Below are 57671 nucleotides of genomic sequence, written 5' to 3' on the forward strand. Positions count from 1 at the left end.
TGTCAGGCTGAGCTTGTCGAAGCCTTATTAAACAGGAATGGTGATTGCGAAACAGTTCTTAATTGAACAACATTAGATTTCAAATCATAATAAATCATGACAATCATGAAAATCTGCCTGCCCGACTAAAGTCATTCAGGCGGGCGTCCCTTCTCTTATCGTCCCGCAGGAACCGGTACCACAGGCAGCCCTTCATTACCATCTTCGCTTATGGATTGAACGGCAAAGAAATAATTGTCTTTTGAATAAGGCAGATCCACTTTCAAATCAGTTGTAAAAATTTTCTTTTGCCAGAAAGCGCTTGTCGTCTCTCTCATCAAAATATAATAGCCTTTAACTTTTCCTGTCTTTGGAGCCTTCCATGAAAGGTTTGTATAGTTGGTAAGTTTCTTTACTTCTATTTTTACTTCCTGCGGCATAGACGGCGACTTAGCAAGGTTGGCCAGGTTACACAGGTTCATGCAGGTGTTTTTTCTCAGGTATTCAAAATCCATGAATTGCAGAAGATCGCCGTATTGAATACCGTTTTGCACTCTTACGTCCTGGTGTTGATGGTAATAGTTTTCATTCATCTCTGTGATGCGCACTGCGGCATAGCCCTGTAGTACGTAGGGCAAATGATCGCCACCTCTTAAGAAACGATCATTGCGATAGATCATGACCACCTGTAGATTATCAACATAACGTTCGCCCGTTTCCTTTACGTATCTCGCCAGTTGCCTTGCCTTGCCGTCATTTTCCAAACCGAGATTGCGAATGTTTAATGCAGCCTTTCCTGTGTCTGCTACTTCAAATGCCTCACTAAATACACGAACCTTTGTGTTATCGGTAATATTTGTTTCACTGCTGTTGTTGCTGCCCATAATGTCATTATTCAGTACCGCTTCAATGTTCCAGTTTTCCTTTCTCGCCTTTTGCGCCATAAATGTTGATCCCAACAATCCTTGTTCTTCGCCACTTACAGCAACAAAAATTATTGTTGCAGGAAAAGAATGTTTACTCATTACCCTCGCACATTCCATCACCGCAGCGGTGCCACTGCCATCATCATTTGCTCCGGGTGCATCTCCGGTACGATCCATTACATCGGTGCGCATATTGTCCAAATGACCGCTGATGATAAAAATGCGATCGTCATTTGGATCAGTTCCCTTTAGTGTTGCTACAACATTGCCCAATAAAATAGTCGTGTCAACCCTGCGACCATCCTTTTGTAATCTGGTGGTGTCAATGAATGCGCTCATTCTTCCACCTGATTGTTTCGAGAATTCATTGAAGCGACTAAGCACCCATTGCCTTGCAGCGCCGATGCCCCTTTGAGAATTGGTTTGTGTACTGAGCGTGTTTCTCGTTCCAAAATTGACCAGCCTCGAAATATATGATTTCAACGAGTCCGCGGAAACATCTTTTAACATGTTTTCAATCTGCGGATCCTTTTGAATAATGGTTTGTGAGAAAGTATGTGAGGAAATGAAAAGAAGAACCAGGAAAAAGAATAGTTTTCTCATGTTGATTAAGTTAGGTTGGATAAAAATAGAGAACGGAACGCAGATTTTCACGATGATCATGATAATCATGATTTTTTGATTTGAGATCCGATGTTACACGAGAATACTGCCATGAAATTCAAATCTCTAATTTCAAATCATAGTAAATCATGACAATCATGAAAATCTGCGTTCTTTGTCCTACCACCGCACCAGCGCGCTGGCCCACGTAAACCCGCTACCGAAAGCAGCAAGGCACACGAGGTCGCCGTCTTTTACTTTGCCCGCTTCCCATGCCTCGCACAAGGCGATAGGAATTGAGGCCGCGGTAGTGTTGCCATATTTTTGAATGTTGTTGTACACCTTGTCATCGCTCAGTTTCAACGTTTGCTGCACAAACTGTGCGATGCGCAAATTTGCCTGGTGAGGAACCAGCATGTCTATATCAGAAGGTTTCAAGTTATTTGCCGCAAGCGCTTCGCCAATTACTTCAGGAAATTTCACCACTGCCTTTTTGAAAACTGCCGGCCCGTCCATGTAAGCAAAATTCTGACCGTTGTCAATCATTTGATGGCTCATGAATGTTTCTCCGATAGCCGCTTCGTCGTAGTCTGCGAGCTTTTTATCCAGCCAATGATTGGCATGCGTACCCGGATTGAACATTGCCAAAAGTTCTGCGTCTCCGCCATCGCTATGTAAATGCGTGCTCAAAATCCCATGTCCTTCTTTTGACGTAGGTTGCAATACAACAGCTCCCGCGCCATCGCCGAATATTACACTTACATTTCTACCTCTCGTGCTAAAGTCCATTCCAAAAGAATGCTTTTCACTGCCAATAACAAGAATGTTTTTATACATACCTGTTTTAATAAATTGGTCCGCCACACTCAATGCATAAATAAAACCACTGCACTGGTTGCGTACATCGAGCGCACCAATCTCTTTCATTTTCATGGCTCTTTGCACAAGCACACCGCAACCGGGAAAATAGTAGTCCGGACTAAGTGTTGCAAATACAATGAAATCTATATCCTGTGGAGTAATGCCTGCTCTTTCAATGGCGATCTTTGCTGCTTCAACACCCATCGTAGTGGTTGTTTCACCCGTACGATCCGCATAGCGGCGCTCTTTAATGCCCGTGCGTTCCTGTATCCACTCATCACTGGTGTCCATGTAGGTCGTAAGATCTGTATTCGTGTAAACGTTCTTCGGAACATACATTCCTATTCCGGCTATTTTAGAGTGTTGCATTTACAATCGTTTTATTTGAAACCAAAATAACGAAATCTAGTTGAGAGTTGAGAATGGAGAGTTGAGAGTTGTGGCTCTAAAAAACCAAACAGCCTGCAGATATTTTCTACAGGCTGTTTGGAATATTTGAAGAAATAATTCCGTAGTTAACTCTCAACTCTCACTTCTCCATTCTCAACTTATTTAAACATCAAATCCTTCACCTTCTCTTTGTCTTCTTTTTCTTTGTTAAGATCGAACATGGTTCCAAACACGCGGTCCCAAATAGTAGAACTAACTCCGTAGCCCATGTGATCATTTTTGTAATGATGCAGGTGATGGTTTCTCCACAATGGCTTCATCCATTTGAATGGTGGGTTCCACGCGTGAATAGCATAGTGCATAGAGCCATACAAAAGATAGCCCAGCATAAAACCAGGGAAGAACATAAATGTGTAACCGCGCAGAACTAAGTATTGAAGAGAAAAAATAATAGAAGCTAAAATCAAACTTGGAACCGGCGGCATAAACAAACGCTCTTTATCTCTTGGATATTCGTGGTGGTTGCCGTGCATTACATAAACGATGCGTTGTGTTTTTGGATTTTCAGTTACAAAGTGAAATAAAAAACGGTGAGCGAGATATTCAAAAAATGTCCAGAAAAACAAGCCGCCAAAAAATATCAAAAGCACTGTTGTTATATCGAAACCAAGTTTTGTGTGAGCGTGATATAATAAGAAACCGATAATCGGAATGTACATGCCCCAAATCACCAAAGGGTGTGTTTTGGTAAGCATTTCCAGGTATTGACTTTCAAACAACCGTGCCTGTCCTTTATTCTTTATTTTGTCAAACTTCATAGCTAATGATTTTTATTACCTTTCACAAAAATAGTAAATATCAAATAGCCAAAAACCCTACCAATATTAATCGAAGCTGATGTTTATTAAGCCCAGCCTGGCCAAAACCTGCCTGAAATCGGGTAACACGTTCAACGCCAAATGTTTCTCCGGCGAATAGCTTTCAAATAAATGCTGCAATACTTCCGGAATTACATTTGTGTAGCTAACGGGCTCGTAAGTGTAAGATTCAAGCCATTGGTTGACGTGCGCAACGAAGGTTTCGTCTATTGTTTGTAGAACTTTTACACCAAACTCTTCAAGTGCCGCTGCATTACAGTATTGCTCATATTGTCCTTTGATAGGAATTACCATCAATTTCTTTTGCAAATGCATAACCTCGGCAGGAGTCTCGAAACCCGCGCCGGTAATGACTCCCATTGAATGGATCATGCTTTCGTTGAAGGCCGCTTGCTGTACGGGAATAAAAGTGACATTATCCTGAACTATTTTTTGTTTCACTTGTTTCGAAAACACATGGAAATGAACATGAGGAACCTGGCGGAAATATTTTATCAGCACTTCATCATGATAAGCTGATAAGTAAACCGTGATATGCCCATTATTTACAGGACTTGCCTCCAGAATTTCTTTTTTAACAACAGGTTCAAAAATAAAGTCATCATATCTTTTGAAGTGTAAGCCGATGTATTGCGAAGCACGTGCATAATTCTTCAAAACAGTTTCGCCCACAAATTCTTTATTGGCTGGACGCGGAACAAAGGAAGATTGAAAAGAAGCCTGGTGACCAAAATTAACAGAGGCAACTTTTTTAGACGCACACGATAAAGATGTAATGCTTTCAAAGTCGTTGATCACCACATCATACTTTTCAACGGGGAGAGAACGCACTTCTGAAATGATGCGTTTTAAACCGGTTGTAACATGCCCGGCAGTTTTCAAATAATCAAGACCACCATTTTTGTTGTAGAAGAAACTCATTCCCTTGCTACGGTATTTTACCGGAAGATCAGTAGCAAGGTCGCAGTTGCTGCCACTCAGGAACACGTCCACCTCGCCATACTTTTCCATGTAAGGAAGTAATTGTGTGGCTCTGCTGATGTGGCCGTTGCCTGTTGCCTGTACTGCGTATAAAATTTTCATGGAAGGGGTTTTAAATAGCTAATGAGTTTATGTAAAAGTGAATGTCGTCCGTAACCACATTCAAAGTAGGTTCTGCGTGTTCGTGTTTGGTATTTTCAAACTTGGCGTGATCGTATTCGTAGATGTGCCAGTCATTGCCATAATATTCCAGGGAAGTAAGATTTTCTACCCAGTCGCCCGAGTTGAGGTACATCACACTGCCATCCTTGGTTTCAATGATTCTTTTTTGTGGCTGGTGAATATGCCCGCAGATCACATAGTCGTATTTCTTTTCGATGGCGAGTTCCGCTGCCGTTTGCTCAAAATCATTGATCTTGGTAACGGCCTTGTTCACCTCTTCCATTACTTTTTTGGAAAAAGAGACGCGCTCACGGCCCATCAGTTTCAGGCAGCGGTTTACAAACTTGTTCAGCAGAATTAGCAAACCGTAGCCGCTGCTGCCCAATTTTGCCAATATTTTGGCGCTCCCTTTGGTGGTATTGTCAAATACATCCCCGTGGAAGATCCAGGTCATTTTATTGTTGATCTCGATAACTACCTTGTCTGTAAGCTGGAAATTGCCGAGTTGAATGTCGCTGTAGCGGCGGAGCATTTCATCATGGTTGCCGGTAATGTAGATTACCCGTGTGCCTTTGCTTAGCAAACTCATGATTTCTTTGATAACACCCATGTGCGCAGCAGGAAAATATCTTTTGCTGAATTGCCAGCCGTCAATCACGTCGCCGTTTAAGATGAGGATTTGTGGAGAGATGCTTTTGAGGTAATTGAGGATCTCTTTGGCGTGGCAGCCATAAGTACCTAAATGAAGGTCAGACAACACAGCAACATCTACAGAACGCTTTTCCATGACTTTGGGTTTTCCAAAATTCCTTATAACATATTACCCCTATATTATGCAGTGATTAAGAAAAGGTTAAGTAGGGGCGAATCGCATTCGCCCTGTGGCACATGCCGCAACGCCTAATTGAAAATTCCTGCCCGACTAAAGTCATTCAGGCGGGGAAAGTTGAAAATTGAAAATGGAGGTCAGAAGTAAAGCCTGTCCTTATTTTATGAAGAATATTTGGCATTAAACACCGGCATCCGCTTACTGGCCGCTGGCGACCTGATATACCGGCAACTTGCAATCTTATTTGACCTATATTTGTGAAATATGTCCTGGTAAAATACATTATTGATTGATTTGCCGGATTTGAAATAAATTTTTTAATACTCGTAAACCTATATATACATGGGATGTGGTAGTTGCGGTACCGGAAAACCGAACGGTTGCAAAAGCAATGGCGGATGCAGCTCAGGCGGTTGTAACCGGATGAATGTGCACGACTGGCTTGCCAATCTCCCCTTTGCAGATGTTGAAAGCGCTTGCAAAGTGGTCGAGATCAGCTTTAATAATGGAAGCCGGAAAGACTTTTTTAGAAATACAACTTTACAGCACTTTGAAAAAGGTGAAAATGTAACCGTTGAAGGAGTGAGCGGATTTGATGTAGGAGAAATTTCAATGACGGGAGAACTGGTGCGCCTGCAAATGAAAAAAAGAGGCGTGAACGAGTTTGACTCCGATATGAAGAAAATTCTTCGCCGCGCTTCTGACAGGGATATTGAAGTAAGAGACGTAAATAAAGCAAGAGAACCGGAAGCGGTTATTCGTTCAAGAGCCATTGCAAAACAGCTAAAGCTGAACATGAAAATTTCCCAGGTGGAAATGCAGGCCGATGGCAGAAAAGCAACTTTCTTTTACATAGCAGATGATCGCGTTGACTTCCGTGAACTGATCAAAGTATACGCCAGCGAATTCAAAGTAAAGGTGGAAATGCGCCAGATCGGTGCCCGCCAGGAAGCGGCAAAAGTAGGTGGCGTAGGAAGTTGCGGTCGCGAACTTTGCTGTAGCACATGGCTCACAGATTTTAAGAGCGTAAATACTACGGCGGCACGTTACCAGAATCTTTCTATCAACCAGACAAAACTCAGCGGCCAGTGCGGACGCTTGAAATGCTGCTTGAACTACGAACTGGATACATATCTTGATGCATTGCAGCATTTCCCTGAAAATGCAGATACATTACAAGTGGGAAGAGGAAATGCGATCCTGATTAAGAAAGACATTTTCAAAAACCTGATGTGGTATGTATTGCCCGACAGTACAAAGCAATATCCGGTAGCTATTGACAGGGTTAAGAAAATACGATCTCTGAATATGCAGGGCATTGTGCCAGATGAGTTGGAGGTAGTTGAAGTTACCAGCACCAAAGTGAAGGAAGTAGAACCTGAGTTTGTAGATGTAGTTGGTCAGATCAGCTTACAAAGCCTTGATAAAAATGACAGGAAGAAAAAACATTCTTCCCAACACCATAACAAGAGCAGAAACGAGCGCCAGCAGCAGCCGCAAGGTCAGCCAGGAAACAGTCCTCAGCAAAGAAACGTAGGCGCCAAACCTCAGCAGCAACAAGGCAAGCCGCAACAGCCGCAACAACAAAACAGGCCGCCGCAGCAGCCGAGACCTCAGCAACCAGGTCAGGGTCAAAGACCGGCACAACAACAGCAAGGAGGAGGCCCTCAGCAAAGGCCGCCGCAGGGACAGGGACAACAGCCGCAGAAGGAAAACCCGCAGCAAAGACCTCCCCAGCACAACAGGCAGCATCATCAAAAAAGACCAAACCGACCTCCTCAGCAGCCTCCACAAGAAGGCGGAGAGAAGAAGTAAAAAGGCAAAAATAAAAGTCAAAAGGGTTCAAGAAATTGGACCCTTTTGCTTTTTTGCTAGTTTGTTGTTGCCAGAGGCAACAGAATAAAACTGCGAGGCTGGAAGCCTTGCAGAGCGGTCAACAGAATAAAACTGCGAGGCTGCAAGCTTCGCAGAACATCAGCTTGACAAGGAATTGTGCAGTGCTCTTCAAAGCTTCCAGCTTTGAAGTATTATTCTATCGCCTCCGGCGATTAACTATTAAAAAAATAAAAGCAAAAGGTTCCGAACAATCGGAACCTTCTGCTTTTATAATATCGTTCGAAGATTGAAGAAAAAAATCAGTGCAAATCTGCTAAATCAGCGTCATCATTGTGCTCACTACTTCCCGAAGACCTTTTGCAAAATAGCAGAAGCCTGACCCATCGGATCTGTTCTGATGGCAACTTCTTCTTTGGCGATCTGATCAAACAACGCATCCGTTGCTTTTCCTGCCACATAGTTTTGCAAGTCAGGATTTATCTTTTGAACAGTTGTCGGAAGCTTGTTGTAAATATTTACGATGTCTGAATAGTATTTCGTGGCGTTTACTTTATCCAGTGATTGTTTTATGGAAGGAGCAAAAGCCGCAAGTAACTGCGTGTTTGTTTTGTTTTTAAAATAATTGGTCACGGAATTGTTTCCACCTTTCACAATGTTTAATGCATCGATAATGCTCATTTGTTTGATTGCATTAACGAAAATGGGTGTTGCCTGACCTACCGCGTCTTCTGCTGCACGGTTAATTTGAGTAATAGCTTTGTCTACCTGTGCGCCCATACCGAGAGTGCGCAATGTGTTTTCAACTTTAACTGCATCAGGAGGTAGTAGTACTTTGTAAGCCTGGCTACCCAAAAATCCGTTAGTCACGTTGAGGGTTGAAACGGCTTTAGTAATGCCTTGTGTCAAAGCTTCGCGAATACCCTGGGCCGCATCGTTTTCTGTAACTACCCCTGATGACTTTGTAGTTGTTGTACCCGTACCCGTTGAAGTTTGTGGTAATTGCAAAGTTTCGCAAGAACTGAATAGTGCCATTGCGGGAATGGCCAGAGCCCAAATTTTCATAGATATATTTTAGTTTTTATAGAGATACAAGACTGTTAAGTCAAAAGTAGAAAGGAAAAATTCAAAAGCGTCAAATGCCGATTTGCTCGATAAATGCATACAGCGCTGCATTACAACATTTTTACTTTTTACTTTTGATTTTTTATTTCAAACTAATCAATCGGACATTTTTCATGATAGTTGATCAGTTCTATTTCTGTTTTAGGAAATTCGAAACCGGTATAGTAGGAAGTAACTGCATCCAGCACTTCATTAATTTCCGCTTCTGTGGTTAGCGTAACCAATTTTCCTCTGAACTCTTTAATGTTTGGTAAACCTTTCAGGTAGTTCGCGTAATGACGGCGCATTTCGAAAATACCTACAACTGGCCCCTTCCATTCGACAGATTTGTGCAAATGTTTTTTACAAACCGCTACTCTTTCTTCCACAGTTGGCGGAGCCAAATGAGTGCCTGTTTCTGCAAAATGTTTTATTTCATTAAAGATCCATGGATAACCAATTGCCGCACGACCGATCATGATGCCATCAACGCCGTAACGATTTTGGTACTCAACTGCTTTTTCCGGTGAATCAATATCGCCGTTGCCAAAGATGGGAATATTAATGCGAGGGTTGTTTTTCACTTTTCCGATCAGCGTCCAGTCTGCTTCACCCTTGTACATTTGCGTACGCGTTCTTCCGTGTATCGCAAGTGCTTTGATACCAACATCTTGCAGGCGTTCCGCTACTTCCTCAATGTTTCTGGTGTTGTCATCCCAGCCCAGGCGCGTTTTCACCGTAACCGGTAGTTTGGTGCTCTTTACCACAGCATCTGTCAGCCGCACCATGAGGTCGATATCTTTTAAAACACCGGCTCCGGCGCCCTTCATGGCAACCTTTTTCACGGGACATCCAAAGTTTATATCCAGCAAGTCCGGGTTGGTAACGTCCACAATTTTAGCCGCAAGAGAAAGGCTTTCCTCATCTCCGCCAAATATCTGAATGCCCACAGGGCGCTCATAATCAAATATATCCAGCTTACGGCGGCTCTTAATAGCATCACGAATCAATCCCTCACTGCTGATGAATTCGGTATACATAAGATCGGCGCCGTTGTCTTTACACACTGCACGGAAAGGGGGATCGCTTACGTCCTCCATTGGAGCAAGTAGCAAAGGAAAATCAGGAAGTTGTAAGTTGCCGATTGTAACCATAATTTTTGGGCGTTTTCCGGAAAAGCAGGTTAACGAATAATGTTAGTCGCCTCATAACTAATTAATACTTAACAATTAATAATTAATAGGTCAACACTCGTTATGGGATGTAGCCCTGGGATTTTTGAACAAACCCGTAACTTGCTTTTGCTAAGCAGGCCACCGTATTAATTATTCATTATTAATTATTAATTATAAATACGGCTATCTGCCAGCGGAAAACTAATTTTGAGCTGCAAATTTACAAGCATTTTACCGAACCATTTATGAACACTTACTTAAAATACAAGCCCGTTTGGCTTCAGTTTATAGTTTTAGGGGCTCTTTTCTTCCTTACAAGTGGCGTTTTGGGCTCTGCGGCAGGCTATTCTATTGCGGGAGCATACCATGTCTCCGTGAATGAATTGATGAACCCAACCAGTCCTGCTGCCGTGACTGCTTCAAAATTGAACCTGGCGGTCAGTTCGATTTTTGTTTTTGGCATGTCAGGCTTTTTGTTCAGCTACATGTCTGATCATCACCCGTTTAAGTTCCTGGGGTTTAAACAGCCTGCGCCTCAGATATTTTTATCCATCGGTGTAATAATACTGCTCACTTCCCTCCCGGCGCTCAGCTGGTTTGCCATCATTAACAAGCAAGTTCATCTTCCTTCAGGTTTACAGGAAACGTTTAAAAAATTTGATGACCTGAACAAGCAAATGATGACGAAAATGCTGGTTATGCCTTCAGCGAAAGATCTTTTTCTAAACATTATTGTATTTGGAGTGATACCAGCGATAATGGAAGAGATTTTTTTCAGAGGCGCCCTGCAAAGAATTTTCATAAGGCTATTTAAAAGTCCGGTAATTGGTATTCTTGTTACAGCATTTGTTTTTTCTGCTGCCCACATGGAGTTTTCAGGATTCCTGGTTCGACTTGTTTTGGGAGCCTTGTTAGGCGCTTTGTATTGGTACAGCGGCAGTCTTTGGCCGGGAATACTGATGCACTTTTTAAACAATGCCATGCAGATCCTGGTATTGTATTTTTATCCGCAAACAATGGTAGAAGATACTCATTTCAATGTGTGGCTGGTGGCGGTAAGCTGTTTGTCCATAGTTTTAATTCTCATTTGGATGAAACGAATTTCGCATACGCATTATGGTGAGGTGTACGATAATGACGATTTTACAATAGAACCGATTGATAGAAATTAATAATTAATAATTAATAATTAATAATTAAGAATTAAGAATTAATAGGGTCGCCGATATTGCAAAAAGCTGGTTTTCCAGCCGCCCTAAAAGGAGAAATTAAAGTTTTATAGAGACTCCATATTAATTGCTAATTATTAATTATTAATTCGCATAACAGAAACCCAGATTCAATACCCGATTCGCACAAATAACAAACAATGGCATTTAACTGGCAAACCTTTAAAACCCGCACACTTACAGCAGTACTATTTGTAGCCGTAATGCTTACCGGCCTTCTATGGAACTACTGGAGTTTCTTTATATTATTTTCCATTATACATTTTGGCTGCTGGATAGAATATCAAAAGCTTATTGAATTGATCGATGGGGAATACAAAAACATTAATCCTTTCCATAAGTACGCAACTATTATTGCCGGATGGTGCCTTATGTTATTCGCCACCAATGAATATTTTCATATCGGCGGATTCAGTTTACATGCTATTGGCTGGTGGGTTGGTTTGATCGCACTTTTTATTCTGCCCATTTCTGAATTGTTGTTTACAAAGAATATCAACTTAAAAAATATTGGTTATTCATTTCTCGGGTTGCTGTATATATCGTTAAGCCTTGCCGCAATGATAGATATCAGAAATCCCTTGAAATTTGATCTGCAGTGGATCACACCGCTGATCATTATTTGCTCCATCTGGATAAATGATACCATGGCATACATCGTTGGCTCACTGATTGGCAAAACGCCGTTCTCTAAAATTTCTCCTAAGAAAACATGGGAAGGAACGATTGGTGGAATGTTGTTGGCCGTCATAACGGTGACGCTTGTGGGAAGAGCAGTTGGTGCTTCTTCTACAGTACAACTCATCGGCATTTCTTCCATTGCGGCTATTATGGGTACGCTAGGCGATTTGCTGGAAAGCAAACTGAAACGCATGGCCAATGTAAAAGACAGCGGCAGCATTATGCCCGGTCATGGAGGCTTTCTGGATCGCTTCGATTCGCTCCTTGTGGCGACGCCATTTGTGTGGTTGTTTCTGAAGTTGCTTAACGCGTAATGCCCAACGCAAAACGCGTAATGCCGAACGCTTAACGCTGGTTGCTGAATGCTTAAAATTGCACTGAAGGCTGCGTTGAGCGTTCGGCATTAAGCGTTAAGCCTTTGATGTTCAAACGATTCAATCAAGACAACTTCATTTCCATGAAAATATTATGAATGGTAAAAAAAGTTTATGGAAACTTTTGTTACACGAAAAGTTTCCATAGTTTTGCCTTCAGAATTTATTGGAATATGGAAATGAAAGATCGGATTAAGTCAAAAGCCAACGAGCTTTTTAAGCGCTACGGTATCCGCTCCGTGACTATGGATGAGATTGCTACGCAACTCGGTATTTCAAAAAAAACCATCTATCAATCCTTTACCGACAAAGATGATATTGTAAGCGAAGTGGTAAAAGACCATCTCGAATCATCTGAACAGGATTGCCTGTCGTGTAAACTGGATGCTGAGAATGCGGTGCATGAAGTGTTTCTTGCAATGGACCGGGTGATTGCGCATTTACGGGACATGCACCCTGCAATGGTTTTTGATCTGCACAAATTTCACTATGAAGCTTTCAGGAAATTTCAAACGTTCAAAGATGAGTTTTTGTACAAAGGCATTGAGGATAATTTAAACCGTGGCATACAAGAGGGATTGTACAGACCGGAGATCAACATTGAGATTCTTTCGAAGTTCAGAGTAGAGTCGGTTTACTTTTCATTTAACCCCAACACATTTTCGCCAGAAAAGCACTCGCCGGCAGATGTACACATGGAGCTGATGGTGCACTTTTTATTTGGCTTAAGTACTCCAAAAGGATATAAACAGATAGAGAAATATTTAATTGACCGTAAAAAACAACACCATGAGGGAAGTTAGAAAATTCAACCTTATCGCAGCTATGATGTTGATGTTGTGTGTCGGTGCAATGGCCCAGCAGCCGACGCAACCACGGCAGATACACAGCTTTTCCGCGAAGGAAGCGATAGATTATGCCACAAAAAACAACGCGCAGGTAAAGAATGCGTTGCTTGATTACAAGATTCAGGAACAGACGAACAGACAAATTACAGCGGCCGCATATCCGCAATTGAACGGATCATTGGGAACCACTTATTTCCCGAACGTTCCAGTGCAGGTCTTTCCCAATTTTATTGCAATGGGAACCTATGGAGTATTAACATCGGAAGGCGTTAAAAATGGTTCCGGCGACGCAATTGTTGCGCCGGCTGACTATGGATATATTCAGGCTGCGTTTGGTACCAAATGGTCGGCTACTGCAAGTGCCACGCTCAACCAAATTTTATTTGATGGCCAGGTATTTGTTGGATTACAGGCAAGGCAGGCGGCATTGGACTACGAAACAAAATACGCTGAGGTAACAACTGAAAATATTAAAGTCAACATCTACAAAATCTATTATCAGTTAATAGTAAGCAGGACACAAGTTGCGCAAATAGATGCCAACATAGAAAGAACGGCAAAATTCCTAAGTGATTCAAAAGCTATGTATGACAACGGTTTTGTTGAAAGACTGGATGTTGATAAAGCCACAGTTCAACTCGCAAACCTTCAAACGCAAAAATTAAAAGTTGAACGAACAATTGATAACGGCTACACCGGGCTTAAATTTTTGATGGGGATGCCAATCAGAGATAGCATAATTCTTACAGATGATCTTACAGATGAAAAACTGAGAAGCGGCGTTTTGGAAGGAGGTGATTACAAATACGAAGACAGGAAAGAATACCAGGTACTTGAACTGGCAAAGGAATTGAACGAATACAACATTAAAAGATATAAATATTCCTATTTTCCAACAGCCAATTTTTCGAGCACCTTCTCAAAAAACGCTTACAGAGATCAGTTTAATATTTTCAAAAAAGGAGATTGGTACACAGGCTGGAACATAGGATTGAATATATCTGTACCAATATTTGATGGTTTCGCAAAAGCAGCCAACATTCAGAAAGCAAAGTTGCAGCTTGAGCAAACAAACAATCAAATGGACAACCTGAAACTTTCAATTGATAACGATGTTGCCGTGTCGCAGAACAATTTCAAAGCTGCCATCATAACACTGGATTATCAAAAGAAAAACATGGACCTGGCTGAGCAAGTGTACAATCAAACAAAGAAGAAATATGAAATGGGGTTGTCTTCAAATCTTGAAATTACCAATGCACAGGCAGATTTGATTACCGCCCAAAGCAACTACACAAGCAGTTTATACGATGCCGTAATTGCTAAGATCGACTATGTGAAAGCTACAGGCAAACTACCTTAAAAAAATTTTCAACACTGTACAGACAAGGCACAGCCTTGTCTCTGCTAAAAACAACATATTATGCAACGCATTCTCAACATAACACTAATTGCTCTTGGCACTACATTAATGGTTTCGTGCGGAAGCAGCGATACTTCTAAAAAACCTGTAGATATCAAAAAAGAAGAACTGGCAAAACTGAAACAGGACCAGGAGGCATTGAATAAAAAAATAACATCTCTTGAAGCTGACATAGCAAAGCTTGATCCTTCTTCTGTAAAAGCAGAGAAAGCTAAACTGGTAAGCGTTACAGCGCTTGCGCCAGTACCGTTTACGCACTATGTAGACCTGCAGGGTAAAGTTGATGCAGATAATATTTCGTATGTGGCTCCACGTGGCGGTCCGGGCGTTGTAAGAGCGCTGTATGTAAAAAAAGGAGACGCGGTTAAAAAAGGACAATTGCTTTTGAAACTTGATGATGCAGTTGTAAAGCAACAATTAGCAAATGCACAAACGCAATTAACTTTTGCAAAAGATCTCTATCAGCGCCGCAAAAATCTTTGGGATCAAAAAATAGGTGCAGAGGTAGATCTGATCAATGCAAAAAACAATGTTGATCAGGTAGAGAACCAAATTAAACTATTGCAGGAACAACTTGGATTTACCAATGTCTATGCAGACATGAACGGAGTAATGGATGAAGTGAATGTAAGAGTAGGTGAAACCTTTACCGGCATGGCAGGAACTGCGCCCCAGTTGCGTTTGGTAAACACAAGCGCGTTAAAGGCAGTTGTGCAGGTGCCGGAATCTTACCAGGCTAATGTAAAAGTTGGCTCGCCGGTTAGAATAACTTTACCAGAAGTCAATAATAAAGTGATTATGGGCAAGGTCCATGTAGCTGGCCGTTTGATCGATCCGGATACAAGAACGTTCTACATCGAAGTACAATTACCAAACGACAAAGACTTGCGCCCAAACCAAATTGCACTGGCACAAATTCAGGATTACTCAACACCAAGTGTGATCACCATTCCTATCAACACATTGCAGACTGATGATAAAGGCAAATATGTGCTGGTAGCTACGCAAGACAAAGGAAAACTGGTTGCCAAGAAGAGACCTATCTCCATCGGTCAAACTTATGGAGACAAAGTAGAAATAAAAGGCGGTCTGCAGCAAGGCGACCAACTGATCACAGAGGGCTTCCAAAGCTTGTATGACGGACAGTTGATTACTACAAGTTAATAACTGAATAAACTGAATAACTGAATGACTGAATTAAGAAAATCAACTTAGCATTAGAAGTTCAGTTATTCAGTTATTCAATCATTCAGTTATTGTTAAGCAACAGGCACAAATAAAATTGAACACGCACAACTATAAACCATGAGTGCATTAGAAAACTTTTCCGGAAAATTCAAAGACTTCGTCGTTACAACGTGGAGTATTAAAAATAAAACTTCCATATACCTGCTCATGATCTTCCTGAGCGTTATCGGAATTTTTCAGTTCGTAACGTTGCCTAAAGAGCAGTTTCCAGATATCGTGATCCCTACTATTTATGTGCAAACAATTTATGTAGGTAACTCGCCAAAAGATATCGAGAACCTGGTAACAAGGCCAATAGAAAAACAGATCAAAAGCATCACCGGTGCGAAGATCAAAAAATTCACCAGTACATCTGTGCAGGATTATTCTGCCATTGTAGTAGAATTTGAAACAGATGTAAAAGTGGAAGTTGGTTTGCAGAAAGTAAAAGATGCCGTTGACAAGGCCAAACAGGATTTGCCAACAGATCTTACAGAAGAGCCAACTGCACTGGAAGTAAACTTCAGCGACTTCCCTATCATGTACGTAAACATAAGCGGCGACTACAACCAGCAGCGTTTGAAAAAGTACGCAGATGACATGAAGGATAAGCTGGAAGAGCTGTCACAAATTAACCGCGTGGACATTGTGGGTGCACCTGAAAGAGAGTTTCAGATAAATGTGGACAACTATAAAATGCGCAGCGCAGGAATAACCTTCGATGATATTGATGGCGCAGTAGCAAGAGAAAACATGGATATCTCCGGTGGTTTGCTGGATGTGGGAACAATGAAACGCAACCTTCAATTAAAGGGACAGTTCAAAACCGCCGCAGACATTGAAAAGGTTGTTGTAAGAAACCAATCAGGCAAGCCGATCTATCTGAAAGATATCGCAACTATTAAAGACACTATTAAAGAAAGAGAAAGTTATGCGCGGCTTGATGGCAAGAACGTAGTGACGCTGAACATCATTAAACGTTCCGGTGAAAACCTCATTGAAACAAGCGATGATGTAAAGAGAACTGTCGAAGAAATGCGTGGTTCATTTCCGAAAGATTTGAACATCGTTGTAACGGGTGATAGCAGCAAGCCAACAAAAACATCATTCAATGACCTGGTAAACTCAATTGTAATCGGGTTCATACTGGTGTTGGTAATCCTGATGTTCTTCATGGGCGTGGTGAATGCGTTCTTCGTGGCACTGTCCGTTCCGCTTAGTATGTTCCTTGCATTCATGTTCCTGCCCGCGGCAGATTTGATCATCGGAACACACGTAACGTTGAACTTCATGGTGTTGTTTGCGCTGTTGTTTGGTTTGGGTATTATAGTAGATGATGCGATCGTGGTAATTGAAAACACGCACCGCATCTTCATGGAAAATAAAGGAAAGATAAGTACAGAAAAATCTGCGATGGCTGCGGCCGGAGAAGTATTCGTGCCCGTACTGGCAGGTACTTTAACCACACTGGCACCATTCGTTCCATTGATGTTCTGGCCGGGTATCATCGGTAAATTCATGATCTACCTGCCAACGATGTTGATATTTACTTTAACAGCATCGCTGATTGTGGCCTTCATCATGAACCCTGTATTTGCAGTTGACTTCATGAACCATCCGGAAGACGGCACCAAAGAATCAAAATTTGCCATCTTCAAAAAGCCGGGCTTGTGGCTTGCGGTTGGTCTCGGTATCATACTGGATGTTGTAGGCATGTCTGCACCAAGCGCAGCTAAGTCTGCAACTGACGAAGTGGTTATTAATATGTACACTTTCTGGGGCAACCTGCTATTGTTCATTACCATACTCGTTTTGCTGAATAAATTCTTCCTGGATAGCATCATACATTCGTTCCAGAACAAGGCTTTGCCTTGGATAATGAGCCATTATGAAACATTGCTGAGATGGGCCCTGAAAGGTTGGAGACCCGTATGGTTGCTGATTAGCACAGTGTTTTTGCTTATCTTCTCATTTGTATTCTTTGGTAGGAGAAATGTGCCTGTTGTATTCTTCCCGCAAAGTGATCCTAACCAGATATTCGTTTACCTGAAATTGCCCGTGGGAACATCTGTGGATTATACAGACTCCGTTACCCGCACGCTGGAGACAAAAGTTTACAAAGTGTTGGGCATGGAAAATGGAAAAAAGAACTCAATGGTAGAAAGTGTTATTTCCAACGTTGCCGTGGGTGCCAGCGATCCTAACAGTGGAGACAGAAGTACACGAAGCGAATTGGGAAGAATTCAGGTGTCGTTTGTAGAATATGAAAAACGTCATGGCGTTTCCTCAAGACCATATCTTGATAGTATTCGCGGTGCGTTAAAAGGTATTCCGGGTGCGGAAATATCTGTTGATCAGGAACAAGGTGGTCCTCCTACAGACCCTCCCGTAAATATTGAAGTAGCGAGTGAAGATTTTGACAACCTCATTAAAACAGCCGTTGGTTTAAAAAACTATCTTGACTCCATACAGGTGCCGGGTGTAGAAGAGTTGAAAATGGACATCGACCTGACCAATCCTGAAATTTCGCTTACGGTTAACCGCGAAAGAGCGCTGATAGAAGGCGTGTCTTCGGCACAGGTTGGCGGACAATTGAGAACCGCATTGTTTGGTAAAGAAGTGTCAAAAATTAAAGAAGGAAAAGAAGAATATAAGATCCAGCTTAGGAACAATGAGGTGCAAAGAAAGAATCTTGTTGAGTTGCTGAACATGAACGTTGTTTTCCGTGATATGGCAACGGGTCGCGTGAAAAGCGTTCCAATCAGCTCGCTCGTGACAATAGACTATACAAGTACGTTGGGTAGTGTAAAACGTAAGAACCAGAAACGTATGATCGTTCTTCGCTCAAACGTGCTCACGTCGCAAGGTTACACACCAACTGCCGTGAATGCAGATATTACGAAGTACATCGATAAATTTAAAGGCAAAGCAGATGGCGTAACCATTAAACAAACCGGTGAAGGTGAGCAACAGGCGGAAACCGGTGCCTTCCTGATGAAAGCGTTGGTGCTGGCGCTGATGCTGATCCTGATAATCCTGGTATTGCAATTCAACTCCATCAGCAAGCCGGTGATCATCCTTACGGAAATCATATTCAGTGTGATCGGGGTAATGCTTGGATTTGCATTTACCAGAATGCAGGTATCGGTAGTAATGACGGGTATTGGTATAGTGGGTCTGGCAGGTATTGTGGTGAAGAATGGTATCCTGGTGATTGAATTTGCCGACGAATTGAGGTCGCGTGGTATGAAAACAAGAGAGGCCGTTGTACAGGCAGGTAAAACACGTATCATTCCGGTGTTACTTACCGCAATGGCCGCGATCCTAGCGCTGATACCGCTCGCAGTTGGTTTCAACATCAACTTCGTAACGCTGTTCTCAGAGTTGGACCCACGCATTTTCTTTGGTGGCGATAACGCTTCGTTCTGGAAACCATTGTCATGGACCATCATTTTCGGTTTGGCATTTGCGTTCTTTATGACCCTCGTAATGGTACCAAGCATGTACCTGATAGCAGAAAGGCTGAAACGCCCGATGCGGAGATACTTTGGTGGTAAATGGGTTTCTATGATGGGTATTCCTCCACTGACATTCATATTTATTCTAATGATATTTTACGCCATGATCAAACATGCAATAGATGTTGCAAGGCGTACAAGACGTAATGTTCCCGGCTCCGATGTGACCTGGAATAAAAGTTGGTTTTAGTTTTAATATATCATGATCAAGTAGAGACGCCCGAAAGGGCGTCTTTTTTAATTATTGAATGATTGATTTCGTGAATAATTGATTGGTTCAAATGAATATTTCATCACCTTCCACGGCTTGCTAAGAAAACGGCCACCCTCATTTACCACTAAGGCACTAAGCACACTAAGATTCACCAAGGGTACCTCACATAACATCCTCCCCCACTCAGCAATGAAATGATTCAATAATTGCGAATGAACACGCAAAAAAAATTTCTGGTGTCTAAAAACAAAATGGTTTCCCGTAGCTCCAGCATTTTTTTTCGTCCTTCTTTTGCGGCCCCTTAGCTAACGTTATTGTATATGCGCATTTTAAATCAATAAGTAATTTAAACCTACCCTGGTACCTACCCCTTTTTCAAACTAAAATCTTCCTTAATGAAAGAAAATTTTACAAAACACTTTTATTGTAAAACGAGAAAGCGTTTCGCGATGGCTTTGGGACTATGCATCGCAACACTGGCGGGGCAGTGGGCCAATGCCCAGCAATACGACTGGGTAAGAACCGGTGGCGCAGCTGCTTCGGTAAGCGGCGCCGTTTCTATTAGCCCGACCCTTAATGCCAGCACAGTCAACGGGGTGGCTCAAAATGAAACATGGGTGGTTTTTTCTCCAGCTGCCGGCGTGCGTTACAAAGGAGCGGGAAATGGTACCCCGCCAGATATTGGCGCAAAAGAAAACCAGGTAGCCAGTTTGGGTCGTTATGATGCCAATATGAACCTGGTATGGTTGGCGACCGCTCGCGAAATATCAAAAATTGCCGCAGATCCTTATGCAAATGACCAGTTTTACGGAGTCATGTCGTTTTGGGTTTCAACAGATAACGCGGGCTCAGACTTTTTGGGACTTCCCTGGACCTCTGAAAAAGCAGGGGTCATAACTTTTGTTGTGAAATGTAAGGCAACCGGTGCTGGATCTTACACCCCACTGAAATTGCTTAAGATAGATGGTAGTTCGGACGAAGTGCCGGATAATCTAATAGTAAAGGACATTGGCGGGGGACATACACGCATTGTTGTACAAGGGCACAGCAGAAGCACTTCGCTTACACTTTACACAGACGGCACCAGTGGAGCAGCCCAGGTTGTTCCGGTAAATGGTGGCGGAGGTATGTATTATGATGAGTTTGTAGCCTGTTATGATGATGACAATAATACCGGTACCATTGTGCCTCTTTGGGCGAATACATTTGGCGCAGCTTCCGCCAGCGAAGCTGCCTTCACTCCCATTGACATTGCAGACAATGGCGATGTAAGATGGTTGCCAGGTTATACGAGCTCAAATGGTTTGGGCACAGTTAACTATTCGCTGAATAATTGTAGCGGCACAGGTTCAGGTAATGTAACAACAACCAGTTATCCCGCCAATATCAACGGAGGCAACCGCTACCTGTTTTTTTCTTTAAATGGCAGCAATGGCGCACCCATTTGGGTAAAAAACGAACTTACCGCCAATGTTGCATTCGCTCCTTATGGCATAGCAACGGATGCGGCCGGAAGCAGCTATGTTTATGGACTCCTTTCCGGTTCCGGTACGTACAATGCAGGTTCTGGAGTGTCTGTTGCGGCAGCTGGCGGCAACGATTTGGCCATCGTAGTCTTTGACAATAATGGAAATGCACTTCGCGCACAAAATTATGGAAACACCACTCCGCAGGCGGTTGCTTCCCCTGCTGTTTCAAACCTGATAAACCTGGATCGTGCCAATAACCGTCTTTACATGACCGGATATACAGGCAGCGGTTTTACGACTGGCACAGCCACCATACAAACACAGACGGCAGGCGGCTATAGTGGCTATCTGCTGGCTGTAGACGCCACCAGTTTGAGTGGACTTTCGGCAGTTACCGGTATTAGCAGCGTTAATGCGACCAGTGCTTTCGATGTCGTAGTTGTTCGTCCCGATCATTATGTTGTCTCTGCACAACAATATGCAATAAGTGGCGAAAACAGGCTCAATGCATCTGCCAATACATTGTTGCCGAAAACAGCCTATGGCTATCAAGATGTCGCAATTACCAAATTCGACGGTTCGAGCGGGAGCCTGCTCTCCCCACTTGCCGAAGGCGGCTGGGGCGGGTCAACAGGCAACACGATAACAAGCATAGCGTTAAAGGATCAATACTTGGTTTCGGCAGGATATTTTACAGGCTCCATGGTAGTGGGAGGCGTTTCTCTCTCCAATTCAACATTTGCCGGCCTGATAACGCTTACAGATACAGCGTCCGGAACAATCGTGAAGACACGTGCATTGTTGGGAACTTCAATTGTTGTCACAGGAGTACGGGTAAGTCCAATAGACGGGTCGATTTATGCATGTGGAATGGCACAATCTGACATCACGCCAAACGGCAGAACCGCGCTTGGCAAGACTAATTTAGGTGGAAATGATGTTTTTGTAATGAAGCTCGACAACAACCTGAATCCAATATGGACCGCAAACATTGCTGGAACCAGTTCGGATAATGTATATGCATTGGAAATAGATCCCATTACCGGCGACTTGTACATTGGTGGATATTTTTCTAGTTCTCCGTTAAAATTGAATGCTGCGGGCAGTACAACCTGGGGAAGTGCTGTACTGGCTACCAATAGCTACACGACCAGTCCTGTTAGCAATGATGTTTTCGTGGCTAAATTTGGTTCAGATGGAACGTTCAAATGGATCAGTACCGGTGGCACACCCAATGCAACTACAAATGATGGAATGTATAAAGCATTAAAGGTGGTAAATGATAAACTATATGTTGGCGGATATGGTGCGCCCGGAACCTTCAGTTTTGGAGGAAAATCACTTGCGTTTAATGGCGGCTCCGTTGACATGTTCCTGATGCAGCTTGATCCTGCCACCGGCAATGCTAACTGGCTCAAAGGCTGGATGGGGAACGCATCTGACCAAATGAACTCGATCGATGCATATAACGGAATTATATATGCCGCCGGATATTCAGCATCCACATCAGGGATGAACCTTGGAGGAACACCCTTTTCTTCATCTAGTCAATACGACGGGTTCTTTTTTGGAGTAGATGCCAATGGTAATGATTTACCAGGTATAACGCAACTTAAGGGCAGCATTTCTGAAGGCATAAATGAGATCAGAGTAGATGGTGCGGGCAATCTTTTCTTTGCCGGATTTTCAAATAGTAACGATCTTAATTTGGGTAATGGGTTAAAGTTTAGTTCAGTCGGCAACAATGATTGTTTGGTTGGCGCTGTTGATTTAAATAACAATATGAACGTGAAATGGGGCTTTCTCAGTGGCTCTGTAAACGCAGAGCATTTAAACAGTGTGACACCAGGAAAACTTGGCATGCTGTTTACCGGCGGTACGCTGGCAGGGTCCGCTACCTTTGGTTCACAAGTGATCAACGGCCGTATTGGTTCAGATTTTTGCTACAGTCGTATCAGTTATCCTTATGTCGCACCCGGCGCACAAATCAGTAATCTGAGTGCGTGGTATAATGCTGGTAGCAAGCTTAATGGCAATCCTGCTACACAATGGAGCAACCTTAGCGCCAATTCTTCGCTCACCAATCTCGTTTCTACTGGTTCTGTGCCTGTAGCGACGGCAGGTCTTAACTTTAACCCAACAGTTGCTGTCACAGGTGGTGCGGGCTACTTAAGTCAAGATGGCGTTTATGCATCTGCGTTAACAAGTACTGGTGGCAGTTATTACAACGTATATGCTGTTTTTAGGCCCCACTCTGCTACCGATAATCTGGCTGTTTGGAAAGAAACCACTTCCAACACAGGTATTATACTTGGCTCAGCCGGCAACACTATTGTAGGTAAAGGAGGCACTGTAACCGCTTCCAATACTGCCCCGCTTAGTAACAGCCAATACAGCGTCAGCACTTTATCGGTAAACGGCAGCACCGCGAACAACTACCTAAACGGAACGGCAAACGGAAGTGCCACAGGTATTACCGCACTTAACACAAGCAATGCCGGCACGTTCCAGATAAATGGTACAGGCACCATTGACGTGGCAGAAGTGGTTACATATGCCGGTGTGCATGCAACCGGCAATCCGGCGATAAATAAAGTAGAAACATACCTCGGCATTAAGTACGGCATTACACTGGGCCATCACTATTTCAGTACGATCGGCGATACGCTTTACAAAATGAATAACGGTTTTGCAAACAACATAGCCGGCATTGCTATAGACAGCGCCGAGTTGCTGGTGCAAAAGCAAGGGCATAGTCAAAATATCCAATCAAAAGGTGATATGCTCACTATCGGCATGGGTACCATTGCTTCAGACAACATTAGCAATGCCGCCATAGCCACACAAGACAACAGCTACCTTGTTTGGGGCGATGATAATGGCAGCGTAACCACTGGTCAAACAACCAATTTGGCCACAACAGCATCGTCATGCGCATTGCGTCTGCCACGTAATTGGAGGATACAGCGTACTCGCAGTGGCATTGGTAGCACGCAAGTGCAAATGGATTTGAACAATACGATTGATCTAAGCGCTTATGCTGCATCGGATATCCAGTTAATGATTGATAAAGATGGCGACGGCAACTTTGCAACCGGAACAATCAAACTCATCACTGCTGCCTCCCTTATTGGCAATGTGGCTACCTTCGACAATGTGAGCTGGGACTCAGATGGTAGCGGATCCGATGTGTTTTCGGTAGTGTTCAACAACAAGATACCGGATCCGGTGCTCGTCGCGAAAGGCAGTGCAATGGCCGCACCACTGTTTACCTGTAAAGATGTAGCAGGCAGCAATGTATTGGTCGATAATGTAGCAACTCCCACCGCCAAATATGCAGCAGTAAATCCTAACGGCAACACAGGTTACAATTTTGCCGTAACAGCCATGAACAATAACCCGGCAGTTAACAACCAGGTGAAAACGGACAACACAACCCGCACCACGGCATTTGCTAACCGCATGTACATCATCCACGATGCAGGAGTCAACAACTATCCAACTGGCATGACTGTAAGAGTGTACTACGATCCGCAGGATAGCATCGATGCGGTCAATGCCCTGGATTCTAAAGTGTCCGGTCCGTTGAAATATCTCTGGTTCAAATATCCGGGCACAGACGTAAACACCGTGTTGAATGCACAAACAGATGCAACTATAACAGGCGCTTCCTGGCTGGCGCCGTCTGCATATGGTGAGGAAGGAGGTGTAAAATATGTTGAGTTCAGCGGTATCAACAACTTTAGTGTATTCGGAGCAATGGCGGGTCGTGGCGCGGTGGCATTGCCGTTACACTTTACCGGCAGCCGTGCTACAGCCAACGCATGTTCCGTGAACCTTTCGTGGCAATTCAAGACAGAGGGGCAAACCATGGTAAAACAATTTGAGGTGCAACGCAGCGGCAACGGCCACGATTTTGAAACGGTAGCAACCGTATCATCAGGCAGCAAAACGTATACAGACGTGCCGCCGCATGAGGGACAGTGGTATTATCGCATCAAAGCGGTTGAAAACAGCGCCGTGACTTACACCAACGTGATGCCGGTTCAAGTAAAATGTGTGAATGATGAAATACGCGTTTTCCCTAATCCTGCCGTTGATAAGGTAACTATTTCCATGACCGGAACAATTGGTCACGCAAATTATCAGTTACTAAACGCAACAGGAGGAACGGTAATGAAAGGAACAATCAACAATGGCATTGCTAAATTTAGTGTGGCAGGTTTGTCAGCCGGTGTTTATTTGTTGAGAATAGAAAACAATGGCAAGGTCGAGACACAAAAAATTAATGTGATGCATTAAAAAGAACAGGGTTGGTTTTCTGATAAATTAAGGATGCAATGGGCCGGGACATTCCGGCCCATTTGCTTTTTTTACCACAGAGTTCACAGGGTTGTTTTCACAGAGGAAACGGAGGTTGTCCGCGACTTTTCCATTTTTCTTCACTAGATAATTGATTATTGTGAAGAAGCTCCTCCCTCACTCTGTGAAAAAAACTCCCTTCCTCCGTGGTTAAAAAAATGCGCTTCAATGAACCCTGCCAAGAGGACTACAAACAATCTCACACCCATCAATAATTCAATTATTCAATAATTCGCGCCCTTCAGTTTAAGCCATTCAGTCATTCTTTTCAATACCTTTGCAAACTATTTTTATATATATTGGAGATTTGACTATGTCTATAACAAAATATCGTGAATTCAACCAACTGAATCTACCAACAATAGAGCAGGAAATATTGGCAAAATGGGCTGAAAATCAAGCTTTTGAAAAAAGTGTGTCATTAAGAGAGGGTGCAGAACCGTTCGTGTTCTACGAAGGTCCCCCAAGTGCGAATGGTATGCCCGGAATTCACCACGTTATTTCAAGAACATTAAAAGATCTTGTTTGTCGCTATAAAACCATGCAGGGCTTCCAGGTAAAACGCAAGGGCGGCTGGGATACGCATGGCTTGCCGGTAGAGTTAGGCGTTGAAAAAGAACTAGGCATCACAAAAGAAGACATCGGCAAAAAAATATCCATTGTCGAATATAACCAGAAATGCCGCGAAGCAGTTTTGCGTTACAAAGACAAGTGGGACGAACTAACTACTAAAATGGGTTACTGGGTTGACCTTAAAAACCCTTACGTAACCTTTGAAAATGAATACATTGAAACACTTTGGTGGTGCCTGAAGCGCCTGTACGAAAAAGGTCTTTTGTACAAAAGCGTATCTATCCAGCCATACTCTCCGGCTGCAGGTACAGGTTTGAGTTCTCACGAGTTGAACCAGCCAGGTACTTATAAAGATGTGAAGGACACAAGTGCCGTAGCAATGTTTAAGGCTGCAAAAAATGGAGATTCTCAATTTTTGTTCGATGCGGCCGGAAACGACGAAGTTTTCTTCCTCGCATGGACGACCACTCCATGGACACTTCCTTCCAACCTTGGTTTGACGGTTGGTGGTAACATAGATTACGTGTTGGTTAAAACATTTAACCCATACACTCATTTACCGGTAAACGTTGTTCTGGCGAAAAACCTCATCGGTAAATATTTCAAACCGGAAGGTGAAAACGGTGATTTTACCGGGTACACTGCTGAAACAAAATTATTGCCTTGGCAGATCTTAGCGGAGTTCAAAGGAAAACAGCTCGAAGGTTTGCGTTATGAGCAATTGCTTCCTTACGAAGCAAACACTGCTGAAAAATCCGGCGGCGATCCGTTCCGCGTATTAGTAGACAGCTTTGTAACCACTGAAGACGGTACAGGTATCGTACACACCGCTCCTGCATTTGGTGCGGATGACTATAAAGTGGGCAAAAAATATGGCATCGGCATTTTGACACTCGTTGACCGCGAAGGAAAATTTGTAGACGGTCTCGGCGAATTCAGCCATCGCTATGTAAAAAATTACAAAGACGAACAGAACTACATTGACGTAAACGTAGACATCAGCGTAAAACTGAAAAAAGAGAACCGCGCCTTTAAGGTAGAAAAATACGAACACAGCTATCCGCATTGCTGGAGAACTGACAAACCAGTTCTTTACTATCCGCTGGATGCCTGGTTCATCAAAACTACCGCTGTTAAAGACAGAATGGTGGAACTGAACAAAACCATCAACTGGAAACCAAAAGCTACCGGCGAGGGCCGTTTTGGTAACTGGCTGGAAAACATGGTCGACTGGAACCTTAGCCGTAGCCGTTACTGGGGTACACCACTTCCGGTTTGGAGAACAGCAGATGGCAGCGAAGAAAAATGCATCGGATCAATAGAAGAACTGAACACAGAAATAAGAAAAGCAAACGAAGTGTTGGGTGGCGATGTAAATAAGCACTATTTACACGACGGCATTCTTGATCTGCACAAACCATATGTGGACGAAGTTGTCTTGGTAAGCAAAGATGGCAAACCAATGCACCGCGAGCCGGATTTAATTGACGTTTGGTTCGACAGTGGTGCAATGCCTTATGCGCAGTGGCACTACCCATTCGAAAACAAAGACGCCATTGATAAAGGAACAGCATTCCCGGCAGATTTCATCGCAGAAGGCGTAGACCAAACGCGTGGCTGGTTCTATACGCTTCACGCTTTGGGAGTAATGCTATTTGACAACGTTGCTTACAAAACAGTGGTTTCCAACGGATTGGTGCTGGATAAGAACGGCAACAAAATGAGTAAGCGCCTTGGAAACGTGGTAAATCCATTTGAAACCATCGGCACATTTGGCGCAGATGCCACCCGCTGGTACCTGATTACCAATGCCTCACCATGGGATAGCTTGAAATTTGACATAGAAGGCATTAAAGAAGTTCAGCGTAAGTTCTTTGGAACACTTTATAATACCTACCAGTTCTTTGCGCTGTATGCCAACGTAGATGGATTTGCTTTCAAAGAAGCCTACATACCGGTAGATCAAAGACCTGAAATCGATAAATGGATATTGTCGTCCCTTCAATCTTTGGTGAAGAATGTAACCGAAAACTTCAACCAATACGAGCCTACTTTAGCTGGCCGTTTGATAGAAGACTTTGTGGATGAACAACTTAGCAACTGGTACGTGCGCCTTTGCCGCCGCCGTTTCTGGAAAGGCGAGTATGAGCACGATAAAATAAGCGCATACCAAACATTGTATGAGTGTCTTGAAACCATTGCCCGATTGATGGCACCGGTTTCTCCATTCTTCTCCGACTGGCTGTTCGGCAACCTGAACGCCGTGACGGGAAAATCAGATGCAGCTTCAGTTCACCATGTATTATATCCGAAAGCGAAAGATGAATTTATCGACGTGGCGCTGGAAGAAAGAATGCAATTGGCGCAGGATGCCTCTTCTCTGATCCTCTCGCTGAGGAAAAAGGTCAACATAAAGGTTCGCCAGCCACTACAGAAAGTATTGATTCCGGTTTTCAACCCTTCCATGAAAGAGCAGCTTCAAAAAGTGGAAGATTTGATCAAAACCGAGGTAAATGTAAAGGAGATACAGTATTTAACAGATACGGAAGGCTTTATTAAGAAGAAGATCAAGCCAAACTTCCAGGCACTTGGTAAGAAGTTGGGGGGCAAAATGAAAGCGGCAGGAGTTGCGATTGGTCAATTTACACAAGAAGACATCGCTTTGTTAGAAAAAGAAGGTACTTATTCTTTGTTAATTGATAACGAACCATTAATATTACAACTTAATGAGGTGGAAATCACCAGCGAGGACATTCCCGGCTGGATGGTAGCCAGCAAAGGTATATTAACAGTAGCCCTGGATGTTACACTCACCCCAGAACTGGAAAGCGAAGGAAATGCAAGGGAGCTTGTCAACAGAATACAAAAGATACGGAAGGATAACGGCTACGAACTCACGGACCGTATTATGGTAAGGCTTGCTGATAGTGAAATCGTAAAACAATCAGTCAGCCAATTTGATGAATATATTCGCACTGAAATCCTTGCTGACAAGTTAGAACTTGTTGACGGACTGAATGATGGCACTGAAATTGAAGTGAACGATATTTCATTAAAAATCCAGGTAACAAAATCCATTAATTGATAAACTAAGCCATTTTTATAATGGCCTTTTCCAGACCCCCGCATTGCGGGGCCCAATTATTTGATTAACCGGAAAAAGGAAAACAGTTATGGCAACAAAGAAAAAGGCTGCACCCGCAAAAAAAGCAGTAAAACCTGCTCCAAAAGCGGTACCTGCGAAGAAGAAACCGCAGCCAGCTGCTAAAAAAGCAGCCCCTAAGAAAGTTGTGAAACCTGCTCCAAAAGCAGCACCTGCAAAAAAAGCAGCAGCTAAGCCTGTTGCCAAAAAAGCAACCCCTGCTCCGAAGCCTGTAGCAAAGAAAGCCGTTGCCAAACCTGTTGCCAAAACTCCGGAACCTAAGAAAGCGGTTAAACCCGTTGAAAAAACAACAAAACCAGCAGTTAAAAATGATGTTCCCGCCAAGCATGTTGCCCCTGTAAAAACAGCGGCTGCAGCGAAAAGCGAACCAGCTTCCAAGGCACCAGCATCGAAATCAACTGTAAAACCTGCTCCTGCAGCAGCCATAAAAACCATTAAGAAGTCACCAGCTCCTGTTGAAAAGCCCAAACCAGAACCTAAATCCACTGTACCGCCACCGCCATTTAAAAAGGCGCCGGTTGTAGAACAACGACCAACCAAAGTGGTAATGCCGGATATTAAAACCAAGTCGGTAAAAAAATACGAACCAGATTTTACTAAAAGTGTGCTGGATACTCCTGCACAGCAACAAACCGTTCCAACTATGAGATACAGTGACGCAGAACTGGTAGAGTTCAGAGAACTCATAAACAAGAAGCTGGACGCAGCTAAAAAAGAGCTGACGTACTTGCAAGGCTTAATTACCCGCAAAGATGAGATGGGTGGCGATGAAAGTGAAAACCGTTACATGACCATGGAAGACGGTGGCGTAAGCATGGAAAGAGAACAGCTTTCTCAAATGGCGAGCCGCCAGATCACTTTTATTGATCACCTCGAAAAAGCAATAATGCGAATCGAGAATAAAACATATGGTATTTGTCGCGTAACAGGAAAGCTTATCGATAAAGCCCGTTTACGTGCCGTGCCACATGCTACTTTGAGCATTGAGGCTAAGCAGGTAATGAACAAATAAAATAATTGAATTACTGAATAACTGAGCATTTGGTGTTACAACCTGCTCAGTTATTCAACTATCAGCTATTGGTTGCCCATTCCCATTCACCTCAAATATGGGAAACATTGTGATGCATGCTAAGTGCAAACGATTGTCTGCGGGCAGAACGACTCTCCGTCCTTATTGCAGTCTGAAAGTGATAGGCTGTTTCTTATAACTTTTTACTTTCCTTCCACTTTGTTGAGCCGGAATCCATTTTGGTGACTTTTTCATCACCCTTTCTGCCTCTGCGCGCAACTCATCCGGGCCGGCAATCGCTGCTATGTCCGTAATATTTCCCTCTTTGTCAACAATGAACTGAACGACCACGGTGCCTTGAATATTTTTCTTTATCGCTGCTTTAGGGTAATGCAGGTTTTCATTTAAGTATGCAGCCCAACCGGCCACACCGCCGGGAAACGACGATTCGATCTCAACCTTTACGAACGTTTTTTCGAGAGATGTGTCGATAGTTTGTGGCTTCTCTTGCGAAAATCCATTCAATGCCATTAAAACGCAAAATGTAAAAATGCTTAACGGTTTCATTTAATAGGGTTTTTATTTTAAGCGTAAGCCCAACGCTGAACGCCTAACGCGGAGTAGCAGGCGTTCAGCGTTAGGTATTTAGCATTAAGCGTTCATTAAAACAGTTCCACCTGCCAGCTTCTCTGCCAGCTTCCACCTGCTTCGAGTTTTTCAATACCTTCTTTCTCTGCTAATTCCTGGTTGTGATCTACACTATCTGCAATGCCGCACCACGGTTCTATACATACGAAAGACGCATCTTTTGCGGCCCAGATACCAAAGAATGGAAATCCTTCAAAAAGAAAATGCAGACCATGCTCGCTTTTTTGCGAAGCAAGAGAAATAGCATTGCTCTCCAAATGCTTTAATACAATCGCATCTCCATAAAAAAGAGATTTGCTCAATGGAAGCTTGTGATCCGTCAGCGCGATCGTTTCCGTGTCCTTTGATATCAAACCATTGTCCAGCTTATATTTCAGCAGTTCATTTTCTTTGTTGAACTTAAGATAGTAATCTGCGTAAGCAAGCTCCTTTTCAAGCGGAACAGCAAACGCCGGATGGCCGCCAATGGAAAAAAGCATTTGTTCCTTGCCGTTATTTTTTACGACGTAAGTACAACTAACTTTATTGCCAATGAGCTCATACACCAGGGTCAATTCAAATGCAAAAGGATATACCTTTAAAGTGTCTTCATTGCTCACCAAAGTAAACGTCGCCTTTGAATTGCTCTCCACATTCACATCAAATTCTTTATCTCTTGCAAAACCATGGCGCGGCAAATGATATTCTTTTCCCTTGTAGCAATAGGTATCATTTTTTAAAGAGCCTACAATGGGAAATAGCACCGGACTATGTTTACCCCAAAAGGCAGCATCGCCGCTCCACATGTATTCCAGGTCGTTATATTGAATACTTTGAAGCTCCGCGCCTTTCGGGTTGATTTTTATAAAAACGCTTTCGTTGTTTAGAGTTATCATAATAGTAATTGTTGAGTTGAAATTAAGTCAGCTACATACAGCCTCAAATTTAATAACTAGATTGGAAGTTGGAAGTGATAGGTTGTGAGTTTTGAGTTATGAGTTTTGGGTTGGTGCTTAGTTTCGGTTCCTGAGTTATTCAATTATTCAGTTATTCAGTCGTTCCCCGAGGCACACCCTTTGCAGTCAATTTCCTAAACTACGATCATGGAAAAGAGAGTCTTCGGCATCATACTAACGGTTCTGGGAATCATTGGTTTAATCATGGCGGCCATGAACTTCATGAATGGCGGCTCCAATACCCACAACGTAAAAGAAATTTTTACCTATTCTATTTTAGGAGTTGTTTTCTTTTTCTCCGGAATAGCATTGATTCGTAGTACGAGAGATAAGGCAGCATAAAGCAATAACTGAATAACTGAGTGGTCGATAATGTGAGTGGCTCCGCATATGAAACATTCAGTTATTCAGTCATTCAGTCATTCAGTTATTTACTGTCCGAATGCCCCAAACTCTTTCCCGGATTCACCACATCCCGCACCAACTGTTTGAGTTCTTTTATTTCCGGAAAACGTCCTTGTTCTTTTCTGTCAAATATTTTTTCATCATTAATGGAGATAATAAATCGGCCGCTTATTTCGGAAGGTACTAGCAGTACTCCTTTAAGATCGTCATTAAAAGTAGTCAACAGTTCCTGTGCCATGTAAGCGCTTCGCAAAAGCCATCCGCACTTAGGGCAATATTCTATAGAGACAGTGGGTTTCATTAAGTGTCGTTTTTGCAAAAATAGAAGAAAGGAACGCTGATTTTCAAGATTGTCATGATTTGTTAAGATTCTTGATTTGAAAATTAATACTCATCCGTTTTCAAATCATACATTGATCATGATAATCATGAAAATCTCCGTTCTCACTGAAATTATATAACACAAAAGCGAAATTCTGTAAGGCTGTTCCTGTTAAACGATGTGAAATTTGTAGCTGAATTATGATCCTATTTTCAGACTAAAACACTTATCATGAAACGGCTATTGTTTACCTTATTATTTTTCTCGTTATCGACCACAATTCTATTTGCGCAGCATGATCATAGCATGCACAACATGTTGCCGTCGAAAGATACGATGCCTGCTATGCATCACATGAATATGCATGATCATAAAGAAATGGCAATGTCAAGTGCTTACAGCCTTAGCTTACCCATGAACAGAAATGGGTCAGGTACTTCATGGTTGCCAGACAATGCGCCGATGTATGGTTATATGCTGCACAAAAAAGAATGGATGTTCATGTTTCACGGCAATGTGTTTGTTCGTTATAATTCGCAGGACATATTTAAATCCGGCAGTCGCGGCGATTCCAAATTTGATGCACCCAACTGGTTCATGGCGATGGGACAACGAAAGATTGGAAAGAATGGCCTTTTTCATTTCAGTACCATGTTTTCTTTGGACGCGCTGACCATCGGCGGTTATGGATACCCGTTATTGTTTCAAACCGGCGAAACCTGGAAGGACAAACCGCTTGTGGACAGACAACATCCGCATGACCTGTTTGCAGAGTTGTCAGTGGGCTATACGCAGCGCATCAACAAAAATGTGGATGTTTATGGATACTTTGGTTATCCCGGCGAGCCCGCCTTGAGTGCTACAACCTTCATGCATCGCCCTTCTTCGCTTTCCAACCCCGATGCACCTTTGGGGCATCACTGGCAGGATGCGACACACATTACATTTGGCGTGGCAACGCTTGGCGTGCGATATAAAAACTGGAAGCTCGAAGGCTCATCCTTTACCGGTAGAGAACCCGATGAAAACAGGTATGATTTTGACAAAATGAAATTCGATTCCTGGTCGGGAAGATTGTCTTTCAATCCCTCTAAAAGCTGGTCATTACAAGCATCTCATGCATTCATAAAAAGCCCCGAAGCATTGCATCCCGACGAAGACGTCCACCGTACAACAGCCTCCGCGATATATGCTCACAGAATGGGAAATGATAAATTGCTCAATGCCGCAGCAGTGTGGGGATACAACTATGTTGACGAGCATCACAAAGAACATTCCGCTTTAGCAGAAGTTTCCTATGTTGCCAAAAAGAATACTGTTTATGGAAAGTATGAGTGGGTACAAAAATCTGCAGAAGAATTAAACCTCAACGAAGATGAATATGGCCATGACAGCCGCTTTCCGGTGCATGCAATTACAGCGGGATATGCGAGAACTTTGTTCACATTTGCTAAAACCAATCTATCACTCGGAGCTCAAACTACCTTATATGTAGTGAGCAACGACTTAAAAGATCTTTATGGTAAAACACCAGTGGCGGGGGAAATATATCTGCGGATCAGTCCTGGTTTAATGAGGTAATCAGCTCATCAAAATAGCCATCGCCGCATACAAAACTGTAAGGGAGATGAAAAGCCAGGCTATAAACGGCTTGTGTGCGTGTTTCATATAATTTTCATTTAATACGTTTAATAAATAACGTTTTTCCTTGCAGATATTGTGTTTGGTGTAAAAAACTATAGTTTCTACAGTCTTTGCAATCGTCGTGCCACAGTCATTTTTGGAGAAATGTTCCGTATTTTCGGAAAGCACATCTTACCACATATGCAATACTTTATAGGCATTGATATTGGCACAACACACACGAAAGCAATTGCTTGCGAGGCTTCCGGCAAAGTAGTCGTCACTTACAAAGAAGGGTATAAAAAAGAGAAAATTGAGGGGATCGAACAGGATGCCGAGGAAATTTTTCAGGCAGTGTGCGGGCTAATGCAGCAGGTAACGGCCTTTATGAAAGGCAAGGGGACATTGGCTGCAGTGAGTTTCAGCTCAGCAATGCACAGCCTCGTGGCTGTAGATGAACGGGGAGACGCCTTATCAACCCTGTGGACTTGGGCCGATAACAGAAGTGTTGCCTACGCAAAAAAGCTTCAACAATCGCCGGAAGGCAAAACAATATTTGAGCAAACCGGCACACCGCTTCATCCCATGACGCCGCTCTGTAAAATAGCTTGGATACGCGACAACGATCCGGCGTTATTTGCAAAGGCACACAAATTCATTTCCATTAAAGAATATGTTTTCTACAAACTGTTCGGCCAATTTATCATAGATCATTCCATCGCTTCGGCAACAGGGTTGTTCAACATTCATACACTTTCGTGGAGCAAGGAGGCGTTGAAATTCGCGGGCATAGACGAATCAAAATTGTCGAAGCCGGTTTCTCCGCTGCTTGTTGTAGCCGGCCTGCAGCAAAGCTTTTGCGATCAGTGGGGAATAGATGCACAGACGCCTTTCGTTCCCGGTGCGAGCGACGGATGCCTTGCCAACCTTGGAAGTGGAGCGATCGCAAAAGGAGAAGTAGCGCTTACAATCGGTACCAGTGGCGCCATACGGCAAACGGTGCGCTCGTCTAAAACCGATGAAAAAGAAAGATTATTCACGTATATTCTGAATGATGATTACTACGTAAGTGGCGGTGCGATCAACAATGGCGGCATCGTTTTGAAATGGTGGATGGAGCAAATGCTACAGGATGAAAACATAGAGGATAAAGATTTCGATAAGTTCTTTGATGCCATTGGCAAAATTCCAGCAGGTGCCGATGGACTTGTTTGCCTGCCTTACTTTTACGGCGAACGTGCACCGGTATGGGATGCTGATGCGAAAGGTGCTTTCGTGGGCGTAACAGCCAAACATTCACAGGCACATTTTATGCGTGCCGTTGCAGAAGGTATTTGTTTTGCCTTTGCACAGCTCGCAAAAATTCTCGAAGAAAACTTCGGCCCCATCAGTAGAATTTATGCTTCCGGTGGCTTTATTCAAAGCAGTACGTGGGTGCAAATGCTGGCCAATATTTTACAGAAAAAAATAACAGTAAACAATGCGGCCGATGCATCCGCGTTTGGCGCTGTTTGCATGGCCATGCTCGCGACAAAAAACATCAACAGTATTGAAGAAGTAAAGAAGTTAATTCCCCCAGACGGCAAAGATTATTTACCAGACGAAAGCACGAGGGAAGTGTATGCGAAGCGGTTTGAAGTTTTCGATACCCTGTACGAAAAAATTGAAAATTTGAGGATTTGAAAATTTGAAAATTCGTTCTGTGGAACTTTTCATTTTTTTAATTTACTCGCCAAATATCAGGTAGCTAAAAATAAACTTACAAAGATGCGCCTGAAGCATTTTCAAATTTTCAAATCCTCAAATTTTCAAATTTTACTCCGCTATGCCATTACTCATCATATTCCTTGGAATCATTTTACTGCTGTTTCTTACCCTTAAAAAAATAAGTCCGTTTATTGCATTACTCATCGTAGCAATACTGGTGGGGCTTGCTTTAAAAATGCCATTCGACAAAGTGCTACTTGCTTTGCAAAATGGCGTTGGCAGTACATTGGGCAGCATGGCGCTGGTGCTATGTCTCGGTGCTGTGTTGGGGAAAATGCTTGAAGTAAGCGGCGCGGCGCAACAAATAAGCAATACGCTCATCAAAGTTTTTGGTGAACGATACATTCAATGGGCCGTGTTATCAACTGGGTTTTTAGTTGGCATCACGCTTTTTTACAATGCCGGTTTTGTGATACTCGTACCGCTTGTTTTTTCTATTGCAAAAGCTGCAAAGAAAAACCTCTTATTCATTGCCATACCAATGGCTGCCGCGTTATCAGTCACGCATGGATTTTTGCCACCGCATCCTGGCCCCGTTGGTTTGGCTTCTATTTTTAAAGCAGATGTTGGCAAAACAATGCTCTATGGGTTAATACTCGCAGTGCCCATCGTTGCCATTGCAGGTCCTATTTTCGGTAGCAGCTTTAAAAATCTTCAGATCGTTTTAAAGGAAGATGCAAAAACAAATTGGCAAACCTCCGGCGATCTTCCTCCCGTGTCGACAAGTTTCACCATCGCGTTGTTGCCTGTCCTGTTAATCGCCTTGCCTTCGTTGTTACAAACATTCACAACTCCAGAAACTAATTTTTTCAAAGTATGCAAAGGGATCAGTGATCCTGTATTTGCTTTGTTGATTGCCAGTATTGCCAGTGGTTATTGGCTGGGCATTAAGCGCGGAAGAAATATGCAATCAACCATGCAGTTGTTTACAGATGCCGTTGCCGGTATTGCCATTATAATGATGATCATTGCTGCAGGTGGCGCATTTAAAGAAGTGCTTACCGCAAGCGGTGCGGGTGATTACATCACAAAAGTGGCGTCGCAATATAATTTCTCACCACTCATTGCCGGATGGCTCGTTGCGGCGTTGATAAGAATAACGCTCGGCTCGGCCACTGTCGCGGGACTTACGGCTGCGGGCATCGTCGCGCCGTTAGTATTACATGGCCAGGCAAAACCTGAGTTAATGGTGCTGTCGGTAGGCGCAGGAAGCTTGATGTTTTCTCACGTAAATGACACCGGCTTCTGGATGTTCAAAGAGTATTTTAATCTTAGCTTAAAGCAAACCTTCGCTTCGTGGTCGTTGATGGAAACGATTGTTAGTGTGCTGGGGTTAGTTGGAGTGTTGGTGCTGAATACAATTGTCTGAATTTGGATTCGTAGGATTGAAGGATTGTTGGATTGCTTTTTAAGATAATGCACAGATGTTGAACTTATCTGCTGGAAACTCTAATCAATAGTTAAGCAGCGGAGTAAATTACAAACAATCCAACAATCCCATAATCTAACGTATCCTAATTGTATTTTCCGCCACCAATATGCACACCCACTTTAATGGAGAAGTAGCCGCTTTTGATGCTTTTGTTGGTATAGGGGCTTACAAAAGTGTTGTTCACAAAATTGTATTCGAGGCCCATTCTGAAATGCGTTACTTCGAAACCAGCACGTAACATACCGCCAAACTTCGAGGACTTAGGCACATCGAAATCATAGGTTTCATCATCGGTGCCTTTGTAGGTTACCTTGCTTGTTTTGTACACGCCAAGGCCGGCACCCACATAGGGTCTAAATGTGTTGTTGCTTAAATAGTAATCAGCCGTTGCCAGGTAAGATGAACCAAATGTTACGTCTGCCTCAGAGCTGTTGTCAACATCTGAATAAATGTTGTGAAGGCCCATAAGTCCCTCCCAGCGGATACCTACAGAGAGTTGCTCCAGTACAGCGTATTTTGGCTCAACTGCAAACGGAAAACCAATATTCGTTCCCGAACCTTGCAATATGGAAACACCGGTAGTAACATCAACTTTAAATGGTTTGTAAATGCGATCTGCATCTTGCGCGAAAGAACTAGCTGCAATAAATGCAACACATAAGGAAAGGATGATCTTTTTCATGTTAATAGGCTTGAAAAGGGTTTTTGATTAAAAAGCGGGTAAATATAAGAGAGAGAACGCAGATAGTCAAGATTGTCATGATTTGATATGATTTTTTACGTTTTTGGCTGATGTATTAACCAAGAAATTCCACCGCCATCAAAAAAATCATATCAAATCATGACAATCATGACAATCTGTGTTCCTTCTTAATCTTGACAATCTGCGTTCTTTCTCTACCTTAGCGAAATGGAAAAGAAAGTTTTTTTACTGGACGCAATGGCACTTATTTTTCGTGCCTACTATGCATTGATCCGCAATCCGCGCATCACATCAACTGGAAAAAATACCAACGCACAATTTGGTTTCACCAATACATTACTTGAACTTATTAACAATCAGAAGCCATCACACATGGCGGTTTGTTTCGATACCGAAGCTCCTACCGAAAGGCACACTGATTTTACCGATTACAAGGCGAACAGGCAAGAAGCGCCGGAAGACCTGATAATTGCCATTCCCGACATCAAAAGAATCATTAAAGGGTTCAATATTCCCTGCATTGAAGTAGACGGTTATGAAGCAGATGACGTGGTAGGAACATTGAGCAAACAGGCGGCTGCAGCAGGTTATGAGGTTTTCATGGTGACTCCGGATAAAGATTACGGCCAACTCGTAAGTGAAAAGATCAAGATCTACAAACCCGGCTACCAGGGCGGAGACGTGGAAATAATGGGGCCCGAGCAAGTGTGTGCAAAATGGAACATTAAGGAGGTAGACCAGGTAATTGACATACTTGGTTTAATGGGCGATGCGGTGGATAACATTCCAGGCATTGCGGGGGTGGGAGAAAAAACAGCGGCGAAATTATTGGCAGAATACGGTACGCTGGAAAATGTATTAGAAAACGCAGACAAGATAAAAGGCGCCCTTGGTGAAAAGGTGCGCAACGGAAAAGAGAATGCGATCTTAAGTAAAAAGCTCGCGACAATTATCACCAATGTTCCTGTTGAATTTCATGAAGATGATTTCAAGTTGAAAGAATGGAATAAAGACGCTTTGCGTGAAGTGTTCGGCGAGCTTGAATTCAGAACAGTTATTAAAAGGATTTTGGGCGAAGAGATCTCCGTGGCTGTTAATGAAGAGACGACTGTTATTTCTAAAACAACAGTTGGAGTGCAAACAGATTTGTTTGGCAATGCTGTAGCAAAACCTGAAGTTGTAGTGGTGGAGAAAGAAACCGAAGTAATCATCGGCAAAAATATTCTCAACACACCTCACGAATACATTGCCGTACAGGGCAAAGATGAAATCGACGAGCTGGTGAAAAAACTACTTGCAGTTGAAGAAGTTTGTTTTGATTCAGAAACGACAGGCCTAGACGCAAACGATGTGGAGCTTGTAGGTCTGAGCTTTTCTATAACTCCAACAGAGGCTTACTATGTTGCTTGCCCGAAAGACCAGGAGCAAACAAAAAGCATTCTGGAACAATTCGCACCGCTGTTTAACGACGTATCAAAAAAATGGGTGGGTCAAAATATAAAATATGATTTGCTCGTATTGAAATGGTACGGCCATGAGCTGAAAGGTGAAATTTTCGATACCATGCTGGCACACTACGTAATTGAACCTGATGGAAAACGCAGCATGGATCAGCTAAGTGCGCAATACCTCGGCTACGAACCTGTTCATATTGAAGAATTGATTGGTAAAAAAGGAAGAGGCCAAACCAATATGCGCGATGTGGAGCTCGACAAAATTAAAGAGTATGCTGGTGAAGATGCAGACATCACCTTGCAGTTGAAGAATGCATTTGTTCCATTGTTGAAAGAGAAAGAAGTAGAAAAAGTTTTCCGTGAAGTGGAAAGCCCGCTGGTGAAAGTGCTTACTGACATGGAGTTTGAAGGCGTTAAAATAGATGTCGATTTCCTGAATGATTATTCCAAAGAGCTTGACAAATTTGCCAAAGAAGCAGAAGAAAACGTTTATAAACAAGCAGGTGTTCGGTTCAATTTATCTTCTCCAAAACAATTGGGTGAAGTGTTATTTGAAAAATTAAAACTTGATCCTAAAGCAAAGAAAACACGCACCGGGCAGTACGCAACAGGTGAAGATGTATTGTTGAAACTCGCTTCGCAAAATAAAATCGTGGATGATATTCTTGCCTACCGCGAGTTGACAAAATTGAAATCGACTTATGTTGATGCGTTACCGGAAATGATCAATCGCAAAACCGGTCGCGTGCACACATCATATGCGCAGGCTGTTGCCGTAACGGGAAGATTGGCAAGCACCAATCCTAACCTTCAGAACATTCCCATCCGCACAGACAGGGGCCGCGAAATAAGAAAAGCATTTATTCCCCGCAATGAAGAACATGTGCTGATCAGCGCCGACTATTCACAAATAGAACTACGTATTGTTGCGGCTATAAGTGGTGATAAGAACATGTGTGAAGCATTCCGCTCCGGCATAGACATTCACACGGCAACTGCGGCAAAAGTCTACGGCGTTGATGCTGCCGATGTTACCAAAGAAATGCGTTACAAAGCCAAGAGCGTAAACTTCGGTATCATTTACGGACAAGGCGCATTCGGGCTCGCGGATAATCTTGGCATCAGCAGAACCGAGGCGAAAGAGATCATTGATAACTACAAAAAAGAATTCAACGGTATTACCAAGTACATGGACGACATGGTAAACTTTGCCAAGGAAACAGGCTATGTACAAACGCTGATGGGTCGTAAGCGCTGGCTGCGTGACATCGGTTCGTCAAACTTTACCGTTCGTGGCTTTGCAGAACGAAATGCCATCAACTCGCCCATCCAGGGAACTGCGGCAGATATGATCAAAATGGCAATGGCCAAAGTGCACACCACATTTAAAGAGAAAAATTTTAGATCAAAAATGATTCTGCAAGTGCATGATGAGTTGGTATTTGATGCAGTTAAAGATGAAGTGGAAATCATTAAACCGGTGATTCTCGAATGCATGCAAGACGCAATGCCGCTGCCAAATGGCGTTCCGGTAATTGCGGAAGTGGGCGTTGGGGATAATTGGCTGGAAGCGCACTAGCAAGAAGTAAAAATTTAAAAGTGAAAAGTCAAAAATGGGCGCTCTGTTTTTGAGTTTTTACTTTTGGTTTGAATGAATAATAATTTCACAAATGAGAAAAATCGTTGTATTTCTTTTTGTTGCTGTTTTGGTTACAACTACAGTAAAAGCGCAAATTGTGTTGCTTGATGGAGTTGTGTCAAAGTATCCCATTTTAATGGCCCTTGATACTTCGGACCGCACAATACTTAACGGTGTTTATTACTACAAGAAAACAAAACAGGATATTGAGCTAACCGGTAGCATTTCAAAAAACGGTTCCATTGAATTAACCTCTGATGACACAGAGGATAAATTTTCACTGACGAGAAAGGGAAGTGTTTGGCAGGGAACATTTAGGAGTGCAAAAGGCGTAAAACTGCCGGTGACTTTAAAGGTGATTAAAGACTCGCTAAATAAAACTGGAGCCGCAAAAACAAGTGATCCATCAGAAATATTGGAGACATATAAATTCGCTGACATCAAGTTGGTTCCAGGCAAGCTGGAAATAATTGATAATAAATTTGTCATTCAATGGTATACAGAAGCTACTACTAAAATAACCACCTTTAGAATAGTAAAGGGTTATCCCGATGATGTTATACAAAAGGCAAATGAAATAATTGATGGAGACTTCAACAGCAATTTATCAGCCTGTTTTTCATGTGCGGGAGGTGATGGGTCTTTCGGCTATGACGTGAGTTTCTCTAGTTACCACCTGGATGATCATTTTATCAGTTACTGTATAGGGGCTAATTGGGATTGCAAAGGCGCGGCTCATCCCGATTTTGGCGAGAACGGCAAAACTATCAATGCGAAAGACGGCAAAGAGCTCACCTTGGAAGATATGTTTTGGCTGGGAAACGGCGCCAAGCCCAGAGAGAATTCTGATGCATGGTCTGATTACAGAGGCAAGGTTTTCGCGCCCGGAATAGTGGAGTTGTTCAAGAGACTATATCCAACGCAAATGAAAAAGCCTACTTCTGATGAAGACTGTGATTACACCGATCCTGAAGTATGGAAATATGCTAATTTCTATTTGACAAAAAAAGGATTGTATATAGGCGCCACTTTTGCCCGAGTGCAAAGAGCATGTGATAGTCCTGAGTGGTCAATAATTCCTTATGCCGAGTTGAAGAAAAATAATCCCGATCTGTTTAAATAATTGAATAAATGTATGACTGAATAACTGAGTGGTTTAAATGTAACATTCGTTCTTAGCCCTGAGGCACTCAGTTATTCAGTTATTCAGTTACTCAGTTACTCGGTTATTTCATATTCACTCCAAGCTGCATCCACATAAGCTTTCCGTTCTGAGTAGAACGATGCGATGTAATTTGGCCCGCATCGTTAAAGGTGAAAATGTCCACATCATCATATTTGTAGCTTTTGCCATTTGGCTTCATGCCCATGAATTCACCGGTGAATTTTCCTGACCAGGTGCCAAATACCGCCACTTTATTTCCTTCTGCTATCACGCTTATGTTTTCTCCCTTAGTATCTGAGAAAGCTTTAAGATACTGAGCTATCATTGCTTTTATTGAGTCTCTGCCTTTAAATACCATTCCTGAGCCGTCCCCATAGTCTACCAGATCTGTGACTGCGTCTTTTAAGACGCCATCTACATTGTGACTGTTGAAAGCATCAATGGAAGCCAGGGCTGTAGCTTTGTTCCTTTCAGTTTTTATTGCAGCGCTGTCAACATGTTCGACAACGGGCATCGTAGGATCTGTTACCTGAGGCTTCTGAGGATTGTTGTTGCAGGCAGTAACCGCGTACAAACAAGTGAAGAGCATAAGAGCACCAAATGAGTGTTTCATTTTAAAATGTTTAAGGTGTTGAATAAAGAAAAAAGAGGTCTGTTAGTGGGTCAGAAAGGGCGAGTACAAAGTAGAAAATTGATGGTAATATTCAAAGGCCTGGGGTCTTAATTTGTAAACTTTAAAACAACCTCAGTTGTACATTGCTTGGCTCTTTGGATTTGCCAAACACAGTACAGCCGCCATATTTCCATTGGCACACAGATGACGCTGATTCGACTGATTTCCGCTGATTATTTTCTCCCTATTCAATCTAAATAAGTGCTTAATTGAAAAAGGGCTATGAAATTTGAATTGTCAAACTTCATAGCCCTTATAAATTTTGACTGTTCTCAGCCTGACACCACGTTTGGCAAAAAATCCGTGTAAATCAGCCCAATCCGTGTCATCCGTGTGCTCTCTCCTACGACTGTGTTGCCTGAATGGCCGTCAGCGCTATGGTGTACACAATGTCGTCTACTAACGCACCTCGGGAAAGGTCGTTTACAGGCTTTTTAAGACCTTGTAACATTGGGCCAACACTTACCACGTTGGCGCTTCTTTGCACGGCTTTATAGGTTGTATTTCCGGTATTAAGATCAGGGAAAACAAACACATTGGCCTGACCAGCTACAAGACTGTCCGGAGATTTTTGTTTGCCAACGCTTTCCACAGTTGCGGCATCGTATTGCAATGGTCCGTCTATTAAAATGTCCGGACGTTTTTCCTGCGCGATCAATGTAGCAGTCTTTACCTTTTCAACATCTGCACCCGTTCCTGAAGTTCCTGTAGAATAGGAGATCATCGCCACTTTTGGATCCAGGCCGAACGCTTTGGCAGAGTCGGCACTTTGAATAGCAATATCAGCTAACTCGTCAGCAGACGGATCAGGATTCACGGCGCAGTCCCCGTAAACATATACCTGGTCAGGCATCAGCATGAAGAAGATGGAAGAAACCAGCTTCGTGCCCGGCGCCGTTTTGATCAATTGCAATGCCGGTCTGATTGTATTAGCTGTTGTGTGAATGGCTCCGGAAACCAAGCCATCCACCTCGTTCATCACTACCATCATGGTGCCGAGAACAACGTTGTCGCCCAATTGGTCCTCAGCCTGCTGAGGAGTTACTCCTTTTTCTTTTCTTAGCTCAGCATAACCATTGATATATTTTGCACGTACAATGTCCGGATCAATAATTTCGAGGTCTGCCGGTAATTGAACTCCTTGCGCATTGGCTATTTCAAGCACGTTTTCCCTTTTGCCGAGCAACACACATTTGGCAATAGACTTTTCATGGCAAATGACAGCCGCCTGGATCGTGCGCGGCTCTTCCCCTTCAGGTAAAACAATTTTCTTACCTGCTTTGCGCGCCGCTTGTATAAGCTGGTAGCGGAAAGCGGCGGGTGGCATGCGTTTTTCGGTGAGTTCTCCTACTTTTTCTTTCAAAGAATCTATGTTCAGATATTCTGCCACGTGATCGACCAACTTAGTGATTCTTTCGATATCGTCTATAGGAATATGCGTATCCAGTTTGCCTAAAATATTCACCGTATCAATAGAATTATATTCAGTAATGAGCACCGGAATATTTTGCGCAAGCGCTGGCGCACATAAATTTCTGATAGCTTCTTTCGGGGCAAAATTGCTCGTAAGCAAAATCCCTGCGATGGGCACACCGCGAAGAACGGCAAGCGTTGTTGCCATCAATACATCATCGCGATCTCCGGCAGTAATAACAAGAACCCCCGGTTTTAACAGGTCCACAATGTATTCCACCGATCTCGAAACAACCATTGACCTTGTAACCCGGGATGTACTCAATGCCGCATTGCCTGATAATACTTTACATTTAAGATGATTCGCAATGTCGAGCATTCGCGGAGCAAGCAATGTATTATCAAACGGAATGACACCAAGCAAAGGCAATTTTCCGGATCTGATACTTTTACTGTGCGCCTGGAGCTCTTGCATAAGGCTGTTCAGATTCAATGAAGGATCTGCTTTGGTGATTACGAATCCCGCGAAATTTGTTTTGTCAGCGCTATACTGCTGTGCGGCAATCTCCAGTTGCTCTGCTATAGAAGACACCTGCATTTGATCTGCAGAAACCACGAGTATTACGCTTGCTCGCAGGTTGCGGGCAATGTCCGTATTGAGAGCAGTAAGTACGGGTTTATTGAAATCCTGGGCCAGGCCCTCTACAATTACTACATCATTTCCTTCGGCAGATTGCTGAAACAGTGAAACGATTTCTTCCATCAGGCTTTCCTTACCGCCTTCACTTAGTAATCTTTCAACATGTTCAATGGTTAGAGGATGTGTAAAAGGAATATTGTACAATATTTCCGCAAAGTAGCCGGATCGCTCAGCATCTTTTCCCAATAGTAATGTATCGGCGATTGGCTTTACAAATCCGGATTTAATGCCCAGGCGCTCCAATGCCCTTACCAATCCTAAAGAAACAGAAGTAAGTGCTGCACTTGGGCCTACCGGAGCTATATAATATGTTCGCATGAAAAATGTTTTTAAAGTTTGGGTTTCTTTGGCACACTGATGACACGGATTGGACTGATTTACACGGATTTTTTTCTGCCGATCAAATAGCAATTTTTTTTTCTGCTACTCGACTTAGAACTTCAATTATTCTATTATTCATTTATTAAAAGATCAGTGTAAATCAGTCCAATCCGTGTCATCAGTGTGCTAATCATCAGGACTTCACCAGCGCCGCTGTGTCCATCGCAATCATCAACTCTTCGTTTGTATTAATAACTATTGCTTTTTTGCTTTGCTGGTTGGTAATAATGCCGGCTTTGCCGCGAATCGTTCGGCCGTTGGCTTCTTCATCAATAAAATAGCCAAGTACTGCCAATCTTTCGATCACCTTTCTTCTTAACAGGACAGAATTTTCACCTATACCTCCGGTAAAAATCAATGCGTCTACCCGTGGTAGTGAAACCGACATGGCGGCGATATATTTTGCAAGGCGGAAAACAAATATTTCAATAGCCGTTTTTGCCCGTTCATCGCCGTTAGCAGCGGCGGCTTCCAGCTCACGCATGTCGTTGCTTAGTCCGGATAGTCCAAGCAATCCACTTTTTTTGTTTAGCATATCGACTATTTCATGCGCCTCTTTTTTCAATACGTCAGATAAGTAACCGATCAGTGCCGGGTCAATATCGCCGGAGCGGGTTCCCATCACCAGGCCCTCCAGGGGCGTGAAGCCCATTGAAGTGTCCACGCTTTTGCCATTGAGGATTGCCGTTATACTGGCTCCGTTGCCTAAATGGGCGCAAACAAAGGCGCTGTTGTCAAGCGGAATTTGCAGAGAACTTGCTGCTTCCTGGGTGACAAAGCGGTAGCTTATGCCGTGAAATCCATAGCGGCGTACGCCATGTTCTTTATACCACTCTGTAGGAACAGCATATAAATAAGCATGTTGTGGTAGTGTTTGGTGAAAAGCTGTGTCAAAAACGGCTACCTGCGGCAATTCGGGAACGGCGTGCAGAGCGCCGGTAATTCCTATAAGGTTCGCTGGGTTGTGTAAGGGCGCATAAGGCACGCATTTTTCGATTGCCTTTATCACTTCAGGAGTAACGATCGTAGAAGAAGAGAAATATTCTCCCCCATGCACCACCCGGTGACCAACAGCTTTGATTTCCTTCCCGAGACCTTTTTCCTGCAGCGTTTTTAGGATCGCCTGCATGGCGGTTTCGTGGTCGTTCTTTTCAAGCTCAATGGTTTGGGTTTCGCCATTGTGTTTTGCATGTAAAACAGCTGTTTCAAGACCAAGCTTTTCGGCGAGGCCGGAGATAACAGTTTTGTGGGTGTCAACTTCGATAAGTGAAAATTTAATAGATGAACTTCCGCTATTTATAACAAGAATATGAAGACCCATTTCAGAAATTTTTCAGGATTTATGTAAATACAATACAAACATGTGTATGTAAAGTTGATGGCCGAGCAAAAATTAGTATAAGGAAATGACGCCGCTAAAGTATTAAAATGCAAGGAGCTATGAGGTGGTGATTCTTTTAATAAGAAATGATTAATATCATTTTTATTTATAAAAGTTTTTAGCAAAGGTTAGGGCCGAAAGTATTTACAGTATTGGTTTTGATACATTTTGGGCCGATTTTGATAAAAGTGTGACCAAATATTTTAGCGAAAAAATACTAAATAAATTAGTGTTAATAAAAATCTTGTGCTAACTTTACCCAATCAATAATTTTGATCTCTAAATACTAGATTATATGGCAAACGCAGAAAATGCAGAAAAATTTAAGGCGCTGAAGCTTACGATGGAGAAGATCGATAAGGATTTTGGAAAAGGATCTGTGATGATGATGAACGAAAAGGCTACAGGACCTCAGGAAGTAATTTCTACCGGTTCAATTGGCCTTGATGTGGCGCTGGGCATAGGCGGTTTGCCAAAGGGCCGTATCGTTGAAATTTACGGGCCAGAATCTTCCGGTAAAACAACAGTTGCTACGCATATAATTGCTGAAGCTCAGAAAAAAGGCGGCATGTGCGCAATCATCGATGCGGAGCACGCTTTTGATAGTTCTTATGCTCAGAAATTAGGTGTTGATGTAGACAACTTATTGATATCTCAACCGGATTATGGTGAGCAGGCACTTGAAATCGCCGATAGATTGATCCTTTCCGGTGCGTTGGATGTTGTGGTGATTGACTCTGTTGCCGCTCTTGTTCCAAAAGGCGAGTTGGAAGGTGAAATGGGAGACAGCAAAATGGGTCTTCAGGCGAGATTGATGAGCCAGGCGCTGAGAAAATTAACAGCAACCATTTCCAAAACAAATACCATTTGCATATTTATTAACCAGCTGCGTGAAAAGATCGGTGTGATGTTCGGTAACCCTGAGACAACAACCGGTGGTAACGCGCTTAAATTCTATGCGTCGGTTCGTTTGGATATCCGCCGTGCCGCTCAAATTAAAGATGGCGATGAAGCGATCGGTAACCGCGTAAAAGTGAAAGTGGTAAAAAACAAAGTGGCTCCTCCTTTCCGTGCAGCGGAATTCGACATCGTGTTTGGTGAAGGTATTTCCAAAGTGGGTGAAATCATCGATATGGGTGTGGAACTTGGAATCGTTAATAAAAGCGGAAGCTGGTTCAGCTACAATACAGATAAATTGGGACAAGGTCGTGATGCAGTGAAACAGTTGCTGAGAGACAACCCTGAGCTTGCCAACGAGATTGAAGGTAAGATCAGAGAAAAAATTAAAGAAATGCAAACAGCATAATAAGTTTTTGAATAATGGGTTAGTTAGTAAAAGTTCCCGCCTTTCCAGGCGGGATTATTTTTTATTAGGGAGCACACCGATGACGCTGATTCTTTGGCACACAGATGACACGGATTAGACGGATTTACACGGATTTTTGAGGTCATTTCGTGTATTTATGAAATATGACAATAATTTCAGATTGTATGTTGTTTGTCAGGTATTCAGACTTGTCAGGAAAAACTGCCCATTCAAAAATATATCCGTGTAAATCCGTGTCATCCGTGTGCTAACTTATCGTGTGCTTACTTCTTCAGCACCACACGCTCCTCTTCCAGCGAATATTTGATATCAAAGCCCTTGCTGATCGTTTCGAGGATCTGTTGCAATGTAGCTTCACGAAATGTATAGGTAATAGGCGGCAGCTTTGAGAAATCTCCATTCAAGGTTACCGAAATACCAAACCAGTTTTCAAGCTCCTTTGCAAATTCTGAAACAGTTGCGTTGTTAAAAACGAGAATATTTGATTTCCATTTAGAGATTTCTGTAGTGTCGAAAGTTTCCTTTTCCATCAGATCAATGGTGTGATTGATCATTACCATTTCACCGGCTTTTAAGGTTTCCGGTTCGTTAAATTGAGAAGTGTATGCTTTGTTTGCATGCAAGGTTCCTCTCATTACTTCGACGGTTTCGCCTTCGCTCGTGGCCGGCGCAATGATCCAATAGATGCCGTCCCTTGCAGTGTTTTGCAAATGCCTTGTATGTATAATAAAAGGTTTGGAGCTGTCCTTCACTACTTCAATGAGTGCGTTGCCTATCAGGCCAATTTCCCTTGATGATTTATTGAAAGTCTCGGGAACACTGATCGTTGATGAAGATCCAAGCGTAACAATGGTGCCATCTGAAAGTGTAACAACTTTTCTCGCACCTAAATCACTATTATAATTCTTGTATGGATCTGAAGGTTTCCACTCTTTTTCTTCGAGTTTACTTTTTTCTTCTTCTTTTTTTTCTGTTTGACCGGAATGACAACCAACGAAAACAAAACCTGTCAATAGGAGAGCAAGGCAAAACTTTGAAAGCATAGATTTATAAATAACAGGGATAAAAATATTAAGATGAAGTGGATTTGACGTGGTGAGAAGTATATTTTTTAAACCATGGAAAGGTATAAAAATAAAAAAGGGGTCAGAATAGACATTCAACCCCGTTTTTAAAATCCAATATCCTATGAAAAACCAATGCAATAATAGTGTTTATTAATTACATACACAATACCACAAAGTGGTATTAGTAAAAATACTATTGAAAAGTTCGTCAATTTTTGATTAATTTATCCGTAATCCATTTATTATCATCCTTTTGTATTAGGGTTATGATATAATAACCTTTTTCAAGATTTGATACGTCAACGAACTGAATTCCTTGTGCAATCGATTTAGTAATGCGAATCTTACTATTCATGTCTGTGATATACAGCATGATATTTTTGTCGGATTTTACGATAAGGAGATTGTCGACCGGATTTGGATAAAACTTGCAGGCAAAAATTCCTTTGACATTTATGGATTGAATGGAAGAGTAACGTGCAGTGTCTGCAACAACATATTTTATTCTGTAATAGTTGCTGCCTGTTAGCGGAGATTCATCTGTGAACTCGTAATAATCTTGTTTGGCAACAGATTTTTTTATCGCAACAGTTTCGAATGTTAAACCATTGCTGCTTCTTTCAATTGTATAAAAACTTGTTTCTTTGCCGTTGAGTTGTGGTTGCCATTGTAAAATAACGGTATTGTTATCTTTTAGAAGAGGCGCAGACAAGATCAGTTCGGGGTTAGTCGTTATAGCAGAATCAGCGGGTGGCACAGGCAAAGGCTCGACCTGAGCATAGCCGTTAACCGCACAGAATGCTGCTATAATGAAGGTCAGTAAATATTTCATCTAATGGGTTGTGGATAAACTGTTAACAAACACCATGCCGATAAGTAACAACATAAGATGAAACGGTAGATTTTTAACTTAATTGTATAAACGAGATAAATATGCCTACTAGAACACTTGGTGCCCGCAAAAGGATAGCACTGGTTGCACATGACAACAAGAAACAGGAATTGATTGAATGGGCGCTGCACAACAAAACCATACTTGCAAAACATAGATTGTATGGCACAGGAACCACGGGTACCATGATTGAAAACGCATTGGACCAATCGGTAAATAAATTTCTAAGCGGTCCTCTTGGTGGCGATCAGCAAATTGGCGCCGCTATAGCGGAAGGCAGCCTGGACATGTTGATATTTTTCTGGGACCCAATGGAAGCACAGCCGCACGACCCGGACATTAAGGCACTCTTGCGTTTGGCAAGTGTATGGAACATCCCCATCGCAACAACAAGATCAACCGCAGACTTTATATTAACCTCACACCTCATGAATGAAGACTATGATTGCATAATCGTAGACTTTTCAAGTTATATCAAACGTGTTATAGGGCATTAGGGAAAATTTGAGGATTTGAAAATATGGGAATTTGAAAATGCCTTATGTGCATCCTTTCGCATTTAGTATCTACTTTCCGGAGTAGGGAAAGTTAATTTAAAATTCAAAAGGATGCACTCAAAGCATTTTCAAATTTTCAAATTGCCCCACGGCTCCTGCCACTTACGACTTTTCCTTAACTTCGTAAGATGCCATTCAAACTTCATGCACCATACCAGCCGTCAGGCGATCAACCGGGTGCTATTGCACAACTTACGCAGGGATTGTTAGATGGTGAAAGATACCAAACACTACTTGGGGTAACAGGTTCCGGTAAAACATTTACCATGGCCAACGTTATCCAAAACGTGCAAAAACCCACGCTGGTCCTGACTCATAATAAAACATTGGTGGCGCAATTGTACGGAGAATTCAAGCAGTTCTTTCCGGACAACGCCGTAGGGTATTTCGTTTCCTACTATGATTACTATCAGCCGGAAGCGTATATGCCAGTTAGTGATACCTATATAGAAAAAGATCTTTCCATTAATGAAGAGCTGGATAAGTTGCGCCTGCAAGCCACTGCAGAACTGCTTAGCGGAAGACGCGATATTATTGTTGTAGCCTCTGTTAGCTGCATTTATGGTATTGGTAACCCAACAGAGTTTGAGAACGGTATCGTAAGACTGCACAAAGGACAAACCGTTTCACGCCAGGGCTTTCTCCACTCACTCGTAAACGCCTTATACGTGCGCAGCCAGGGAGAGTTCGGTCGTGGAAGCTTCCGTGTAAAGGGAGATACCATTGACATCAATCTTCCGTATGTGGATTATGGTTACCGCATCACTTTCTTTGGCGATGATATTGAAGAAATAGAAAGCATAGATGTAAACACAAGCAAGCGTATAGCGAAACTTGACAACGCGGCCATCTTTCCCGCCAATCTATACATCGCTCCGAAAGACATGATGCAGCAGATCATTTATGAAATACAGGACGAAAGCAACGCACAGGTTGAATATTTCAAAAGCGTAGGAAAATTCATTGAAGCACAGAGATTAAGCGAGCGTGTAAATTACGACATGGAGATGATGCGTGAGCTTGGCTACTGTAATGGTGTAGAAAACTATTCAAGATTTTTCGACAGACGCCAGCCGGGGACAAGGCCCTTCTGTTTGCTCGATTATTTCCCGAAGGATTTCCTGTGTGTGATAGATGAGAGCCACCAAACCGTACCGCAAGTAAGTGGCATGTATGGTGGTGACAGAAGCAGAAAACTGGTCTTGGTTGATTATGGTTTCCGTTTGCCATCTGCACTCGACAACAGGCCTTTGAATTTTTATGAATTCGAAAACATGTTAAACCAAACAGTATTTGTTTCCGCTACACCCGGTGATTTTGAATTGGAACAAACCGGGGGCATAGTAGTGGAACAGGTAGTAAGGCCAACCGGTTTGCTAGATCCTCCTATTGAAATAAGGCCAAGCGTGAACCAGATTGACGACTTGCTCGACGAAATAGATAAACGTGTTACAAAAGGCGATCGTGTGCTTGTAACAACACTTACCAAGCGCATGGCAGAGGAGATGGATAAGTATTTGCATCGCATCAACATTAAATCGAAATACATACATAGTGAAGTAGACACACTCGAGCGTGTTGAAATTTTGCGACAATTGAGGCTTGGAGAAATTGACGTGTTGGTAGGCGTGAACTTGTTGAGAGAGGGACTTGACCTGCCGGAGGTGTCGTTGGTGGCCATCCTCGATGCAGATAAAGAAGGCTTCCTGCGGAATGAAAAGTCGCTTACGCAAACGGCTGGCCGTGCAGCGAGAAACGTAGATGGACTTGTAATCTTTTATGCCGATAAGATGACGGAAAGTATGCAGCGCACCATCGATGAAACAAGTCGCAGACGGGAAAAACAAATTGCTTATAATATTGAACACGGTATTACACCGCGAACAGTCATAAAGAGCAAGGAGCAGGTGTTTGCACAAACATCTGTGCTGGACATTAAAGGCTACGATCCCAAAGATCCTTATGCTATACAGGGAGACCAGGACCTCGTGCCGGTTGCCGCTGAAGAACAAGAGCAATACAAAACCATTCCGCAAATGGAAAAAGCCATTGCAAAAATTAAAAAGGAAATGGAAAAAGCTGCCCGCGATCTCGACTTCATGGAAGCCGCGAGACTGCGTGATGAAATGTTTAATATGCAAAAGCAGCTCGAGGGGATGAAGAAATAAGATTGGTGCTAAGGTATCTTCATCCAAAGCACTTGCTGCTGTGTTATTAGGGAACCTTTGTGTATATTTGCTTTATGTCATATTTGACTAACATACAAAACTCATTACAAAAGCTGAAGCCAATATTGGTTAACAAATACCATGTTAGCACAATTGGACTTTTTGGTTCTGTTGTGCGTAATGATTATTCAGATTTAAAAAGCGACATTGATATTATTGTTGACTTTAGCGAGCCAATTGGAATAGAGTTTATAGACATGGCAGATTTAATTGAAAAAGAACTAAAGAAGAAAGTAGATGTAGTTTCAAAAAGAGGGATAAAAGAAAAATATTTTTCGCAAATACAAGACGAAATTGTTTATGTCTAAGCGTCTTCCTGAATTGCTCATTAGTGATATAGTAGATAGTGGGAACAAAATTTTATCCTATACAAACAATCTTTCGTTTGAGCAATTTGTTTCTGACAGTAAAACTGTGGATGCCGTAATAAGAAATTTTGAGATAATAGGAGAGGCTGCCAATAGGCTGCCTGAAGATTTTAAAGATTTACATTTAGATATTGATTGGCATCGAATAAGAGGATTTAGAAACCGGATAGTTCACGATTATTTTGGGATAGATTATTCTATTGTGTGGATTATTAAAGAATCATTTCTTCCTGGAATGATCACCAAATTAAAATCTCTTATTTAGTTAATAGCCTGCCAAATCATTAATCGGCGCTATAACAGAGGCTAAATGCAGCATTTCTAATTTTTCCTCCACGTTCATTCAGCCAATTATTCAATTATCAGCATGGAATTATTCATCAAGAATATGGTTTGCCCCAGGTGCATCAAAGCCGTAAGAAGCATTGCAGAAAGTTTAAAGCTGGATGTAGAAGATGTAGAGTTGGGTAAAGTTGTTTTAAGGAAGGAGCCAAATGAAAAGGCGCTAAAAGCATTTGATGAAACGCTGCAGGCGGAAGGATTTGAAATCATCAACAACAAGAAAGCACGAGTAATCGAACAAATAAAAAAACATATCATTTCTCTCATTCAAAACAAGGATATGGATGAAATGAATGTTACGCTCTCAGAATATCTCTCCTCAAAACTTCATCACGACTATGGTTACCTGAGTAACCTTTTTTCTTCTGTAGAAAACACAACGATTGAACAGTACTTCATTCTGCAAAAAATAGAAAAGGTAAAAGAACTGCTTGTTTACAATGAATTGAGCTTAAGTGAAATTGCCTTTAAATTGGGCTACAGCAGCGTTGCGCATTTATCCGCACAATTCAAAAAAATAACTGGCTTTACGCCGAGCCAGTTCAGGCAATTGAAAGATCATAAACGCAAACCAATAGACGGAGTAGGCAAATAAGTGTACGTTGCGGCTACTGGTAGTTAGAAAAAGAGGCGAAAAATTTGTGTTAAAAGCCTAAAAAACTAACAATAATCAACTAAAAATTGCCGGAAAAAACCGTTGGGCTTCATGCGTTTTTTTTGTTAAAATGCACTGCTGGCAAGGGTTTTGAAAAATAATCTCCAGATTTGGCGTCATGAAAGCGTAAAAAACTTGGTTTTAAACATGACTTCCCGCGCACTACTTTTACATCATCAAACAAAGCAAACGGAAAACGAAGAGAAAGAAAAAGAGAGTTTGATAAAAAGGAGAAGCACTAAAAATGACTTCACCACATTAAAGAGATTTTTGAAGATTTTTTCATATGGCAAGCAATCGTTAGAGGGCTGCTGTTTCTACAGCCGGCCCCTTTTTTAAAATTCTTAAGCTTGCGAATTTCTTTAGATGATTGTCTTACGCTAATATTCAGCGACTTGCGGCCTGCAAAAAAGACTTAACGATTTCCAAATTGCATATTAACTCTTTGGTCCTGGGGACAATGAAGTAACATTCATGTATAGGTTCGATTCCTGTATTGAGTACTGAACAAAACTTAAATATTATGTCATTTATTAAAGAATTATTATTCGACAAAGAACTGGTAGCTACATTGAAAACTACACAAGTTGATCCAGACATTCTGTACATGGAACTTATGAACGGTAAAATCACTTTGAAAGAGTATTTTGCTGCGTTGCAAACACAGGTGCCTGTAAGATAAGCAGAGCGAGGCAACAGTAAATGTTGCGATTTATCCGATCCGTTGAATAAAATGTATCAGTTTCTCTAAGAGAAAACTGATACAAGAAGCGGCAAAAAAGCAGCCGTAAAAAATGGTTCTTAAAATACTGAGCTGGTTCATTAAAAGATAACAAAGCAAAACAAGCTTGATCTTTACATACATCATCACCACCAGCCACTCGCTTTACTTACATCGCGCATCCGCGCAACAGAATTCCCGAATTTCAATTGTAGTTTCAAACATCTAAAAGGTGTTTCAGTTAAAACTGTAACTCGTTTTCCGAAAGCAATAACAGCTTTGAAAAATGTAGCACAGTTTTGCTGAAACACCTTTTTCTTTTTTGAGCAATTTTTTGTTGATGCATATCGTGCTGCATTTTTTACTGGTAACCAATAGACATCAGCGTGTTCGTAGAGACGCATTGAATGCGTCTCTGCAGCACCCGCGCAATGCGACAAAAAAGCGGCTATCATGCCTTTGTATTGGTATATTTCTGGGGTGTAAAGGGAGACGCGTTCAACGCGTCTCTACGGGATGCCCGATGGTGCTGCATTCAAAAAATAGCCACAATGAAAAATCATTGTGGCCTTCAAAAAACATCCGTGTGAAAAACAAAAATACAAACCAAATCCAAAACATCCAGAGAATATATTTTTAAGCAAAGGGAATTTCTATGTTCAATGTATATCCTTGTTGCGGTGCAGTGGTAATGTCAAGCCTGCCCTCATGCATTTGCAATCGTGTAATAATGTTTTCGAATCCCTGCCCATGATAATTATTAGCGGGATTAAAGCCGATACCGTTGTCCTTAATAGTGAGGTAGAAATTGTTTCCGCAGGTTCGCAGTTCAATCTCTGCTTTGTTTGCCCGCGAATGTTTCAAAATATTGTTCAATTGCTCCTGCACAATTCTGTAAGTCGTTAACTTTTCGCTGTTTGAAAGTTTTTCGAATGCAACATTTTTTGTTGTCAATTTTATTTGCAAGCCATGACGCCTGTATATTTTAATGATCATTTCGTCGAGCGCTTCTTTTAGCCCGATGTCAAACAATGCTGTTGGCACGAGCGTTTGCGTAAGGTTGCCGATTTCGGCAATGGCCTGTGAAATATATTCGCCGCTTTTCTGCAAAAGGTCCTTGCTTTTTTCTGCTTCATTCATCGCAAGGTTTAAACATAGTTGCGCACTGGCTAACACCTGGTTGATATTTTCGTGCAGTTCCGTGCCAATCTCCTTTCTTTCCTGCTCATGAGTTTGGATGGTTGCCTTTGCAATAAGCTTTTGTGAATTGATACTGCGTTCAACGACCCTTTGCGCTATCTTTTTTCTTTCAATGCTATAGCGAGCTGTTTTCTGCAAAACATTTTCATCGAACTCTCCCTTTACCAAATAGTCCTGCGCGCCTCCCGCAATAGCGGCAATTGCCACATCTATATCAGCAAGTCCCGACAGCACAATAATTGGAACATTTTGTTTTTTGTGATTGATATGTATGAAAGAGTCCAGCCCCTGGCTATCGGGCAAACTGAGATCCAGGAAAATCACGTCTGGTTCGAAATCCTGTTTTTCTAAAAGTGCAATACATTCCTTTAAAGACGTAGCCCGAACAACTGTCTTGATTGACAAGGTGGAAAGAGAAAGAAACTCAGAGAAGATCACATAATCTGCCTGAGAATCTTCAACCACCAGCATGGTAAGAGGTTGCAAAAAGTCAATCATTAGAAAACGGTTAGGGTACGTAAACGGGGTTAGCTGTAAAACAATTTTATCCAGAATTTTTCAATTTTGCAATAGCGTGGAAATATTTTTTTAAAGATTTGAGCAATATCAAGTTTAATAATAATTGAGTAACTGAATGACTGAATAACTGAGGGTCGCCGAAGGTCAACAAAATGATCAAATAATTTCAATCAATTATTCGGTTACTCAGTTATTCAATTATTATTGAGAAAAAAACTATTTTGTGGCGATCCATATAAATCCATGAAACAGTTTTCACTAATCCGTTGGTTCAGGAACGTATCAATTGCCAGGAAATTATATTTTACCGTAGGTATCATGGCTGCATTAATTGCGGTTGAGCTGGCCGTTCTCACTTTTTCCATAAATACATTGTCTTCTGTAAGAGCATACGTTGGCGGCGAGGGCCTTTGGTCCAAGGCGCAGAAGGATGCCATCTATAATCTCAAAAAATATGTACACACACATGACGAACGTTACTATGACGAATATGTGAAGTTTATGAAAGTTCCGCTAGGAGATCATAGTGCACTGGTGGAGATGGAAAAAGCCGATCCCGACAAACAGGTAATGTGGAGTGGATTGATTAAAGGAAGAAATCATCCGGAAGATGTAGACGGAATGATAAAATTATTCCGAAGGTTCAATAACATTAGTTACTTGCGCGATGCCATTGCCGCATGGAAGACTGCGGACAGCCTGGCAAGTAAATTAACGCCCATCGCAGAAGATATAAGCAGGGAAATAAAATCAGGCACTCCATCCCAACCAAAATTGAATGATATGTGGGCGCAGGTAGAACCCATTGTAGCAAGTGTAACCGCGTATGAGGATATGTTTTCATACAAGCTGGGAGAAGGTTCGAGGTGGCTGGAAAATCTTATTCTGAAACTGCTGTTTGCCGTTGCGTTAACGGTGGAACTTACCGGCCTCGCACTCGCAATCGTAGTGAGCAGAAGTATACAAAAAGGATTGAATGAGATATTACAATCTGCGAAAGCTTTTGCCAAAGGCGATTTTACGAGAAAGGCGCAGATTTTTTCTAAAGATGAGATTGGCATTCTTGCCAACAACTTTAATACAATGGCCAATGAGCTGGAACGAAGCATTCAGGATATGGAACATGCGCAGCAAAAGTTTAGGTCGCTGCTCGAATCTGCCCCGGACGCGATGGTGATTATTGGGCAGGACAACCTGATTCAATTGGTAAACAAACAATGTGAGAATATTTTCGGTTATACAAAAACGGAGCTGCTGGGCAAAAAGCCAGCTATCCTTTTTCCAGAGAAATATAGAAACGCAGCTACAGCCGAATTCTTTACAGAACTAAAAAAGGGAAA

General features: G+C 42.4%; 41 protein-coding genes (1 of these 41 running past the window's edge). 24 read left to right on the forward strand and 17 right to left on the reverse strand.

The window, feature by feature from the left end; genetic code table 11:
- Window positions 1-155: 155 nt before the first annotated feature.
- The 5 genes from KTO63_RS09485 to KTO63_RS09505 all read right to left on the reverse strand — a co-directional run bounded on the left by KTO63_RS09485 (window position 156) and on the right by KTO63_RS09505 (window position 5567).
- Window positions 156-1508, reverse strand: coding sequence for a M28 family metallopeptidase (locus tag KTO63_RS09485; RefSeq protein ID WP_217791023.1), 1353 nt, complete (start codon window positions 1506-1508; stop codon window positions 156-158).
- Window positions 1509-1688: 180 nt separating this feature from the next.
- A complete protein-coding gene (locus KTO63_RS09490; RefSeq protein ID WP_217791024.1) occupies window positions 1689-2738 on the reverse strand; it encodes a 3-oxoacyl-ACP synthase III family protein in 1050 nt (349 codons plus the stop codon).
- A 179-nt stretch (window positions 2739-2917) separates the two neighbouring features.
- Window positions 2918-3577: a sterol desaturase family protein gene (locus KTO63_RS09495; protein WP_217791025.1), complete on the reverse strand. Its 660-nt coding sequence runs from the start codon at window positions 3575-3577 to the stop codon at window positions 2918-2920.
- Window positions 3578-3643: 66 nt separating this feature from the next.
- On the reverse strand, window positions 3644-4720 hold the full coding sequence (locus KTO63_RS09500; protein WP_217791026.1) for a glycosyltransferase family protein: 1077 nt from the start codon (window positions 4718-4720) through the stop codon (window positions 3644-3646).
- A gap of 10 nt (window positions 4721-4730) precedes the next feature.
- Window positions 4731-5567 (reverse strand): UDP-2,3-diacylglucosamine diphosphatase, encoded by an 837-nt coding sequence (locus tag KTO63_RS09505; protein ID WP_217791027.1) that lies wholly within the window; start codon window positions 5565-5567, stop codon window positions 4731-4733.
- A gap of 384 nt (window positions 5568-5951) precedes the next feature.
- On the opposite strand from KTO63_RS09505, the gene KTO63_RS09510 reads away from it, so the two are divergent.
- Complete coding sequence (locus KTO63_RS09510) at window positions 5952-7424, forward strand: PSP1 domain-containing protein (protein WP_217791028.1); 1473 nt, start codon at window positions 5952-5954, stop codon at window positions 7422-7424.
- A gap of 360 nt (window positions 7425-7784) precedes the next feature.
- Here the strand turns inward: KTO63_RS09510 and KTO63_RS09515 are convergent, their stop codons facing one another.
- Both KTO63_RS09515 and dusB read right to left on the reverse strand, forming a co-directional pair.
- Window positions 7785-8507 (reverse strand): DUF4197 domain-containing protein, encoded by a 723-nt coding sequence (locus tag KTO63_RS09515; RefSeq protein ID WP_217791029.1) that lies wholly within the window; start codon window positions 8505-8507, stop codon window positions 7785-7787.
- A gap of 152 nt (window positions 8508-8659) precedes the next feature.
- Entirely contained in the window at window positions 8660-9700 is a 1041-nt protein-coding gene (gene dusB / locus KTO63_RS09520) for a tRNA dihydrouridine synthase DusB (protein ID WP_217791030.1), read from the reverse strand.
- A gap of 266 nt (window positions 9701-9966) precedes the next feature.
- Between dusB and KTO63_RS09525 the strand changes: the two genes are divergently transcribed.
- The 9 genes from KTO63_RS09525 to KTO63_RS09565 all read left to right on the forward strand — a co-directional run bounded on the left by KTO63_RS09525 (window position 9967) and on the right by KTO63_RS09565 (window position 29814).
- Window positions 9967-10893 (forward strand): CPBP family intramembrane glutamic endopeptidase, encoded by a 927-nt coding sequence (locus KTO63_RS09525; RefSeq protein WP_217791031.1) that lies wholly within the window; start codon window positions 9967-9969, stop codon window positions 10891-10893.
- 197 nt (window positions 10894-11090) lie between these two features.
- On the forward strand, window positions 11091-11945 hold the full coding sequence (locus KTO63_RS09530) for a phosphatidate cytidylyltransferase (RefSeq protein ID WP_217791032.1): 855 nt from the start codon (window positions 11091-11093) through the stop codon (window positions 11943-11945).
- A 239-nt stretch (window positions 11946-12184) separates the two neighbouring features.
- Complete coding sequence (locus KTO63_RS09535) at window positions 12185-12808, forward strand: TetR/AcrR family transcriptional regulator (RefSeq protein WP_217791033.1); 624 nt, start codon at window positions 12185-12187, stop codon at window positions 12806-12808.
- Window positions 12795-14216: a TolC family protein gene (locus KTO63_RS09540; protein WP_217791034.1), complete on the forward strand. Its 1422-nt coding sequence runs from the start codon at window positions 12795-12797 to the stop codon at window positions 14214-14216. Before KTO63_RS09535 ends, KTO63_RS09540 begins: the two co-directional genes overlap by 14 nt.
- Before the next feature lie 60 nt (window positions 14217-14276).
- Window positions 14277-15440, forward strand: a complete 1164-nt coding sequence (locus tag KTO63_RS09545) for an efflux RND transporter periplasmic adaptor subunit (RefSeq protein ID WP_217791035.1) — start codon at window positions 14277-14279, stop codon at window positions 15438-15440.
- Between the two features lie 141 nt (window positions 15441-15581).
- Window positions 15582-19211 carry an efflux RND transporter permease subunit gene (locus KTO63_RS09550; RefSeq protein ID WP_217791036.1) on the forward strand — a complete coding sequence of 1210 codons (3630 nt, stop codon included), beginning with the start codon at window positions 15582-15584 and terminating at the stop codon, window positions 19209-19211.
- Window positions 19212-19630: 419 nt separating this feature from the next.
- On the forward strand, window positions 19631-25006 hold the full coding sequence (locus tag KTO63_RS09555; protein WP_217791037.1) for a T9SS type A sorting domain-containing protein: 5376 nt from the start codon (window positions 19631-19633) through the stop codon (window positions 25004-25006).
- 373 nt (window positions 25007-25379) lie between these two features.
- Window positions 25380-28724, forward strand: coding sequence for an isoleucine--tRNA ligase (gene ileS, locus KTO63_RS09560; protein ID WP_217791038.1), 3345 nt, complete (start codon window positions 25380-25382; stop codon window positions 28722-28724).
- A gap of 88 nt (window positions 28725-28812) precedes the next feature.
- Complete coding sequence (locus KTO63_RS09565; protein ID WP_217791039.1) at window positions 28813-29814, forward strand: TraR/DksA family transcriptional regulator; 1002 nt, start codon at window positions 28813-28815, stop codon at window positions 29812-29814.
- Window positions 29815-29976: 162 nt separating this feature from the next.
- Here the strand turns inward: KTO63_RS09565 and KTO63_RS09570 are convergent, their stop codons facing one another.
- Together KTO63_RS09570 and KTO63_RS09575 are read right to left on the reverse strand one after the other, a co-directional pair.
- Window positions 29977-30381, reverse strand: coding sequence for an energy transducer TonB (locus tag KTO63_RS09570; protein WP_217791040.1), 405 nt, complete (start codon window positions 30379-30381; stop codon window positions 29977-29979).
- A 95-nt stretch (window positions 30382-30476) separates the two neighbouring features.
- On the reverse strand, window positions 30477-31337 hold the full coding sequence (locus tag KTO63_RS09575) for an aldose 1-epimerase family protein (RefSeq protein WP_217791041.1): 861 nt from the start codon (window positions 31335-31337) through the stop codon (window positions 30477-30479).
- Between the two features lie 207 nt (window positions 31338-31544).
- Here KTO63_RS09575 and KTO63_RS09580 point away from each other — a divergent pair, with 207 nt between their 5' ends.
- Entirely contained in the window at window positions 31545-31739 is a 195-nt protein-coding gene (locus tag KTO63_RS09580) for a hypothetical protein (RefSeq protein ID WP_217791042.1), read from the forward strand.
- Window positions 31740-31824: 85 nt separating this feature from the next.
- On the opposite strand, the gene KTO63_RS09585 is transcribed toward KTO63_RS09580, so the two are convergent.
- Window positions 31825-32103 carry a SelT/SelW/SelH family protein gene (locus KTO63_RS09585; protein WP_217791043.1) on the reverse strand — a complete coding sequence of 93 codons (279 nt, stop codon included), beginning with the start codon at window positions 32101-32103 and terminating at the stop codon, window positions 31825-31827.
- Window positions 32104-32355: 252 nt separating this feature from the next.
- On the opposite strand from KTO63_RS09585, the gene KTO63_RS09590 reads away from it, so the two are divergent.
- The 3 genes from KTO63_RS09590 (at window position 32356) to KTO63_RS09600 (ending at window position 36883) form a co-directional block, all read left to right on the forward strand.
- Complete coding sequence (locus tag KTO63_RS09590; RefSeq protein ID WP_217791044.1) at window positions 32356-33705, forward strand: hypothetical protein; 1350 nt, start codon at window positions 32356-32358, stop codon at window positions 33703-33705.
- 243 nt (window positions 33706-33948) lie between these two features.
- Window positions 33949-35430: a gluconokinase gene (locus tag KTO63_RS09595; RefSeq protein ID WP_217791045.1), complete on the forward strand. Its 1482-nt coding sequence runs from the start codon at window positions 33949-33951 to the stop codon at window positions 35428-35430.
- Window positions 35431-35572: 142 nt separating this feature from the next.
- Entirely contained in the window at window positions 35573-36883 is a 1311-nt protein-coding gene (locus tag KTO63_RS09600) for a GntT/GntP/DsdX family permease (RefSeq protein WP_217791046.1), read from the forward strand.
- Between the two features lie 145 nt (window positions 36884-37028).
- Here KTO63_RS09600 and KTO63_RS09605 read toward each other — a convergent pair whose 3' ends face one another.
- Window positions 37029-37628, reverse strand: coding sequence for a porin family protein (locus KTO63_RS09605; RefSeq protein ID WP_217791047.1), 600 nt, complete (start codon window positions 37626-37628; stop codon window positions 37029-37031).
- Window positions 37629-37856: 228 nt separating this feature from the next.
- Here KTO63_RS09605 and polA point away from each other — a divergent pair, with 228 nt between their 5' ends.
- Together polA and KTO63_RS09615 are read left to right on the forward strand one after the other, a co-directional pair.
- On the forward strand, window positions 37857-40682 hold the full coding sequence (polA, locus tag KTO63_RS09610) for a DNA polymerase I (RefSeq protein WP_217791048.1): 2826 nt from the start codon (window positions 37857-37859) through the stop codon (window positions 40680-40682).
- Window positions 40683-40773: 91 nt separating this feature from the next.
- The gene (locus KTO63_RS09615) at window positions 40774-41865 is read left to right on the forward strand and encodes a hypothetical protein (RefSeq protein ID WP_217791049.1); all 1092 of its coding nucleotides are present in this window, start codon (window positions 40774-40776) and stop codon (window positions 41863-41865) included.
- A 103-nt stretch (window positions 41866-41968) separates the two neighbouring features.
- Here the strand turns inward: KTO63_RS09615 and KTO63_RS09620 are convergent, their stop codons facing one another.
- The 3 genes from KTO63_RS09620 to KTO63_RS09630 form a co-directional block, all read right to left on the reverse strand.
- Window positions 41969-42520 carry an ester cyclase gene (locus KTO63_RS09620; RefSeq protein ID WP_217791050.1) on the reverse strand — a complete coding sequence of 184 codons (552 nt, stop codon included), beginning with the start codon at window positions 42518-42520 and terminating at the stop codon, window positions 41969-41971.
- A 403-nt stretch (window positions 42521-42923) separates the two neighbouring features.
- A complete protein-coding gene (gene pta / locus KTO63_RS09625; RefSeq protein WP_217791051.1) occupies window positions 42924-45011 on the reverse strand; it encodes a phosphate acetyltransferase in 2088 nt (695 codons plus the stop codon).
- Window positions 45012-45207: 196 nt separating this feature from the next.
- Window positions 45208-46395, reverse strand: a complete 1188-nt coding sequence (locus KTO63_RS09630; protein ID WP_217791052.1) for an acetate kinase — start codon at window positions 46393-46395, stop codon at window positions 45208-45210.
- A gap of 355 nt (window positions 46396-46750) precedes the next feature.
- On the opposite strand from KTO63_RS09630, the gene recA reads away from it, so the two are divergent.
- The gene (gene recA, locus KTO63_RS09635) at window positions 46751-47761 is read left to right on the forward strand and encodes a recombinase RecA (RefSeq protein WP_217791053.1); all 1011 of its coding nucleotides are present in this window, start codon (window positions 46751-46753) and stop codon (window positions 47759-47761) included.
- Window positions 47762-48045: 284 nt separating this feature from the next.
- On the opposite strand, the gene KTO63_RS09640 is transcribed toward recA, so the two are convergent.
- Together KTO63_RS09640 and KTO63_RS09645 are read right to left on the reverse strand one after the other, a co-directional pair.
- On the reverse strand, window positions 48046-48825 hold the full coding sequence (locus KTO63_RS09640; protein ID WP_217791054.1) for a FecR family protein: 780 nt from the start codon (window positions 48823-48825) through the stop codon (window positions 48046-48048).
- Window positions 48826-49057: 232 nt separating this feature from the next.
- On the reverse strand, window positions 49058-49681 hold the full coding sequence (locus tag KTO63_RS09645) for a T9SS type A sorting domain-containing protein (RefSeq protein WP_217791055.1): 624 nt from the start codon (window positions 49679-49681) through the stop codon (window positions 49058-49060).
- A 101-nt stretch (window positions 49682-49782) separates the two neighbouring features.
- Between KTO63_RS09645 and KTO63_RS09650 the strand changes: the two genes are divergently transcribed.
- The 6 genes from KTO63_RS09650 to KTO63_RS09675 all read left to right on the forward strand — a co-directional run bounded on the left by KTO63_RS09650 (window position 49783) and on the right by KTO63_RS09675 (window position 54573).
- The gene (locus KTO63_RS09650; RefSeq protein WP_217791056.1) at window positions 49783-50238 is read left to right on the forward strand and encodes a methylglyoxal synthase; all 456 of its coding nucleotides are present in this window, start codon (window positions 49783-49785) and stop codon (window positions 50236-50238) included.
- Between the two features lie 188 nt (window positions 50239-50426).
- Complete coding sequence (gene uvrB, locus KTO63_RS09655; RefSeq protein ID WP_217791057.1) at window positions 50427-52466, forward strand: excinuclease ABC subunit UvrB; 2040 nt, start codon at window positions 50427-50429, stop codon at window positions 52464-52466.
- A 74-nt stretch (window positions 52467-52540) separates the two neighbouring features.
- Entirely contained in the window at window positions 52541-52834 is a 294-nt protein-coding gene (locus KTO63_RS09660; protein ID WP_217791058.1) for a nucleotidyltransferase family protein, read from the forward strand.
- On the forward strand, window positions 52827-53159 hold the full coding sequence (locus tag KTO63_RS09665) for a HepT-like ribonuclease domain-containing protein (protein ID WP_217791059.1): 333 nt from the start codon (window positions 52827-52829) through the stop codon (window positions 53157-53159). The genes KTO63_RS09660 and KTO63_RS09665 overlap by 8 nt, the downstream gene beginning before the upstream one ends.
- 102 nt (window positions 53160-53261) lie before the next feature.
- Window positions 53262-53831, forward strand: coding sequence for a helix-turn-helix domain-containing protein (locus KTO63_RS09670; protein ID WP_217791060.1), 570 nt, complete (start codon window positions 53262-53264; stop codon window positions 53829-53831).
- 583 nt (window positions 53832-54414) lie between these two features.
- The gene (locus KTO63_RS09675; protein WP_217791061.1) at window positions 54415-54573 is read left to right on the forward strand and encodes a hypothetical protein; all 159 of its coding nucleotides are present in this window, start codon (window positions 54415-54417) and stop codon (window positions 54571-54573) included.
- Window positions 54574-55248: 675 nt separating this feature from the next.
- On the opposite strand, the gene KTO63_RS09680 is transcribed toward KTO63_RS09675, so the two are convergent.
- On the reverse strand, window positions 55249-56310 hold the full coding sequence (locus KTO63_RS09680; RefSeq protein WP_217791062.1) for an ATP-binding response regulator: 1062 nt from the start codon (window positions 56308-56310) through the stop codon (window positions 55249-55251).
- Window positions 56311-56574: 264 nt separating this feature from the next.
- Between KTO63_RS09680 and KTO63_RS09685 the strand changes: the two genes are divergently transcribed.
- Window positions 56575-57671 carry the 5' portion of a PAS domain S-box protein gene (locus KTO63_RS09685; RefSeq protein ID WP_217791063.1) on the forward strand. 883 nt of this gene lie beyond the right edge of the window, so the window shows 1097 of its 1980 coding nt (coding positions 1-1097); the start codon lies at window positions 56575-56577; the stop codon falls past the right edge of the window.

Origin of the sequence: Pinibacter aurantiacus (genome assembly GCF_019130065.1) — a bacterium.
In the GTDB taxonomy this organism is placed as follows: Bacteria; Bacteroidota; Bacteroidia; order Chitinophagales; family Chitinophagaceae; genus Pinibacter; species Pinibacter aurantiacus.

What these genes read in the sequence shown, in the direction of transcription:
- KTO63_RS09515 (WP_217791029.1), bottom strand. Translation starts at nt 8,507, where the DNA reads ATGAAAATTTGGGCTCTGGCCATTCCCGCAATGGCACTATTCAGTTCT.
- KTO63_RS09650 (WP_217791056.1), top strand. Translation starts at nt 49,783, where the DNA reads ATGCCTACTAGAACACTTGGTGCCCGCAAAAGGATAGCACTGGTTGCA.
- KTO63_RS09505 (WP_217791027.1), bottom strand. Translation starts at nt 5,567, where the DNA reads ATGGAAAAGCGTTCTGTAGATGTTGCTGTGTTGTCTGACCTTCATTTA.
- KTO63_RS09530 (WP_217791032.1), top strand. Translation starts at nt 11,091, where the DNA reads ATGGCATTTAACTGGCAAACCTTTAAAACCCGCACACTTACAGCAGTA.
- KTO63_RS09640 (WP_217791054.1), bottom strand. Translation starts at nt 48,825, where the DNA reads ATGCTTTCAAAGTTTTGCCTTGCTCTCCTATTGACAGGTTTTGTTTTC.
- ileS (WP_217791038.1), top strand. Translation starts at nt 25,380, where the DNA reads ATGTCTATAACAAAATATCGTGAATTCAACCAACTGAATCTACCAACA.
- KTO63_RS09600 (WP_217791046.1), top strand. Translation starts at nt 35,573, where the DNA reads ATGCCATTACTCATCATATTCCTTGGAATCATTTTACTGCTGTTTCTT.
- recA (WP_217791053.1), top strand. Translation starts at nt 46,751, where the DNA reads ATGGCAAACGCAGAAAATGCAGAAAAATTTAAGGCGCTGAAGCTTACG.
- pta (WP_217791051.1), bottom strand. Translation starts at nt 45,011, where the DNA reads ATGCGAACATATTATATAGCTCCGGTAGGCCCAAGTGCAGCACTTACT.
- KTO63_RS09570 (WP_217791040.1), bottom strand. Translation starts at nt 30,381, where the DNA reads ATGAAACCGTTAAGCATTTTTACATTTTGCGTTTTAATGGCATTGAAT.
- KTO63_RS09500 (WP_217791026.1), bottom strand. Translation starts at nt 4,720, where the DNA reads ATGAAAATTTTATACGCAGTACAGGCAACAGGCAACGGCCACATCAGC.
- KTO63_RS09670 (WP_217791060.1), top strand. Translation starts at nt 53,262, where the DNA reads ATGGAATTATTCATCAAGAATATGGTTTGCCCCAGGTGCATCAAAGCC.
- KTO63_RS09605 (WP_217791047.1), bottom strand. Translation starts at nt 37,628, where the DNA reads ATGAAAAAGATCATCCTTTCCTTATGTGTTGCATTTATTGCAGCTAGT.
- KTO63_RS09675 (WP_217791061.1), top strand. Translation starts at nt 54,415, where the DNA reads ATGTCATTTATTAAAGAATTATTATTCGACAAAGAACTGGTAGCTACA.
- KTO63_RS09535 (WP_217791033.1), top strand. Translation starts at nt 12,185, where the DNA reads ATGAAAGATCGGATTAAGTCAAAAGCCAACGAGCTTTTTAAGCGCTAC.
- dusB (WP_217791030.1), bottom strand. Translation starts at nt 9,700, where the DNA reads ATGGTTACAATCGGCAACTTACAACTTCCTGATTTTCCTTTGCTACTT.
- KTO63_RS09595 (WP_217791045.1), top strand. Translation starts at nt 33,949, where the DNA reads ATGCAATACTTTATAGGCATTGATATTGGCACAACACACACGAAAGCA.
- KTO63_RS09545 (WP_217791035.1), top strand. Translation starts at nt 14,277, where the DNA reads ATGCAACGCATTCTCAACATAACACTAATTGCTCTTGGCACTACATTA.
- KTO63_RS09525 (WP_217791031.1), top strand. Translation starts at nt 9,967, where the DNA reads ATGAACACTTACTTAAAATACAAGCCCGTTTGGCTTCAGTTTATAGTT.
- KTO63_RS09645 (WP_217791055.1), bottom strand. Translation starts at nt 49,681, where the DNA reads ATGAAATATTTACTGACCTTCATTATAGCAGCATTCTGTGCGGTTAAC.
- KTO63_RS09680 (WP_217791062.1), bottom strand. Translation starts at nt 56,310, where the DNA reads ATGATTGACTTTTTGCAACCTCTTACCATGCTGGTGGTTGAAGATTCT.
- KTO63_RS09580 (WP_217791042.1), top strand. Translation starts at nt 31,545, where the DNA reads ATGGAAAAGAGAGTCTTCGGCATCATACTAACGGTTCTGGGAATCATT.
- KTO63_RS09490 (WP_217791024.1), bottom strand. Translation starts at nt 2,738, where the DNA reads ATGCAACACTCTAAAATAGCCGGAATAGGAATGTATGTTCCGAAGAAC.
- KTO63_RS09540 (WP_217791034.1), top strand. Translation starts at nt 12,795, where the DNA reads ATGAGGGAAGTTAGAAAATTCAACCTTATCGCAGCTATGATGTTGATG.
- polA (WP_217791048.1), top strand. Translation starts at nt 37,857, where the DNA reads ATGGAAAAGAAAGTTTTTTTACTGGACGCAATGGCACTTATTTTTCGT.
- KTO63_RS09575 (WP_217791041.1), bottom strand. Translation starts at nt 31,337, where the DNA reads ATGATAACTCTAAACAACGAAAGCGTTTTTATAAAAATCAACCCGAAA.
- KTO63_RS09485 (WP_217791023.1), bottom strand. Translation starts at nt 1,508, where the DNA reads ATGAGAAAACTATTCTTTTTCCTGGTTCTTCTTTTCATTTCCTCACAT.
- KTO63_RS09615 (WP_217791049.1), top strand. Translation starts at nt 40,774, where the DNA reads ATGAGAAAAATCGTTGTATTTCTTTTTGTTGCTGTTTTGGTTACAACT.
- KTO63_RS09510 (WP_217791028.1), top strand. Translation starts at nt 5,952, where the DNA reads ATGGGATGTGGTAGTTGCGGTACCGGAAAACCGAACGGTTGCAAAAGC.
- uvrB (WP_217791057.1), top strand. Translation starts at nt 50,427, where the DNA reads ATGCCATTCAAACTTCATGCACCATACCAGCCGTCAGGCGATCAACCG.
- KTO63_RS09630 (WP_217791052.1), bottom strand. Translation starts at nt 46,395, where the DNA reads ATGGGTCTTCATATTCTTGTTATAAATAGCGGAAGTTCATCTATTAAA.
- KTO63_RS09665 (WP_217791059.1), top strand. Translation starts at nt 52,827, where the DNA reads ATGTCTAAGCGTCTTCCTGAATTGCTCATTAGTGATATAGTAGATAGT.
- KTO63_RS09660 (WP_217791058.1), top strand. Translation starts at nt 52,541, where the DNA reads ATGTCATATTTGACTAACATACAAAACTCATTACAAAAGCTGAAGCCA.
- KTO63_RS09555 (WP_217791037.1), top strand. Translation starts at nt 19,631, where the DNA reads ATGAAAGAAAATTTTACAAAACACTTTTATTGTAAAACGAGAAAGCGT.
- KTO63_RS09620 (WP_217791050.1), bottom strand. Translation starts at nt 42,520, where the DNA reads ATGAAACACTCATTTGGTGCTCTTATGCTCTTCACTTGTTTGTACGCG.
- KTO63_RS09565 (WP_217791039.1), top strand. Translation starts at nt 28,813, where the DNA reads ATGGCAACAAAGAAAAAGGCTGCACCCGCAAAAAAAGCAGTAAAACCT.
- KTO63_RS09590 (WP_217791044.1), top strand. Translation starts at nt 32,356, where the DNA reads ATGAAACGGCTATTGTTTACCTTATTATTTTTCTCGTTATCGACCACA.
- KTO63_RS09585 (WP_217791043.1), bottom strand. Translation starts at nt 32,103, where the DNA reads ATGAAACCCACTGTCTCTATAGAATATTGCCCTAAGTGCGGATGGCTT.
- KTO63_RS09495 (WP_217791025.1), bottom strand. Translation starts at nt 3,577, where the DNA reads ATGAAGTTTGACAAAATAAAGAATAAAGGACAGGCACGGTTGTTTGAA.
- KTO63_RS09550 (WP_217791036.1), top strand. Translation starts at nt 15,582, where the DNA reads ATGAGTGCATTAGAAAACTTTTCCGGAAAATTCAAAGACTTCGTCGTT.